Below are 56,482 nucleotides of genomic sequence, written 5' to 3'. Positions count from 1 at the left end.
GCTCATGTCCACCTTGGCCGGCGGCGCATTCGGGAACAGGTCCAGCGCGACGTATAACTGGCTGGTGATCAGGTTGCCGGTGCGCAACTGAGCCCGCAGCCCCGATTTCACCAGGCTTTCGATCATCGTCGCGCGCGCTCGCGCGCCGCCGGGGCGCGCCGCTTCGCGCACGCGCGGCCCTAGCCGGTCCGGGTACAGCTCGACGGTCACCGGCATCCGGAACGCCTGCTTCACCGGATCGTAATCGATACCGATCGAGCGTACCTGGCCCAGCACAATGCCGCGAAAATCGACCGGCGCGCCGACCGACAGGCCGCGCAGCGACTGATTGAAGTTCAGCACGAACGGCACCGCCTCGCCGTCCGGCGCTCGCATCGCATCGGCCTCATCGCTCGCCAGGCGGAAATGGGCGTCGTTGCGCGCTTGTTCGCCCCTCGGTTCGCTCGGCGGCGATTGGAATGCGATGCCACCAATCACCACGGCTGCCAGCGATTGCGTATTGAGCTTGAAGCCGCCCGAATCGAGCCGCAGGTCGACGCCGCTCGCATGCCACCAGCGCGTGTTCTTACCGACGTACTGATCATAGGGCGCGTTGACGAATACTTGCATCGTCACGCCGGTGCCGTTCGGGTCGAGACTGTAGCCCACCACCTGCCCGACCTGCACGCGCCGATAGAACACCGGCGAGCCGATGTCGATCGATCCCAGGCTGTCGCCGTGCAGTACGAATTGGCGCCCGCTCTGATCGCGCGTGACCGGCGGCGGCTGTTCGAGTCCGACAAACTGCTTGCGCGTTTCCCGCGACCGGCCGGCGTCCACACCAATATAGGCGCCCGAGAGCAGCGTGTTTAGTCCCGATACACCGCTGGCCGCCACGCGCGGCCGTACGACCCAAAAGCGCGTGTCGGCGACGGCGAAGTCCTCGGCTTGCTTAGTCAACTCGACGGTCACGAGCACGGTGGTCAGATCCTTGGACAACGTGATGGTCTTCACGGCGCCGATCACCACGTCCTTGTATTTGACCTGCGTCTTGCCCGGCTCAAGCCCTTCGGCCGTCTTGAACGTGATGGTAATTGTCGGCCCGCGCTCCAGCACCGTCTTCACGAACAGCGACACGCCGACCAGCGCGGCGATCAGCGGAATCACCCAGACCAGCGACGGCACCCAGCGGCTCCTGCGCTGCACGACCGGCTCGGGCAGCCGCGGCGGCACGCCACCGCCAGCCGCCCCAGCGGGGCCGCCCGGCCCCGCTCCCGACGAGCCGGTCCCGGTGGCGTTGTTTTTGTTATTCATGTTCCTTTCCTGACGATTCGATGTTGTCCCAGATCAGGCGGGGATCGAACTGCATCGAGGCGATCATCGTGAGTACGACGACCGCGCCGAACGCAACCGCACCGGGTCCGGCGGTAATTTCCGCGAGCGAGCGGAAGCGCACCAGCGCGACAGTCAGCGTGATGACAAAGATATCCAGCATCGACCAGCGGCCGATCGCCTCGACGCCGCGATACAACCGTGTGCGCTGCAACGGCCGCCATCTCGAACCGGTTTGGGCCGTGATGGCCAGCAGCGTCAGTACAGCAAGCTTGAGCATCGGCACGAGGATGCTCGCCACGAATACGATCACGGCCAGCGGCCAGTCGCCAGAGGTCCAGAAATAGACGACGCCGGACATGATCGTATCGTCCTGCGAGCCGAGCAACGACGACGTATGCATCACCGGCAGCAAGTTCGCCGGCACGTACATCATCGCCGCGGCAATTAAGAACGCGTACGTGCGCGCAATCGAATCCGGCTTGCGCCCATGCAGCGTCGCACCGCAACGCGCACAGCACTGCCGTTCGCCGGTGCGCACCAACGGCGACACCAGCCCGCACGCATGGCACGCTACCAGGCCGGCGCGCTGCGCGCTCGGATAGCTCGTGCGCGGCGCGCTCATGAATGCTTCGTCGCGCGGCTGCACGTGGTCACGCCTTCGTCGAGTCGGTCCGCGACGTCCCATAGCACGCGGGGATCGAACGTCACCACCGAGGCGGTCATCAGCGTCAGCGCGCCGAACGCGAACAACGCCGCTTCCGGGCGCATCTCCGCCAGGCTCGACAGCTTGACCAGCGCAACGAGAATGCCGAGCATGAATACCTCGATCATGCCCCACGGCCGAATCCACTGGATCATCCGCAACAACTCGTCGAACGCATACGGGCGAATGCCGGCGCGCAACGAGAACAGCAAGTAGAGTAGCGTACACAATTCGGCGAGTGGAAATAGCGTCGTAGAGCACAACACAAGCATCGCAATCAACTGGCTATTTTCAGCCCACAGCGCGGCAATCGCGGCGGCCAGCGTCGTCTGGGTGGCGATCCCGCTAGTCTCCAACTGCACGATCGGCGCGGCCTGCGCGATCACGAACGTAATCAGCGCGGCAAGCGTCATCGCGGTCACCCGGTCCAGCCGCTCGGACAGGCCACGATACAGCACTGCGCCACAACGAGCGCAGCGCGCCACTGTGCCCGGATGCAGCGCGCGCTTGTAATGCAGCGCGTCGCACTGGTGACACGCAATCAGCTCGGTAGGGTCCATACAGGTTCGACGTTCCGGTAAGCGCCATGCGGCGATCCCCATCTTAGCAAAGCATGACGCCGGCGTTGCCTCCTTTAACATGAGGAGGGATTCGAGCGAAATACTACTGCATTGTTTCCTGTCAGGAGAGACTGACTTTTGTGCCGTCCGCTGACGTCGCATTGGCAGTTGCGATACGATGACGGCCAGGCAACGCGGCTTTTCGCCGCACCACGACCTTACCCGACTTACCCGACATCACACCTCATGAGCCGCCCGACTCCCTGCCGCGCCGAAAAATACACCGGCCCTGCCATCGCGTTGCACTGGATCACCGCTGCGCTGATCGTCGGCGGCTTCGCGCTCGGCTGGGTCATGACCGACATCCCGGGCATCACGCCGACCAAACTTAAATACTTCTCGTGGCACAAGTGGATCGGTTGCACAGTGTTCCTGCTCGCCGTGCTGCGCCTGATCTGGCGCTCGGTGAACCGCCCGCCGGCACTGCTCGCGCCGATGCCCCGCTGGCAGCAGCAGGCGGCCACAATCACGCACTGGCTACTGTACGCGCTGCTGCTCGTGATCCCGGTCAGCGGCTATCTGTATAGCTGTGCGTCGAATGTGCCCGTCGTCTATCTCGGCCTGGTCCCGTTGCCCTCGCTCATCGCACCGAATCCGGCGCTCAAGCCGGTGCTCCAATCTATCCATGTGTACCTGAACGATATGCTGCTCGTGCTGGTGGCACTGCACGTCGCCGCAGTACTAAAGCACCAATTCGTGGACCACGACGGCTTGCTGTTGCGCATGTTTCCATTTGTCAAATAGCGCGTCCATACATTCGCGCATCGCAAAAGGTGAAAAGATGATGTTCAATCTCCCGCTGAACCGGTCCATCCATCAATGGCTGCTGAGCGGCGTCAGCGCGATGCTGCTGACTGTCGCACCCGTGGCGTACGCGCAGGTGGACGTCGCGAAAAGCAGTGTCACCGCCACACTCAAGCAGATGAACGTGCCGGTGGAAGGCAAATTTAAGCAATTCGACGCACAAGTCCATTTCGATCCCGCCAAGCCAGCGTCCGCCAGCGCACAGGTCAGCGTCGACGTGGCCAGCTACGATCTTGGCGACGAGAGCTTCAATTCAGAAGCGCGTAGCAAGACCTGGTTCGACGCGCTCGCCTACCCGAAGGCGACCTTCCGCTCGAGCAGCGTGAAGCCGGCCGGCGACAACAAGTATAGCGTCGCGGGCAAGCTGACGATCAAGGGCAAGACGCTGGATGTGATCGTTCCGGTCTCGGTCAGCCAGCAGGCAGGACAGCAGGTCTTCGACGGCACGTTGCCGATCCGCCGCTCGCAATTCGCCGTCGGCACCGGCGAATGGAAAGACACGTCCGTCGTAGCCGACGAGATCACGATTCAGTTCCACCTTGTTGGCGCCAAGCATTGATCCGCGGCTGGCGCCCGTTCGACGGCCTACGGGCCGCCTCGTCATCTTGAAGGAGAAACGCGCTTGAAAACACGCACGCTGCGCGGCATGGCGCTCGCCGCCGCCACGCTGTTCGCCTCCTGTGCATTGGCCGCGGTGGAGACATTCCAGCTAGATCCGAACCATACGTATCCGAGCTTTGAAGCAGACCACTTTGGCGGTATGTCAATTTGGCGAGGCAAGTTCAACAAGTCGAGCGGTACGGTGACGCTCGATACGCAAGCCAAGCGTGGCGCGGTCAACGTGACGATCGATATGGCATCGGTCGATACCGGAAACGCGAAACTAGACGAGCACCTGCGGGGGCCGCAAGTGTTCGACGTGGCCAAGTACCCGAGCGCCGTCTACAAGGGTACGTCGATCCGGTTCGACGGCGACAAGCCGGTCGAGGTCGACGGCACACTGACGTTGCACGGCGTCACCAAGCCGATAAAGCTGACGCTAGACTCGTTCCAATGCAAGCAGCATCCGATGCTCAAGCGCTGGTGGTGCGGCGCCGATGCCAAAGCCAGCTTCAACCGCGCTGACTTCGGACTGGACTATGGCAAGTCCTACGGCTTCAACATGCAGACCACGCTCCAGATCCAGGTCGAAGGCATCAAACAATAGTGAACGCGACCGGTTGAAATCCGACGGCGTTACCGCTAAGGTGGCGTGCACGCAGGCACCGGCGCCAGGTAATTCATTGTGCGTGCAACGATCAGGCGACGGCATTCGTCAACGCAGTTCATAGGATAAGGAACTCGCATGGGTGCATCTGTCTCGTCGTCCTCCGTCGCCCCGGCCATGCGGCTGAAGGTCTGGCGCGCAGTGGCCGCCGCCTCGATCGGCAACGCGCTCGAATGGTTCGATCTGGTCGCCTACGGCTTCTTTGCGGTCGTCATCTCCCAGCAATTCTTCCCGGCCGGCAACGACACGATATCGTTGCTGCTCACTTTGGGCACGTTCGGCGTATCGTTCTTCATGCGACCGCTGGGCGCCATCGTGCTCGGCGCTTATGCGGACCGCGCCGGCCGCCGGGCCGCGCTGTCGCTGTCGATCTCGCTGATGATGGTCGGCACGCTGATCATCGCCGTGCTGCCCAATTACGCGACCATCGGCCTGGCCGCGCCGCTCATCCTAGTCATCGCGCGATTGCTGCAAGGCTTTTCCGCCGGCGGCGAGTTCGGCAGCGCCACCGCGTTCCTGGCTGAGCACATGCCGCAGCGCCGCGGCTTTCTCTCCAGTTGGCAAGTCGCCAGCCAGGGGCTCACGATGCTGCTCGCAGCCAGCTTCGGCGTCGTGCTCAATGGCAACCTGTCACCCGCGCAAATGGATGCATGGGGCTGGCGGATCCCGTTTTTCTTCGGACTGTTAATTGGGCCGGTCGCATGGTATATCCGCAAGCGCGTCGATGAGACGCCCGAGTTCGTCGCAGCCGAGATGTCGAGCAAGACCACGTTGACACCCGTGCGCGATACGCTCGCGACGCAGAAGGAGCGTTTGCTGATCGCCATCGGTGTGGTAATTCTGGCCACCGTGTCCACGTATGTCGTGCTGTTCATGCCGACCTTTGCGGTGAAGCAACTCGGCCTGCCGGCGTCGGCGTCGTTCGCCGCGATCCTGTTGACCGGCATGATCCAGCTGGTCGTGTCGCCATTGGTGGGCCACTGGTCCGACCGGCACGGCCGCACCGGCATCATGCTCGCGTCGGCAATCACGATCCTCGTGCTGATCTACCCTGCGTTTGCGATGCTGGTTTCGCATCCGACCTTGGCGACGTTGCTGGTCGTGCAGATCATCTTCGGCTTTCTGATAAGCGGCTATTTCGCCACGCTGCCCGGGTTGCTATCGGAGATTTTCCCGGTCAGCACCCGCACGACCGGGCTATCGTTGTCGTACAACATTGCCGTGACGATCTTCGGCGGCTTTGCACCGTTCATCATCTCTTGGTTGATCGCATCGACCGGCACTAAGGTAGCGCCCGGCTTCTACATGATCTTCGCGGCGGCGATTAGCATCGTTGCGCTGTTCGCGGTACGCTTGCGGCTCGCGGTGCGCTAAACGCGCGAGCCGGTTGTAGCGGCCGTAGCAGTTGTCGTGCCGTAGCAATTGGCCGGTCCGAGTCATCACGGACCGGCCAACACGCCACAGCGCGGCGAGCGTGGCTACACCTGCGCGCCGGCGTTCGGATCGTTCGGATCGTACCCCGACTTCTTTTCCTTGATCAGGTCTTCGCGCTTGACCCCGAGCCACATCGCCAGCGCCGCTGCGACGAACACCGACGAATAGATGCCGAACAAGATACCGATGGTCAGCGCCAGCGCAAAATAGTGCAGCGTTAGACCGCCGAACAAGAGCATCGACAACACCACCATCTGCGTCGAGCCGTGCGTGATGATCGTGCGCGACATCGTGCTCGTAATCGCATGATTGATGACCTCGGTGACCGTCATCTTGCGTTCGCGCCGGAACGTCTCGCGAATCCGATCGAAAATGACCACGGATTCGTTGACTGAATAGCCGAGCACCGCGAGCACCGCGGCCAGCACCGACAGCGAGAATTCCCACTGGAAGAACGCAAAGAAACCCAGGATGATCACGACGTCGTGCAGATTCGCGATGATCCCGGCAATCGCATATTTCCATTCGAAGCGGAACGACAGGTAGATCACGATGCCCACGACCACGCACGCGAGCGCAAGCAACCCGTCGGTCGCCAGCTCCTTGCCCACCTGCGGCCCGACGAACTCCACGCGCTGCAGCTTGATCTGCGCATCAAGCCCGTTCAGCGCGGCCATCACCTGGTCGCTTTGCTGCGCCGACGACAGCCCCCCCTTCAACGGCAGCCGGATCAGCACATCACGCGACGTGCCAAAGGTCTGTACCTGCGCATCAGCATAGCCGATCTTGTCCAGCGCGCCGCGAATCGGGTCGACTTGCGCGGCTTGCGGCGTGTGGATTTCTAGCACGGTGCCGCCAGTAAATTCGACGGACAAATGCAGACCGCGATGCAGCAGAAAGAACACCGCGAGAAGGAACGTCACGAGCGAGATCACGTTGAAGATCAACGCCCGCTGCATAAACGGAATGTCTTTGCGAATCCGGAAAAATTCCATGAGGATCTCCGAGCGTGGTCAGCGGGACTGGCCCGGCTTAATCGGCGCATCACGTTGCGGCGTGCGTTCCGACGGGGGCGCATCGCCAGGCCGCGGCACCGCTGGCGCATTGCGCCGCGCCGCGCGTTTCGGTCCCGTGCGCTTGGCGCCCGGGGTGCGTGGCAGCGCCTGCGCCGCACCGGCCGCCCCCTGCTGAGCAGATTCGGCGTACGCGACCGGTGCGCCTTCCGGACGCCATACCTGGCCAATGGACAGCGACTTGAGCTTCTTCTTGCCGCCATACCACAGGTTCACCAGTCCACGGGCGAAGAATACTGCGGAAAACATCGATGTCAGGATGCCGATGCAGTGCACGACCGCAAAGCCGCGCACCGGCCCGGAGCCGAATGCGAGCAGCGCCAGCCCAGCGATCAGCGTCGTGACGTTCGAATCCAGAATTGTCGCCCATGCATGCGAGAAGCCATTTTGGATCGCCAGTTGCGCGGGCGCGCCGCGGCGCAATTCTTCGCGGATGCGCTCGTTGATCAGCACGTTCGCGTCAATCGCCATGCCCAGTGCCAGTGCGATTGCCGCAATGCCGGGCAATGTCAACGTCGCCTGCATCATCGACAGCACCGCAACGAGCAGCAGCAGGTTCACCGACAACGCAATCACCGAGATCAGTCCGAACAACATGTAGTACGCGGTCATGAACACCGCGATCGCGGCAAACCCGTACTGCACCGAGTCGAAACCTTTTCTAATGTTGTCCGCGCCCAGGCTCGGTCCAATCGTGCGTTCCTCGATGATCTCCATTGGCGCGGCCAGTGAACCGGCGCGCAACAACAGCGCGAGATCGGTCGCCGCCTGAGGCGTCGGCTGGCCGGTGATCTGGAAGTTTTCGCCAAGCTCGGACTGGATCGTCGCCACCGTCAGCACCTCGCCCTTGTTCTTCTCGAACAACACGATCGCCATTGGCTTGCCAATGTTGTCGCGCGACACGTCGCGCAGCACCCGTCCGCCGCGCGCATCGAGGCGGATCTTCACTGCCGGACGCTGGTGCTCGTCGAAACCGGCCGATGCGTCGGTGATCCGGTCGCCGGTAAAGATCACTTGTTTCTTCAGGTACACCGGCGCGCCGTTGCCCTGCGTGAATAGGTCATCACCAGCCGGCACCGGATCGTTGATGTTGCGCACCAGATTCTGGTAATCGGCCATGCGGGCCTCGAGCGTCGCGGTCCGCCCGATGATGTCCTTGGCCTTTGCGGTGTCCTGCACGCCGGGCAGTTCGACGACGATCCGGTCCACGCCCTGTTGCTGCACGATCGGTTCCGCGACGCCGAGTTCGTTGACTCGGTTGTGCAGCGTTGTGATGTTTTGTTTTAGCGCGCTGTCCAGCACCGTTTTTTGTGCGGCCGGTGTGAACGCGCCCACGACCTGGTAGCCGCCGGCAACCGGCTGCACCTGCCAGGTCAACTCGGTGACGTTGTCCGACAGCAGCTGGCGCGCGCGGTTCGCGACGTCCTGATCGACAAAGTTGACTACCACCGTCTGGCCGACGCGGTGCACGCCGCCATCGCGGATCGACTTGTCGCGCAGCAGCGTACGCGCATCAGCTGCATCCGAATCAAGCTTCTTGTTCAGCGCACCGGCCAGGTCCACCTGCAACAAGAAGTGCACGCCGCCGCGCAAGTCCAGGCCCAGGTACATCGGCAGCGCGTGCAGCGACGCTAGCCAGCGCGGCGAGGCCGATTGCAGGTTCAGCGCGACGATATAGGTCGGATCCGCCGGATCGGCATTGAGCGCCTTTTGCAGCAGGTCCTTCACGCGCAGTTGCGTGTCGGTGTCCTTCAGCCGCACGCGGATAGTCGCGTTCTGACTCGTGTTGTCAAACGTCACGTCGTCCGCCTGCACGCCGTTCGCGGCGAGCGTCGACTCAACAGTATTGAGCACCGACGAGTCCAGCTTGACCGTCGCCTTGCCGCTGGACACCTGCACCGCCGGCGCCTCGCCGAAGAAGTTGGGCAGCGTGTACAGCAAGCCGATGGCAAGCGCCATCAGCATCACGACGTATTTCCAGAGGGGATAGCGATTCATGGAATGACCGGACAGAGGAATTCTGGCGCGACGCTCGCCGGGCTGTATCCGCTTCGGCGCGCGGTCGGTGCACCAGACGCCGTGCCGCGCGGACCGGACACACGCCGGCGATCAGAGCGACTTGATCGTGCCCTTGGGCAGGATCGCCGAGACCGCGCTCTTTTGCACGGTGACCTCGACGCCGTCGGACAACTCGACGCCAACATAGGCCTCGCCGACCTTCGTGACCTTGCCCACGATGCCCCCGGACGTGAGCACTTCGTCGCCCTTGGTCATCGCGGCGAGCATGTTCCGGTGCTCCTTCTGCCGCTTCATCTGAGGACGGATCATGAAGAAATACAGCACCACGATCATCAGGATGAAGAAGCCGTACGTCTGGATAAAGCCGGCGGCACCGCCTGCGGCGGGTGCCGCCTGGGCGTACGCATTAGAAATGAACACGTTGGTCTCTCCGTGGTGGAAGGTCAAAATAGCCGAACATTCTACCATCTGCCCAGGACGGCAAAGTACCGTCTGGCGGCTGTACGGGCCGATGCGGCGGACGCGGCAGCGCCCACGGCCAGGACATCGGGACTCAGAGCCGGCCCATCGGTCGCGTGGCCACGTACAATACACACTGGTCCGTTTTGCGCCCGGCGCGTCCCCCATGTCCTTCGCCACCTGCCTCGAATTCTTCGCCCCCTGCCCCCGCGGCCTGGAGGGCGCGCTCGCCGTCGAACTCGGCGAGCTGTCCGCGTTTGCCGCCGATCCGACGTTCGCCGTGCAAGCGCCGGCGGCCGGCGGCGTGCCGTTCAGCGGTGCATGGGCTGCCGCCATCGCAGCCAACCTACATTCACGGATCGCCAGCCGGATCCTGCTGAAGATCGCCGCGCGGCCCTATCGCGACGAGCACGATATCTACGCGCTGGCACGCGAGCAGCCGTGGGAGCAATGGTTCGACGCTAGTCGCACGTTGCGGGTGGACGTGACCGCGATCAAGTCGCCGCTGCGCAGTCTGGAATTTACGACGCTGCGCATCAAAGACGCGATCTGCGACCGGCTGCGCGAGCAAACCGGTGCGCGGCCCAGCATCGACACCGCCGAACCCGACGTGCGGGTGCAGGCGTTCGTCACCGCCACAAACTGCACGCTGTACCTGGACACCTCCGGCGAGCCGTTGTTCAAGCGCGGGTGGCGCCTAGACAAAGGCGCCGCGCCATTGCGCGAGAATCTGGCCGCCGGAATCCTGCGGCTGACCGGCTGGACACCAGGCACGCCGCTGTTCGATCCAATGTGCGGCAGCGGCACGTTCATCGCCGAGGCCGCGCAGATCGCGCTAGGCATCGCGCCAGGCGTGGAGCGGCGTTTCGGATTTGAAAAGCTCAAGCACTATGATGTCGGCGCGTGGCAGCGCCTGAAGGCGCAAGCGCTGGACGCTAAACGCGAGGCCGGCGCGCGCGCCGCGCCGGGCGATGCCCTGTCGATCTACGGCAGCGACGTATCCGGCGACATGCTGGCTAAGGCCGCCGCGAACCTGCAGCGCGCAGGTGCGCCCATGGTGCCGCTCAAGCAACTCGATGCGCGCGACATCGTGGCGCCATGCGACACGCCGGGCGTGCTGGTAGCCAATCCGCCCTACGGCGAGCGAATCACCATGCGCGGCCGCAGCGCCCGCACAGACGACGGCGATGGCACGAGATTTCAGCGCGCCCGTCCGGACGACGCGGACAGCGCGTTCTTCCGCTCGTTCGGCGACGTGCTCAAGCAGCGGTTCCCCGGCTGGCACGCGTTCGTGCTCAGCGCCGATCGTACCCTGCCCGGCCAGATGCGGCTGCGCGAATCGACGAAGACGCCGTTGTACAACGGCGCGCTCGAATGCCGGCTGTTCCGCTTCGATCTGGTCGCCGGCGCGATGCGGCAACGCTCGGCGACGCGCGCGCAGACGGACTCATCCGATTGAACGGCCCGGCGCTGGCAACGCGCATACGCCCCGCCCCAGCTTCTTTCTTGGCCGTCTCCGGCGTCGCCGCAACGCGCGTTTTGCCTTCCCGCGTGTCGGCAGGCACGCCGATCTACCTCGTTGACCTCCTTGAGCGCCTATCGGTGCCGGTGACGCCGCGTCCGACATCGTTATCTACAAGCGGGCAATGCAATAGGGACCTGGATCGCGCCACACGGTCACGGGTCGGTGTCCGCCACCGGATGGGCCGCCGTGACGGCGCGCGGATGGGAAGGCCGCTCGCTGCACCCGACAGCGGTACAATATTGGCTCTTATGGATACGCAACTGTGGGCGCCGCACGTGACCGTGGCCGCCATCGTCGAGCATGGGCAGCGGTTCCTGCTGGTCGAGGAGCACACGCCGCACGGGCTGCGGCTGAACCAGCCGGCTGGTCACCTGGAGCCGGGCGAAACGCTGCTCGAGGCGGTCGTGCGCGAAACGCTCGAGGAGACCGGGCAGGTGTTCACGCCGCAGGCGTTGGTTGGCGTGTACGTCGCGCAGTTCGAGCGGGGGCACGGTGTGCCGGCCACCTATGTCCGCTTTACGTACTGCGGCACCGCCAGTCACGCTCCAGTCCCGCGCAAGCTCGACCCCGATATCCTGCGCACGCTCTGGCTGAGCGCCGACGCGGTGCGCGCACAAGCGTCGCGCCACCGTACGCCGCTCGTGTTGCACTGTATCGAGGACTACCTGGCGGGACGCCGCTATCCGCTCGAGTTCGTGCAATCCTACCCGGCCGCACCGCGCTAAATAGCGTACCGCGACCGGCTTTGAGCAACCCAACCGGCGCTCGCGCCGCGTGGCGCCCGCGGCGCCCAAACTGGCAACGGTAACGCATCATGGCAAAGCAACGCGTGGTCGTCGGCATGTCCGGCGGCGTGGATTCGTCGGTCGCCGCGTGGCTGCTCAAGCAGCAGGGCTACGACGTGGTCGGCCTGTTCATGAAGAACTGGGAAGACGACGACGACAGCGAATATTGCGCGAGCCGGCAGGACTGGATCGACGTCGTATCGGTCGCGGACCTCGTCGGCATCGACGTCGAAGCGGTAAACTTCGCCGCGCAGTACAAGGACAGGGTCTTTGCCGAGTTCCTGCGCGAGTATTCGGCGGGCCGCACGCCCAATCCGGATGTGCTGTGCAATGCAGAGATCAAATTCAAGGCATTCCTAGACCACGCGATGGCGCTGGGTGCGCAAACCATCGCGACCGGCCACTACGCCCGCGTGCGCCGGGTCGGCGAGCGGTTTGAACTGCTCAAGGCACTGGACTCGTCCAAGGACCAATCCTACTTCCTGCATCGCCTGAACCAATCGCAGTTGAGCCGCACACTGTTTCCGCTCGGCGAAATGCCCAAGGCGCGGGTTCGCGAGATTGCTGCGCAAATCGGGTTGCCCAACGCGGCAAAAAAGGACTCGACTGGCATCTGTTTCATCGGCGAACGGCCATTCCGCACGTTCCTGAACCGCTATCTGCCGACCCGCCCCGGCCCGATGAAAACCCCGGAGGGCAAGGTCGTCGGCGAACACATCGGGCTCGCATTTTACACGTTGGGTCAGCGCAAGGGGATCGGCTTGGGCGGCAGCCGCGATGGCAGCGGCGAGCCGTGGTTCGTCGCCGGCAAGGACATAGCGGGCAACACACTGTATGTCGTGCAGGGGCACGATCACCCGTGGTTGCTCAGCTCGACGCTGCAGGCGGGGAACGCCAGTTGGATTTCAGGCGCAGCACCGCAGGAAGGACACCCGTGTGCGGCCAAGACACGCTATCGCCAGCAGGACGCGACCTGCATATTCCAGCATGCACCAGACGGGCACTTTGCGTTGCGCTTCGCGCAGCCGCAATGGGCGGTGACGCCGGGACAATCCGCCGTACTGTACGACGGCGACGTGTGCTTGGGCGGCGGCATCATCGGCGCCACGTCGGCGCCGTTCACGCCTGCGGCAACGTATCGACAAACGCCTGCCGCTGCGACAGCTTCGTAAAGTGCTTGTCCAGATTCGGGTGCGCATCGCGCCACGCAAGCTCCGACATGCGAAAGTCTAGGTAGCCGAGCGTACAGCCGAGCGCAATGTCGGCCAGCGTGTAGTGATTGCCGTGGCACCACGGCCGCTCGCCGAGTCCGCGCGCCATCGCAGCAAGGCCAGCGTGGATCTTGCGTTGTTGCCGCTCCACCCACGCTTGACTACGCTGCCCCTCGTCGCGCTGCGTAGCTTCGACCCGCACCAGCACCGCAGCCTCGAGCACTCCATCGGTCAGCGCCTCCCAGCCACGCACCACGGCGCGCTCGCGGCCAAGCTGCGGCAACAGTTTGCCCACCGGCGTCAGCGTGTCGACGTACTCGCAAATGACCCGCGAATCGAACATCGCCTCGCCGTCCTCCATGACCAGGCATGGCACCTTGCCCAGCGGATTGAAGTCGTGAATGACCGTATCGACCGCCCAGGGATTCTCGAGCACCAGCTTGTAGTCGATTTTCTTTTCAGCCATCACGATCCGTACCTTGCGAACGAACGGGCTGCTGAGCGAACCGATTAATTTCATCTTTCCCCTTCAGAGAGTCTTGGGCGATATAGCGCCCCCGGACATCATCTTATCCGTCGCATTCGCGCGACAGGCACTCTAACGCGTGACCATTGTGTTTGGATTACAACAGCCTGAAACGGTGCATGAACCGCCGCCGCATCTCAGTGCGGCGGCGCTCTGGTAGTACGGTGCCCTGGCAGTACGGTGCTCTGGCAGCACGACATACCGGCAGTACGGCGCACCGGCGACGTGGCGTAAGGCCAGCCTCACCGGGACACGGCCAATGGTAAAATGCGCGGTTCTCCACGCTTTTCCGGCGCCGCTGTGGCGTCCCGTGCCATGTCTGACATTCGTCCCGATACCCTCTTTGCGCTGACCGCGCTATCGCCACTGGACGGCCGCTATGCGGCCAAAACCGAAGCCCTGCGCGACTGGCTGTCCGAAGCCGCGTTCATGCGCCACCGCGTCACCGTCGAGGTCCATTGGCTGATCGCGCTGTCACAGGCCGGGTTGCCGGGAATCCCGGCGTTCTCCGCGTCATCCGAACAATTCCTGCTGCAACTGGTCGAGCGCTTTTCCCCGCGCGATGCCGCCCGGATCAAGGACATCGAGCGCGTGACGAACCACGACGTGAAGGCGGTCGAGTACTGGCTGAAGGAGTCGGTCAAGGGCCAGCCGGAACTGGAGCGCGCGAGCGAGTTCATCCATTTCGCCTGCACGTCCGAGGACATCAACAACACGTCGCACGGGTTGATGCTCAAGGGCGCGCGCGAGCATGTGATACTGCCAGCGCTGCGCACCGTGCACCAGCGGCTGGTCGCGCTCGCGCACGCGCACGCCGCGCAACCGATGCTCTCACGCACGCACGGACAGCCGGCCAGCCCGACGACGCTGGGTAAGGAAATCGCCAACGTGGCCGCGCGCCTATCGCGTGCCATCGACCGGATCGCCGCCGTCACACTGTTGGGCAAGATGAACGGCGCGGTCGGCAATTTCAACGCCCATCTGTCTGCCTACCCGGATTTCGACTGGGAAGCCTTCGCCCGAGATGTCGTGCAGACGCGGCTCGGGCTGACGTTCAATCCCTATACGATCCAGATCGAGCCGCACGACTACATGGCGGAGCTGTTCGACGCGCTCGCGCGGGCGAACACGATCCTGCTAGACCTGGACCGCGACGTGTGGGGCTACATCTCGCTGGGCTACTTCAAGCAAAAAACGAAGGCGGGAGAAATCGGCTCATCGACGATGCCGCACAAGGTTAATCCGATCGATTTCGAGAACTCCGAAGGCAACCTGGGCCTGGCCAACGCCACGCTGCGCCATCTGGCGGACAAGCTGCCCGTGTCACGCTGGCAGCGCGACCTGACCGACTCGACGGTCCTGCGCAACATTGGCGTCGCATTCGGCTATTCGCTACTCGCGTACGATGCCCTGATCCGCGGGCTCGATAAGCTCGAAGTCAATCCACAACGGCTTGATGAGGACTTGGATGACTGCTGGGAAGTGCTGGCCGAACCGGTACAGACCGTCATGCGCCGCTATGGAATCGAGAATCCGTATGAGCAGTTGAAGGAGCTAACGCGTGGCAAGGGTATCACCCGCGATGGACTGCACGCCTTCATCGGCACGCTGCCGATCCCGGACGAGGCCAAGGCGCGACTGCTGGCGATGACGCCGGCATCCTATGTCGGCAAAGCGGTCAAGCTCGCGCAACGCATCGGCTGACATCGATGCGCCGGCCGTGACGGGCGCGCATGCCGAGGCAGCCGCTCGGGCCGTGTGGATCAACGGGTGCGCGCGGCCAACCGCTCGAGTACCCGGCCGACGATGTGCTCCGGCGGCTCATCGATGCTCACCGTAATCGCCTCGTCAGGCCCGGCTCCTCGAGCGTGTCCCATTGACGTTGCAGCAACGACGGGCCAAAGAAGTGGCCGGTGCGGTGGTTAAGCTTAGGTATTGGGCCGCGCCAGTTGACTCGCCGCGCGCGCCAGGCGTGTCACCTCGGCCCAGTTTTGTGCGGCCAGCACCGCCCGGGGCGTGAGCCATGAGCCGCCGACGCAAACCACGTTGGGCAGCGCGAGAAAGCTCGTCGCCAACTCCTGCGTGATGCCGCCGGTCGGGCAGAACCGCAACGCCGGGAATGGTCCGCTAAACGCTTGCAGCATATCCAAGCCGCCGGCCTGCTGCGCCGGGAAGAACTTCACGATGTCGTAGCCAAGCTCGAGCGCGAGCAGGATGTCGGACGGCGTCATCACACCGGGCAGCAACGGCAAGCCGACGTCCTGCGCCGCCCGATGGATCTCGCGTGTGAGCCCCGGCGACACGCCGAATGTCGCGCCGGCGCGCTTAGCCTCCTCGACCTGAGCGGCGGTGGTCAGCGTACCAACGCCGACGACGATATCCGCGGCAAGCTGCGATGCGCGCCCGATCGCCTGCAGTCCGGCCGTGGTTCGCAGCGTGATCTCGAGCACCTTTACCCCGCCCTCGTACAGCGCGTGCGCGACGTGCTCGCCCTGCTCCACCGACTCAAATGTCAGGACCGGGATAACCGGGCCGATCCGCACGATTTCGCTCACGGGTCTCATTGCAGCTCTCCTGTAGTTCAGAATGGAACGATGCCCTCATTCGAGTCTCTCATTCGGTCATCGCGCCGAACACCGACGCCCCTTGCTCGGCCGGCAGCGCAGCGGCACGAAAAACGCCGAACAGCTCACGGCCAAAACCCAGTTCATGCTCGCGGCGATGCACGGGCTTTTCGTTCGCGCGGCGCGCCCATTCGGCTTCGTCCACGTCCACGTCCAATCGCCCGGCTTCTGCATCGAGCGTAATCACATCGCCGCTGCGCACCTTGCCGAGCGGGCCGTCGAGCAGCGCCTCAGGCGACAGATGGATCACTGCCGGCACCTTGCCCGAGGCGCCCGACATCCGGCCGTCGGTCACTAGCGCCACGCGCAAGCCCTTGTCCTGCAAGACGCCCAGCAGCGGCGTGAGCCGGTGCAGCTCGGGCATGCCATTGGCTCTTGCCCCCTGGAATCGCACCACGACGACGCAATCGCGCTCCAGCTCACCGCGATCGAAGGCGGCCTGCACGCCTTCCTGCGAATCGAAGACGATCGCCGGCGCGGTGACACTGCGATGTTGCGGCGCGACCGCGGAAATCTTGATCACACCTCGACCCAACCGGCCCTGCACCAATCGCAACCCGCCATCCGGCTGGAACGATTCCGCGGTGGTGCGCAGCACGGCCTTGTCGTGGCTCTCGCGCGGGCCGTCGATCCAGGCCAGCTTACCGTTGACCAGTCTGGGCTCGCGCGTGTAATGGGCCGACAAGCCGGCGCCGGCAACGGTCGTCACATCGTCGTGCAGCAAGCCTGCCTCGAGCAGCGTGCGCGTCAGGAACGCCATGCCGCCCGCCGCGTGATAGTGGTTAATGTCCGCCTTGCCATTTGGATAGATCTTCGCGAGCAGCGGCACTGCACGCGACAGGTCATCGAAGTCGTTCCAGTCGATCACGATGCCAGCCGCGCGGGCAATCGCCACCAGGTGCAGCGTATGATTGGTGGAGCCGCCGGTGGCCAGCAGCGCGACGATGCCATTGACAATCGCTTTCTCGTCAATCACTCGGCCGATCGGCGTGTAGTGCGCGCCTTGCGCGGTCAGTTGCAGCACGCGGCGTGCCGCCTCGGCGGTGAGCGCATCGCGCAGCGGCGTATGCGGATGGACGAACGCGGCACCGGGCAAATGCAGGCCCATGATTTCCATCAGCAGCTGGTTCGAGTTCGCCGTGCCATAGAACGTGCAGGTGCCGTGACCATGGTACGCGCGCGCCTCACTGTCGAGCAGCACGTCGCGCCCCACAGCGCCGGTGGCGAACTGCTGGCGGATCTTGGCTTTCTCATCATTGGACAGGCCACTGGTCATCGGCCCGGCGGGCACGAAGATCGTCGGCAAGTGGCCGAATTGCAACGCGCCGATCAATAGGCCCGGCACGATCTTGTCGCAAATGCCCAAGCACAGCGCCGCGTCGAACATATTGTGCGTCAACGCGATCGCCGTTGACATCGCGATTGTCTCGCGGGAAAACAGCGACAGTTCCATGCCGGCGTTGCCCTGCGTAATGCCGTCGCACATCGCAGGCACGCCACCGGCAAATTGCGCAATGCCCCCCGCTTCGCGCGCCGCCTGTTTGATGATGTCGGGAAAGTCGCGGTACGGCGCATGCGCGGACAACATCTCATTGTAGGCCGACACAATGCCGATGTTCGGCTGCCGCATCGCACGGATCGCGATCTTGTCCTGCCCTTCGAGCCCAGCAAAACCGTGAGCCAGGTTCGCGCAAGACAGCACGCCGCGCGCAGGAAACTGTCCTTGCGCATGCTCGATCCGGGCAAGATAGGCGTGCCGCGTTGCGTTGCTGCGCTCGATGATGCGATCGGTCACGGCCGTCAGCCGGGGGTGCAACGAAGCCATAGGAATCGCTCCTGGAAACGGGCGGCACGCGCAAGTGCGCCGGAAGGTTTGAATCGCCGGAGGGTCGCAAGTTCAGCAACTCGCCGCTGGCGCGGCTGGCCCCAATCAGCCTGTTGGCCAACATCGCCAAGGAAACCGACGTATTCTCGCCGATGACCTCGCGCATGTCACAAGTCGTCGCACAACGCCGTGTGGCCGTGCGCGACTGGTAACAAGCTGCTCGGAAGGGATGAAGGCCGCTCAAAAGGGCTTGAAGACCACCAGCGCGACTGCGCCGAGCAAGCCGAGCACCGGCAATTCGTTGAACATCCGATACCACCGGTCGGAGCGGCGGTTCGCGCCCCGCTCGAACGTGGCGAGCAACCTGCCACACATCGCATGATAGACGATCAGCAGCACGACGATCGCCAGTTTCGCATGCATCCACCCCTGCCCGCGACCGATGCCCACCACGAGCCATAGCCAGAGCCCGCACACGAGCGCCGGCACAGCAATCAGGCTCATGAAGCGATACAACTTGCGCGCCATCACCAGCAAGCGCCGCGACACGGCAGGTTCGATCTCCATCGCCAGGTTCACGAAGATGCGGGGCAGATAGAACAGCCCCGCGAACCAGGAGGCAATCAACACGATATGAAAGGTTTTGACCCACAACATGCACGAACTCCTTTATTGCCGCACTTCGCCGTGGCCCAGCACGACGTATTTCAATGACGTCAGCCCCTCGAGGCCCACCGGCCCGCGCGCATGCAGCTTGTCGTTCGAGATGCCGATTTCGGCGCCCAGCCCGTATTCGAAGCCGTCCGCGAAGCGCGTTGACGCATTGACCATCACGCTGGCTGAATCGACCTCACGTAGGAACTGCATCGCGCGATCGTAGTGCTCGGTCACGATCGCATCGGTATGCGCGGAGCCATACGTATTGATGTGCTCGATCGCCGCGTCGATGCCGTCCACCACCCTGATCGCCAGCACTGGCGCCAGGTATTCGGTACGCCAATCGGCCTCGGTTGCGTCCACGAGCGGCGCGACACCGGCATCGGCAAGGATCGCGCGTGCAGCCGAGTCCACTCGCAACTCGACAGCCTTGCCCCGGTACAGCTTGCCCAGCAGCGGCAACACGGTCGGCGCGATGCCCCGTGCGACGAGCAGCGTCTCCATCGTGTTACAAGTGCCGTACCGATGCGTCTTCGCGTTATCGCATACCGCCAGCGTTTTGCCGACATCGGCGCCATCATCCACGTAGACATGGCACACGCCGTCCAGGTGCTTGATCATCGGCACCCGTGCTTCATCGACCAACCGTTGAATCAAGCGCTTGCCACCGCGCGGCACGATCACGTCGACGTAGTCGGTCATTGTGATCAGCTTGCCAACCGCCGCCCGATCCGGCGTACCGACCACTTGCACCCCCGCCTCGGGCAGGCCGCTCATGCGCAGTGCCTCGGCGATCAGCGCGGCAAGTGCGGTATTGGATTCGATCGCCTCCGAGCCGCCGCGCAGGATCGTCGCGTTGCCCGATTTCAGGCACAGCGCAGCAGCGTCTATCGTGACATTCGGCCGCGACTCATAAATGATGCCAATCACACCGAGCGGCACCCGCATTTGGCCCACCTGAATGCCGGTCGGACGCGTCCTCATGCCGGTGATCTCGCCAATCGGGTCAGGCAGCGCTGCAACTTGCCGCAGGCCTTCGACCATCGTCGTCAGCGCCTTGTCCGACAGCGTCAGTCGGTCGATGAAGGCCGCATCGTGTCCGTTGGCCTGTGCCCGCTCGACATCGCGCGCGTTCGCGCGCTGGAGCGCGTCGGCCTGTCCCTGGATCGCCAGCGCGATCTGTTCGAGCGCCGCGTTCTTCGCGGCCACTGGCGCCCGGGCGATCGCCCTTGACGCCGCACGCGCGCGGCGACCCAGATCGGTCATGTAGCGGTCAATGTCCATCTTCGTGTTCCCGTAGTGCGTCAATGCGGTTGGTTTTGTGGACGCCAGATCCGCACAGATCGAAGCCGTTGCACGCGACCCGCCGCGCCACGCGGCAGTGCGATGGCCTCTATTGTAAGGCTACGGTCGTATCGCCCGCACGGCAGTGGCGGTGGCGCCGTGCGGCGCACTGCCACCCGCCCGGCACCCACCATCGCTGCCGCCGGGCCGCGCAATCGTCATCGCCAGATCGAACAAGCCATCCCACGGATCGGCCGGCGGCAGCGACGCGCGAGCGGGCGCGACGCCTACACGCGCCGGCACCCCGCCAGAGAGCCCCTTGACCTGCCGGTCCAGTCGCGCCGCGAGCGCCAGCGCCCGTTCAAGCGAACATTCGTCGACGCGCTGCAGCGCGGGGCCCATCAGCCGTTCACGCGGTCCCCACACGCGATTCTCGCGCATCAGAATCGCCAACGGCTTGCCGGCAGCCAGCCCCCGCTTGATTCGCGCCAGCACACGGATTTCCTCTACGACAGCCCACAGCACCAGCACCGTCGCCTCGCCTTCGCCGCGCAATCCATCGAGCATCCGCGCCAAGCGCGCAACATCGCCGGCAAGCATTGCCTCGTTGAGCTTGAACACGTCGTAGCGGGCGACGTTGAGTACCGCGTCCTGCACCTGCTCGAGCGTCAATTCGCCGGCAGGATACAACAGGCCGAGCTTTTGGATTTCCTGATGCGCGGCGAGCAGGTTGCCCTCGACCCGCTCGGCGATGAACTGCAGCGCGCGCCGCCCTCCGTCGCCGGCGACGATGCGCTGCTGCTGCGCCGCGAGCCGTTGCGCAATCCAGTTCGACAACTGCGCACGCTCGACCGTGTCGATGCGTATCGCCACACCAGCCTGGACCAATGCGGTGAACCATGCCGTCTTTTGCGTCGCCGCGTCCAGCCGCGGCAATGCAATCAACGTCAGCACGTCGGGATTGTCCGATGCCGCCAGCGCCTTCAATGCATCACCGCCATCCTTGCCCGGTTTGCCGGTCGGGATGCGCAATTCGATCAGCTGCCGCTCGCCGAACAACGACATCGATTGCGTGGCGCCGAGCAGCAGGCTCCAATCAAAACCGCGCTCGACAGAGAATACGTTGCGCTCGGTGAAACCGGCCGCGCGCGCCGCGGTGCGGATGCGCGCCACGGCTTCCTGCGCGAGCAGTGGCTCGTCGCCGTACACGACGTACAAGCGACCCAACGTCTTGGCCAGGTGCGACTCCAGGGCGTCTGCGCGCAGTTGCATCGTGTCGTGTCCGTTACAGCGGCGGCGTGGGCAGCGGCGCGCGCGGCGCCACCGCGCGAACCCCGCCATGGGCCGGGTGCAGCTCGCGCACTGCGCTCATGCGTCGCAACAGCTGGTCGAGCGCGTCGTTGCGCATATCGCGATACAGCAGTTCGAACTCCTGCGACTTCGCCAGCGCGTACTGGTCGGAATAGGTCATCGCCCGGTTGATACGGATCACGCTGGGCGGCAACAGCACTGTGCCATCGGCGCCGACCAATTGGTACGACATCGTGTAATCGAGTTCGTACTCGTTGACCTGTCCGGCCGCATTGAGCGTCAGCGCCCCGGTGCCGCGCCCCTCCGAAATCGACAAGATCACGTCCGCGCCGTCGGTGCTCTTGACGATCCGCGTCTGGCTGCCGCCTTCGACCAGCCGCTGAATCCGTGCGCCAAGCTCCGGACCCGGGCCGACCAGCGCAAGCCGCTTAAACGGGAAGCCATAGTTACCGCGCAGCTGGAAGCCGCATCCGGCCAGCAACAATGCCGCCGCAGCAAGCACAATGCAGGATCGGCGCGTCAGTTTCGATTCAGTCATGCAGGCCCTCAAATGACCACGTTCACGAGCCGTCCCGGCACGATCACCACCTTCTTCGGCATCTTGCCTTCACCAAACTTGTTGAACATCTCGTGCGCGAATGCCGCCTGCTCGATCGCCTCACGTGGCGCACCGTTAGCCACCTTCAGCGCGCCGCGCACCTTGCCGTTGATCTGCAGCACCAGTTCGACTTCGCTTCGCTCCAGCGCCTGCTCGTCCACCTTCGGCCACGGCGCGTCCAGCAGCGTGCCGAATTGCGTCGCGTAACCAAGTTCGCGCCACAGCGTAAACGTGACGTGCGGCACCACCGGATACAGTACGCGCAGCAGGATGCCATATCCCTCGTAGAGGACCGCGGCGCCGACGTCTTTGGCCGACTCCAATGCGTTGAGCATTTTCATCGCCGCGGACACGACCGTGTTGTACTGCAGCCGCTGATAGTCGAAATCGGCCTGCTTGAGCACAGAGTGAATCTCGCGGCGCAGCGCCTTGCCTGCGTCATTCAGCGTCGCAGCGTCCAGCGCCGGCCGCGTCGCAAACGTTGCATGATGCGCGTAGCCGAACGCCCACAGCCGTCGCAGGAAACGGCTCGCGCCTTCGACACCGGCACCGGACCATTCGAGCGACTGCTCGGGCGGCGCCGCGAACATCGTGAATAGTCGCGCGGTATCGGCACCGTGCGAATCGATCAGATGTTGCGGATCGACGCCGTTATTTTTCGACTTCGACATTTTTTCGACGCCGCCCATCTCGACCGGCTGACCATCGGCGTGCAGCACCGCGCTGACCGCACGCCCTTTGTCATCGTATGACAACGTCACGTCAGAGGGGTTGAACCACATCTTCTTGCCGGTCGCGTCCTCGCGATAGTACGTCTGGTCGAGCACCATGCCCTGCGTCAGCAGATTGGTCGCCGGCTCGGAAAAGTCGGTCAGCCCGAGGTCGCGCATCACCTTGGCCCAGAAGCGCGAATACAGCAAGTGCAAAATCGCATGCTCGATGCCGCCGATGTACTGGTCCATCGGCATCCAATAGTCGGTACGCGCGTCCACCATCGTCGGCGCATCCGGGCACGCATAGCGCGAAAAATACCAGGCGGAATCGACAAACGTGTCCATCGTGTCCGTCTCGCGCCTCGCGTCGGCGCCGCAGCGCGGGCACGTGCAGTGCATAAACGCCTCAGACTTGGCCAGCGGATTGCCGCTGCCATCCGGCACCAGGTCCTCGGGCAGCAACACCGGCAAGTCCTGCTCCGGCACCGGCACATCGCCACAGCTCGGGCAATGGATGATCGGGATCGGCGTGCCCCAATAGCGCTGACGCGAAATGCCCCAGTCGCGCAACCGGTACGTGACCTGCTTGCCGCCAAGCTCCTTCGCGGCTAGATCCGCCGCGACCGCCTCCACCGCCTGCTCGTAGCGCATGCCGTCATACTTGCCGCTGTTCACGCAGACGCCGGCGTCCTGGTCACCGTACCAGTCCTGCCACGCCTCGGTCGAATACACCTTGCCCTGCGCCGCAACGACCTGCTTGATCGGCAGGCGATACTTCGTCGCGAACGCAAAGTCGCGCTCGTCGTGGGCCGGCACGCCCATCACCGCGCCTTCGCCATAGCTCATCAGCACGTAGTTGCCAATCCAGACCTCTATGTCGGCGCCGGTCAGCGGATGCTTGACGAAGAAGCCGGTGGATACGCCTTTCTTCTCCATCGTCGCCATGTCCGCCTCGGCCACCCCGCCGCGCTTGCACTCGTCGATGAACGCCTGCAACGCGGGTTGGTCCCGCGCCAGCCGCGTGGCGAGCGGGTGCTCCGCAGCGATGGCTGCAAACGTGACGCCCATGATCGTGTCCGCGCGGGTCGTGAACACGCGCAGCAATTGCTGCTGCCCATCGATTTCATACGGGAAACCGAAGTTCACGCCATGGCTCTTGCCGATCCAGTTGTGCTGCATCACCTTCACGCGCTCGGGCCACCCCAGCGCATCCAGGTCCTGCAACAACTGCTCCGCGTAGTCCGTGATCCGCAAGTAGTACATCGGAATCTCGCGCTTCTGAACCACCGCACCGGAACGCCAGCCGCGCCCGTCGACGACCTGCTCGTTGGCTAGCACGGTCTGATCAACTGGATCCCAGTTCACCGTCCCCGTCTTCTTATACGCGATGCCCTTTTCGAGCATCTTCAGGAACAACCACTGGTTCCACTTGTAGTAGTCCGGTTTGCATGTCGCAATTTCACGCGACCAATCGATCGCCAACCCCATCGCCTGCATCTGTTTCTTCATGTAGGCGATGTTCTCGTATGTCCACTTGGCTGGTGGCACGCCGTTGGCGATCGCCGCGTTTTCCGCCGGCATCCCGAATGCGTCCCAGCCCATCGGCATCAGCACGTTGTACCCGTTCATGCGCCGGTGACGATACATCACGTCGTTGATCGTGTAGTTGCGCACGTGCCCCATATGCAGCTTGCCCGACGGGTACGGCAGCATCGACACACAATAGAATTTCTTTTTGTCGGCGCGCTCGGCACTACGATAGACATCGTTGTCCCGCCATGCTTGCTGCACGGCGGATTCGACATCGGCGGGAACGTATTTATCTTGCATGATGGTCGTCGGGGACAATCGGCTTGCGGCGTGCCGCGCAGGGGGCGCACATGCAGTACCGCGCCTTGGGAAAGCCAGAGGAAACGCCGATTATAGCGTCTGCGCGCCCGCGGACGGCACGCGCTTGCTTACGTCAGTGTGCGTCGTCGCCGACCGGCAGCGTCACGAACGCAATGCGCGTGAGCCCGGCCCGCTGCACGGCGCTCATCACACGCCGGCAATGGACTCGTAGCGGGTCGGCATGGTCTCGGCCCGCCGTTCCAGTTGCGCCGGCACCGGCTCACGGGCAGCTTGCACAAACCGCGTGAACAATTGCGCGGTATCGACCAACTGCCCGTCGCAGGACAAACGCCCGTCGGCGCCGATCGGCGCGAGCAGCACCTGGCCAAATCCGAGCCTGCGTCGCGATACGCCCATCGCATCGCGCAACACGCGCCCGCGCGCGACCCACTGCGCGGAACGCACCGGCGCTGCGATCGATGTGCCGCGGCGCGTACGACGACTAGCGCAGGCCCAGCACGTCCCACATATCGTACAGCCCCGCCGATCGGCCGGCCAGGAAACGAGCGGCCCGTACCGCGCCCTGCGCGTACGCGAGCCGGTTCGCCGATTTATGCGTGATCTCGATCCGCTCGCCGGTACCGGCGAACATCACCGTGTGGTCGCCGACGATGTCGCCGCCGCGGATGGCTGAGAACCCAATCGTCGACGGATCGCGCTCACCGGTCACGCCATGGCGTCCGTACACGGCACAGGATGCCAGATCACGACCCAACGCCGTTGCGATCACTTCGCCCATCTGCAACGCTGTGCCGGACGGCGCATCAACTTTGTGCCGGTGATGCGCCTCGATGATCTCGATATCGTAGCCGGTGGCGAAATGCGCAGCGGCCACTTGCAGCAGTTTCAACGTCACGTTCACGCCCACGCTCATGTTCGGTGCGAACACAATCCCGAGCGTCTGCGCGGCGGCGGCCAACTCGGCCTTCTGTGATTCGGCAAAACCCGTCGTGCCGATTACCATGCGAGTGCCGTGCCGGCGCGCCGCCTTTAGGTACTCAAGCGTGCCCTCGGGCCGCGTGAAATCGATCAGCACATCTGCATGCGCAAGCACGCGCTCCACGTCATCGGTGATCGCAATACCGGTCTGCCGCCCGGCGAACGCGCCAGCGTCCTGCCCCAGCGCGGCAGCGCCCGCGCGCTCCAGCGCGCCCGACAACGTGACTTCCGACGTATTCAGCACCGTTTCGACCAGCATTTGCCCCATGCGGCCCGATGCCCCTGCGATGGCAATCTTCATCATTGACGCGTCCCTTGTGCGCCGCTGCGCTCGAGCACCGGCTGGTTCTGCAGGCCCGCGGCACTGGGCGACGCCAGGCCGGTTGACGGATCCGGCGACGGTGCGACGCCAGTCGGCGGCAACGCGATGTGCTGCGGCGCGACCTGAGCAGTCGCGCGGTTCGCCGCGGCCGCGGCTTCCTCGTTGGCGGCTTGCGACGACGGCAACACACTGACACCGCTGACGCCGCTCGCCGCGGCCGTGCCAGCCGTGCCGGGCACTGGCGCAACCGGCTCGCTCGCCGCCGCTGCTGCCGACGCGTCAGCCGCAGCGGCCTTTGCCGCCTTGGCCGCGACGGCCTCGGCTTGCGCTTTCTTCAAACCCTTGCGGTCACCATCGATTTCGGCAATCAACTCGTACTCGGATGGCAGGTCGTCAGCCCCCGTCCAGCTTGCCACGTGATCGCCGACGAAATTCACGACCAAGTCTCGCTGCTGCACAACAGAAGTCGAGCCGCGCTTGAAATAGAACACATAGTCCCAGCGATCGGCATGGAACAGGTCGGTGAGCAGTGGTGTACCAAGGACGCTGCGCACTTCGTCGCGGGACATGCCAACGCGTAGCCTCGATGCAGCCTCCGCTGATACGAAGTTGCCTTGCACGACCGTGATCCGGTATGGGGTGATCGAACGCGCGATGCGTTGCGTCAGGCTGTCGTATGTCTTGCATGCACCGAGCGAAACCACGGCGGCCAGCACGACGACGCGGGCCGTTACCGCAAAGGCGGTGGCGCGCCTGCGCGACCCGGAAAAGAACGTTGAACTCATTTCACCCATAAAACGCGTCTGACGCTTTGATCGATTTGGGCCCGAGACACGTCTGCGCCGCCCGGAATACCCAAAAACCCATTACTATTAGAACCTTGCATTGTACTCTAGGGATGCCTAGCGATGACCAATCCCGCTGACCTCAAGAACATGGGGCTCAAGGCAACCTTGCCGCGCCTGAAGATTCTGGAGATTTTCCAACACAGTTCCGTGCGCCACTTGACCGCGGAAGACGTCTACCGCAACTTGCTCAATGAGGAGCTGGATATTGGCCTGGCGACTGTTTATCGCGTGCTAACGCAGTTCGAACAGGCCGGCCTGCTCACACGCAGCAACTTCGAGTCGGGCAAAGCGGTGTTCGAACTCAATGAGGGTACGCACCACGACCATCTGGTCTGTCTGGACTGCGGCCGGGTTGAGGAATTCTACGACCCCGAGATCGAGCACCGCCAGCAGTTGATCGCCCAAGAACGGGGCTTCAAGCTACAGGAGCACGCGCTCGCGATGTACGGCTCCTGCACGAAGGAAAACTGCCCGCACCGCAAGCCCTGATCGCGCTGCGCGCCAAAAAAAAAAGCCGCCCGGCCAGGCGGCTTTTTTGTCACACACGCTGCTGCTTGTGTGTTCGAGCGTTACTTCGCGTTGGCCAGCGCCACCGTCGTATCGAGCATCCGGTTCGAGAAGCCCCACTCATTGTCGTACCAGCTCGACACCTTCACGAGACGGCCCGACACCTTCGTGAGCGTTGCATCGAATGTCGAGGACGCTGGGTTGTGATTAAAGTCAACCGATACCAGCGGCGCGTCGCTGTAGGCGAGGATGCCCTTGAGCGCACCTTCCGACGCTTCCTTCAAGATCTTGTTCACTTCGTCCACGCTCGTATCGCGCGACGCGATGAACGATAGGTCGACGATCGACACGTTGATCGTCGGCACGCGCACCGCGTAGCCATCCAGCTTACCGTTCAGCTCCGGCAGCACCAGCCCGACGGCTGCTGCCGCGCCGGTCTTGGTCGGGATCATGCTGTGCGTGGCCGAGCGGGCGCGGCGCAGGTCCTCATGGTACACGTCGGTCAGCACCTGGTCGTTCGTGTACGCATGAATCGTCGTCATCAGGCCGTTCTCGACGCCGATCTTGTCGTGCAGCGGCTTGACCAGCGGCGCAAGGCAGTTCGTCGTGCACGAGGCGTTCGAGATGACCGTATCCGACGCCTTCAGCACCTGGTGGTTCACACCATAGACGATCGTCGCATCGACATCCTTGCCGCCCGGCGCTGAAATCACGACCTTCTTCGCACCACCCTTCAGGTGCGCGCTCGCCTTCTCCTTCGACGTGAAGAAACCGGTGCACTCAAGTACGACATCCACACCGAGATCGCCCCACGGCAGCTCCGCCGGGTTGCGGTTCGCGAGCACGCGGACCTTGTCGCCGTTGACGATCATGTAGTCGCCGTCAACCGAGACGGTGCCCGGGAACTTGCCATGCGCGGTGTCATACTGGGTCAGATGCGCGTTGGTCTGGGCATTGCCGAGGTCGTTGATCGCCACGATCTCGATGTCGTGCTTCTTGCCACCCTCATAATGGGCCCGCAGCGTATTGCGGCCAATACGGCCATAACCGTTGATTGCGACGCGAATCGTCATGTCTATCTCCTAATGGGTAAATGGCAACGCTCCGAGCAAGAGTGTGCGACGCACAGTCGGCACGTCACACACCCTCGGCTTAACCCAGTATCGACTTCACGGTGTCGACAACGTTATCGATCGTGAAGCCAAAATGCTTGAACAACACGCCGGCGGGCGCCGATTCGCCGAATGTGTCGATCCCAACCACGCCGCCGTCGATTCCCACATATTTATGCCAGAACGCCGTGACGCCGGCCTCGATCGCCACCCGCGCCACGCCGCGTGGCAGGACGCGCTCGCGCCATTCGGCATCCTGCCGATCGAACACCGTGGTCGAGGGCATCGATACGACACGGGCGCCGATGCCCACACGCGCAAGCGGCTCGACAGCGTTCAGCGCAAGCTCGACCTCGGAACCCGTCGCGATCAGGATCACCTTGCGAGCCGGGATATCGTCATTCCAGTCGCGCAGCACGTACCCGCCCCGGGCGACCGCCGCAATCTGCGCGTCGGTCCGCGCACAGAACGCCAGATTTTGCCGGCTAAAGATCAACGACGATGGACCATGGCGCTCGACCGCCTGCGTCCAGGCCACCGCGGTCTCGACCGTGTCGGCCGGGCGCCACACGTCCATGTTCGGAATCAGGCGCAGGCTCGACACGTGCTCGATCGACTGGTGCGTCGGGCCATCCTCGCCGAGCCCGATCGAGTCGTGCGTGAACACGAAGATCGAGCGGGTCTTCATCAGTGCGGCCATCCGCAATGCGTTGCGGCTGTAATCCGAGAAGGTCAGGAACGTGCCGCCGAACGGCAAGTAGCCACCGTGCAGCGCAATGCCGTTGAGCGCCGCGCTCATGCCGAATTCACGCACCCCGTAGTTGACGTGATTGCCCCATTGCAACACCTGCGTGCCGCTTTCACGGCCAGCGCGTACCGGCTTGCTGGCCTTCCAGTTGGTCAAGTTCGAGCCGGTGAGATCGGCCGAACCGCCCAGCAGTTCCGGCAACGCCGCAGCCAGCGCCTCGATCGCCTGCTGCGACGCTTTACGGGTCGCGACCGTCTCAGCACGCTCGTTGGCGGCGGCGATCAGCCGCCGCGCGGCATCGGCCCAATGCGCCGGCAGCCGGCCGGCGACGCGGCGCTCGAACTCGGCCGCCTGCTGCGGATACTTCGCGCGATAGGCGGCAAAGGCCTCATTCCACTCGCACTCGGCCTGGGCGCCCGTCTCCTTCGCGTCCCACAGCGCATAGACGTGCTGCGGGATCACGAAAGGTTCGGCGCCCCAGCCAATCGCCGCGCGCGTCGCGGCAATCTCCGTCGCGCCCAGCGGTGCGCCGTGCACGTCGTGGCCGCCGGCCTTGTTCGGCGCCCCCTTGCCGATGACGGTACGGCAGCAAATTAGCGTCGGCTTGTCCGACTGCTTTGCAGCGCAAATGGCCGCGTCCACTGCATCCACATCGTGACCATCGACCGCGCGGATCACGTTCCAGCCATAAGCCTCAAAACGCTTCGGCGTATCGTCGGCGAACCAGTGCCCGACATCCCCGTCAATCGAAATGCCGTTGTCGTCATACAGTACGATCAGCTTCGACAATCCCAGCGTGCCCGCCAGCGAACAAGCCTCGTGCGACACGCCTTCCATCAGGCAGCCATCGCCGACGAACACGTACGTGTAATGATCGACGATCTTCGCGTCAGGCTGGTTAAATTCGGCCGCCAGCAGCGCTTCGGCCAGCGCCATGCCCACCGCGTTGGCTAATCCCTGACCCAACGGCCCAGTGGTCGTCTCGACACCCGGTGTGATTCCGACCTCTGGATGGCCAGGTGTCCTCGAATGCAATTGGCGGAAACGCTTCAACTCGTCCATTGGCAAGTCGTAGCCGCTCAGGTGCAGCAGCGCGTACAGCAGCATCGACCCATGCCCATTGGACAGTACGAAGCGATCCCGGTCCGCCCAATGTGGATTAGCCGGATTGTGCCGCAGATGACGTTGCCACAGCGCCACGGCGATTTCCGCCATGCCCATCGGCATCCCCGGATGGCCGGAATTGGCTTGCTGAACGGCGTCCATGGCCAACGCACGGATTGCGTTGGCCATCATGGTGGTCTGGGTGTCGGGCGGGGTTGTCATGTCGGGTCCGGACTCAGGAAAAGCAGGGCCGCGCGCGTCGCGAGTCGCGGCCGCGCCGGCGCAATGGGAATCGCATGCGGGCACACCCGCGCGCGAAGCGTCGCAAAGATTATTATTCTAACAGACAGGCCTGCCGCTGCTTGGCGATGTTGCGCCGTGCCACGGGCGGTCGCACAGGGATCGCAAACTGCCTGGCCACACCGCCACAGCGATGCCATGCCACCGTTGAGGAACTTTGCCGATTGGAACCGGAACCGCCATCATCGCGCACGCCGCCCGCCGTGCAACCCGCCGACCCCATTCACAACGCCGACCCCATGCACAACGCCGACCCCATGCACAACGCCGCCCCCACGCACGACATCGACCGCCCGGACAACGCCGACCGCCCGGACGCGCACGGCAACTCACTGACGTTGCGCCCGTGCGCGCATTATGCGTACACGTTCACCGGCGCGCGGCGGCTACAAACGATCGATTCGGCGTACCAGCATATCGAGGTCTGGGAGACGCCGCTGCTCGGCAAGCTATTCGTGCTCGACAACCGCCCGATGACGTCCGAGCGCGACGAATACCTCTATCACGAAAGCATGGTGCACCCTGGCGCGCTGGCGCGGGAGCGGCCTGCGCGGCGCGTGCTGGTTCTCGGCGGCGGCGATGGCGGCGCGGCGCGGCAGTGGCTCAAGTACAAGGCACTGGAGCACATCGTCATCGCGGAGCTTGATCCTGCGGTCGTGGCGATGGCGCGACGCCACCTACAGCACGTGCACCGTGGCGCGCTCGACGATCCGCGCGTGCAGATTGTCACGGGTGACGCGTTGCACTTCGTGCAGCACACGCAGGAGCGCTTCGACGCAGTCGTGTTCGACTTGACGCCGCCCGATTCGCCGGCTTCGACGCTGTACACGCCCAGTTTTTACGCATTGCTGCGCACACGCATGGTGGACGATGCGGTGCTGTCGATCCATCTCGGCTCGCCGCTGTTCCAGCCCGACCAGGTCGCGGCACTACTCGGCACGCTGCGCGCCGCATTTGGCCATGTCGCGCTCATGCAGACGTATGTGCCACTATACGGCTCGCTGTGGCAAATGGCCGTGGTCAGCGACACGTTCGATGCCGGACAACTGCCCGCGCAACGGGCGGCCGAGCGCGCGGCGCAATGGGGATTGTCCGGCCTCGAACACTACGACCCGTCCCGCCACGATGCTTTTTTCATCGAACGGATACCGGATCGCGGTACGGCGCTGAAGTGATGCCGCGCCGCAACGCACCGCCGGACGGCGGCTCGCTTGCGCCACTGTGGTTCTTACGCCACTGTGGTTATGACACAATCCGGCCGATGCGCACGCTCGCGTCACACGCCACACCCTGCCCTCTCGACAATGACCACGCTATCGTCACCTCGCTTTTTTGTCCCCATGCCGCTGCACAGCGGCCACAGCACGCTGCTGCCGGACGATGTCGTGCGTCATATGCACGTGCTGCGGCTGCAGGCCGGTGACAAGGCGATCCTGTTCAACGGCGAAGGCGGCCAGTTCGAGGCCGAATTGCTACAGTTGGATAAGCGTTCAGCGACGGTGCAAGTCGGCCGCTTCGACGCGCGGGAGGTCGAGCCGCCTTATCGCGTCGTGTTAGCGCAAGGCATCGCCGGGGGTGACAAAATGGACTGGCTGCTGGAGAAAGCCGTCGAACTGGGCGTGGCTGGCGTAATACCACTGATGACCGGGCGCAGCGTCGTACGGCTGACCGGCGAGCGCGCCGCTCGACGCCACGCGCACTGGCAGGCGCTGGTGCGAGCCGCATGCGAGCAATGCGGGCGTAATCGGCTGCCCGACGTTGCGCCGCTCACCGACGTCATGACATGGCTCGAGTCCTGCGCGGCCCCGCCTCGCGACAATGCACTGCGTCTGTTACTGTCACCGCGCGCCGAGCGGCCGTTCGCGACACTGCCCAGCACCGCGCCTGCTGCGCCGGTCATCGTGATGATCGGGCCGGAAGGCGGGTTGTCGGCCACCGAGGAGGCAGCCGTGATATCTCACGGCTTCATGCCGCTTGGCCTAGGCCCACGTGTGCTGCGCACCGAGACGGCCGGCATCGCGGTGCTCGCCGCGCTGGCGGCGCGCTGGGGCGGGTGGTGAGAAGCCGGCATGGGCTGCCCACGTCACACGCGGGCGAGCCGAACTACGTCAAGCAAACGAATAGAACACGCGGAAGTTCACCTTCCGCTCGGCCCAGAATTCGGCCGCCTCGCGGAACACATCTAGCAGTGTCTCCCGCGCCTCCTTGTCGAACTTTTGCGTCGCGGGCAACCCCTCGAGCACGATCACGAAGCCAGGTTGCGCTCCCGCCTTGTGCACAGCGTCGGTCAAGCAGTCGTACAGCGCATCGTAGTTCTTACCAAAGTGCTTCGGGAAAAGAAATGACGTCGAGATCGTCTCGAGCACTTCCGCCTTCGTCTGCGCGGCTGCGCAATATGCATACAGGAAATGGTGGCCCAGCCGGGCCGCCTCGTCGGCCAACTCCGGCACGCGGAACGCACGGATCGATTGCACGATGTTCGAGCGCACCGTCTTGAAAAGGCTCATGTTTCCCTCATTGAACAGCAACGCGTCGATACGGCGCTGCTCGCGTTCGGCGTCCTGCTGGCGCAGCACGCGCTGAAATAACCTGCTGTCGTTCAGCGCGAAGATATCGCTCGCGACCCCGGTGCCTTGCGAATAAGTGTTGTCGCTCATAACCGTCGTCATCCCACAATTCGTTTGAAAAACGCGTAATGGTCGCCGATGTCATAGCATTCACCGGTATAACGCGGCACTCCCCTGCAGACGATTCTGCGTACTCCGCGATAGCGCGCGCGGCGTCTTCACCGTGTACTCATGCTAATAGTCACGGGACCGCACCGACAGGTGTCGCTCGAAATTACCGAACACCTCGCCATCCTTCGGATAAGGGAACGGGCCACCGGCCTAGATCGATTTGAACGTGAACTGCGCTTCACCGGGTAGACCGGTAATTAACACCTCGCCGAGCGCGGCGCCAAGGGGCGCGTCCAACGGCAGCGAGTATCGCGCCCACGCGGTGGAAACCAACCCAGGCACGCTGGTGGCGGACACGTTCACCGCAAGCACGCCGTAACGGAGCCACTTGCCGATCAGGTATCTCGTTTCGCGAAGAGGACGCGTATACGACCATTAAAAACATAAGGTTATCCCGAATCGCCTTAATAATCAATGGTGTTAGACGATTACAAGGTTAATTTTCATGACCGGCACACAGGGTTGGAGTCTAAACTTGCCAAAGTGTCTAAGAAGCAATCCAGGTTTGGATGGTCGCTGCGGTCATCGAAAATTCGCTTGCGTCCGGAACATCTCCTTCATACCATCCGAATACGGGAGCGCAAACGTTTGCGCCAACGCGTAACGGCGCGCTCCGGCCCTCGATGTCGCGGCCGGCAGGTCGAGTTGGAACGGTGGAGAGTTTTGGTGCTGCGCGCAAATGTCGCGCAGCATTGTCGAGCAGTCCGGCGGTTGCCCCCAGCCGCCGCTTGTGTGCCTCACTCGTGAGGCACGCTTTTTTGTGCATCCAGATTCGAGGCGTGCGCCTCATGCGGCACACACCGTGCCGTGGTGGCAGAGCTGTTGCCTGCCACCCGGGGGCTCATCGCCCGCCCGACTCCTTGGTACCCGCGGCCACATCGGCCACCAGCAGCGCAGTCATGTTCACGATGCGTCGCACGGTCGCGGACTCGGTCAGCACATGCACGGGCTTTGCCGCGCCCAGCAGAATCGGCCCGATCGCGATGTTGTTGCCCGCCGCGGTCTTGAGCAGGTTGTATGAAATATTGGCTGCATCGACGTTGGGCAGGACCAACAGGTTTGCGTCACCCTCGAGCGTCGCCTCCGGCAGCACGAACTTGCGCAGGTTCGCGTCGAGCGCGACATCGCCATGCATTTCACCGTCGATCTGCAGTTGCGGGGCGCGCTGCTGCAGCAACGCGAGCGTGTCGCGCATCTTCTTGGCGCTGGGCGCGTTACTCGAACCGAAATTGGAGTGGGACAGCAGGGCAATCTTCGGTTCGATGCCGAAACGACGCACCTCGTCCGCGGCCATCAGCGTGATCTCGACCAGTTCCTCCGGCGTCGGGTCGACGTTCACATGCGTGTCGACCAGGAAGATCTGCCGGTTCGGCAACACCAGGCAGTTCATCGCCGCGTAGACCGAGCAGCCGGCGCGCTTGCCGATGACCTGGTCAATGAAGTGCAAGTGCCGGTGCGTGGTCGAAATCGTACCGCAGATCATCCCGTCGGCTTCGCCCTTGAGCACCAGCATTGAGCCGATCAGCGTGGTGCGCCGCCGCATTTCGACTTTCGCCAGCTGCTGCGTGATGCCTTTGCGCGCCATCATCTTGAAGTACGTCTGCCAGAAATCGCGGTAGCGCTCGTCGTAGTCGGTATTGACGATCGTAAAATCCTGTCCCGCCACAAGGCGCAGCCCGTAGCGCGCGATGCGCTGCTCGATCACCGCCGGTCGTCCGATCAGGATGGGCTTGGCCAGCCGCTCGTCGACCACAATCTGTACCGCGCGCAGAATGCGCTCCTCCTCGCCCTCGGCGAACACGATGCGCTTCTTGTCCGCGTCAATGCTGCGCGCGATTTGGAAGACCGGCTTCATCGTCGTGCCGCTGTGATACACGAATTGCTGCAGATGCTGCCTGTAAGCGTCCATATCCTCGATCGGCCGCGTTGCGACGCCACAATCCATTGCAGCCTGCGCAACCGCCGGCGCGACTTTCACGATCAACCGCGGATCGAACGGTTTCGGAATCAGGTACTCGGGACCGAACGTCAAATCTTGGATCCCGTACGCCGTCGCCACGATGTCACTTTGTTCCTGGCGCGCCAGCTCGGCGATTGCGTTGACCGCGGCGATTTCCATCTCCTTGGTGATCGTCGTCGCGCCGGCATCGAGCGCGCCGCGAAAAATGAACGGGAAACACAGGACGTTATTGACCTGGTTCGGATAATCGGTGCGGCCAGTCGCCAGGATTGCGTCGGGACGCACCTCGAGCGCGACCTCCGGCAGGATTTCGGGCGTCGGGTTGGCCAGCGCCAGGATCAGCGGCCGGGCCGCCATCTGTTTGACCATGTCCGGCTTGAGCACGCCGCCGGCGGACAAACCGAGGAACACGTCCGCGCCACCGATCACATCGGACAGCGTGCGCGCGTCGGTGACCTGCGCGAACAGCGCCTTGTCCGGATCCATCAGCTCCGTGCGGCCCTCGTAGACGACGCCGGCCAGGTCTGTGACAAATACGTTCTTGCGCTTCAGCCCCATGTCGAGCAGCAGGTTCAGGCATGCCAGTGCCGCGGCACCCGCGCCGCTGGCTACCACCTTCACCTCGCCGAGCGACTTGCCGACGACCTTCAGCCCGTTGGTCACCGCCGCGGCCACCACGATCGCCGTGCCATGCTGGTCGTCGTGGAATACTGGGATCTTCATCCGCTTGCGGCACTCACGCTCGACCGTGAAGCAATCCGGCGCCTTAATGTCCTCCAGGTTAATCCCCCCGAAGGTCGGCTCCAGCGCGGCGATCACCTCGATCAGCTTTTGCGGGTCCTTTTCATTTAGTTCGATGTCGAACACGTCGATGCCGGCAAACTTCTTAAACAGCACGGCCTTGCCTTCCATGACCGGCTTGGCCGCAAGCGGGCCGATATCGCCCAAGCCCAGCACGGCCGTGCCGTTCGACACCACGCCCACCAAATTGCTGCGTGCGGTGAAGCGCGCTGCGTTGAGCGGATTAGCCACGATTTCCTCGCACGCCGCCGCCACGCCTGGCGAATAGGCCAGCGCGAGATCGCGCTGATTGATCATTTGTTTGGTGGGCGCGATAGCGATCTTCCCGGGGGTCGGGAATTCGTGATAATCAAGCGCAGCTTCGCGCAGCTTGCTATTGGTCGGTGTGGACATAATGGCTTGGCAGTGCGGATTAAAATGCATGTTTGAGCCGCATTGTAACGTCACTGGCGGACCCTGGACGGGTGCTGTCCGATTGCCCGATTGCCGCCGCAGTGACGGCACCGTGCAGCCGCGTCGTGCACGACGCGGCGTGCATCCCTGCCATGCAAGCTTCGTCCCGCATCATGCCGACATTCTTATCTGAATTCAGCCTTATTGATCGCTATTTCGCCCGGCACGAGCAACCACGCCGCGACGCCGTGCTGGGGATCGGCGACGATTGCGCGTTACTTGCCGGGCGGCCCGGGCACGAATTGGCGGTGTCCACCGACATGCTGATCGAAGGGCGCCACTTCTTCGCCGACGTCCCGCCGGCGACGCTGGGGCACAAGGCTCTGGCGGTCAACTTGTCGGACCTCGCCGCCATGGGCGCCGAACCGCGCGCGTTCACGCTGGCGCTGGCGCTGCCGGATGCTGGCGCGGCGCGCCAGGACTGGCTCGAGGCATTTGCGCACGGACTGTTCGCGCTAGCCGGTCGCCACGGCTGCGAGTTGGTCGGTGGCGACACCACCGCAGGGCCGCTGAACATCTGCATCACCGTGTTCGGCGACGTGCCCAGCGGCCAGGCACTGCGCCGCGACACCGCCCAGCCCGGCGACGACATTTGGGTGTCTGGCACGCTGGGCGACGCGCGACTGGCGCTGGGCGCGCTGCGCGGCGAATGGCCGCTCGCCGCGCACGCGCTGCCCGCGTTACGTCATGCGCTGCAGATGCCCGAACCCCGGATCTCGCTCGGCATCGCGCTAAGGGGCATCGCGCACGCCGCGCTCGACCTGTCCGATGGGTTGGCCGGAGACTTGGCACACATTCTAAAGTGTTCTAATGTGGCCGCGCGCGTGGACGTCGACGCGCTGCCGCGCTCGGCCGCCCTGCGTGCGCAGCCCCTGTCGATCCAACGCCGTTGCACGATTGAGGGCGGCGACGACTACGAGCTGTGCTTCACCGCGCCGCCCAGCCAGCGCGACACGCTGCTCGCGCTCGCCGCACGCATCGGCGTGCCGCTTACACGGATAGGTACAATAGACGCCCTTGCCGATCCGCCCGCGGGTAACACCACCGCCATCGACTCGCACGCGGTGCATTGGTACGATGCGTCCGGCACTCCGATCGGCACAACTTGGCGCAGTTTTGACCATTTCCATGCACAATGACTCTTCCCACTCCGATGCGCACCCGCCGCACGTCACGCCGGTGACCCCACCCGGCCCCGACGCCGCGCCGCGCTCGCGCGCCACCGTGCGATTCATGTTGTCCCATCCGCTGCACGTGTTGTCGTTCGGCTTTGGCAGCGGCCTGTCGCCGGTGATGCCCGGTACGGTCGGGACCCTGTTCGGTTGGGTGTCGTTCATCGCATTAAATCCGTACCTGAGCATCGTGCAATGGTGGATGCTGATTGTTGTCGGCTTTGTCGCCGGATGCGGCTTCACCGGCTTCACAGCACGACGCATGGGCGTGAAGGATCCGGGCGCGGTGGTTTGGGACGAGATCATTGCGATCTGGCTGGTGCTGCTATTTGTCACGCCGGCGAACTTTGCCGGCCAACTCGGCGCGTTCCTGACATTCCGCTTTTTCGACATGGTCAAGCCGCCGCCGATCCGCTATTTCGACAAGCGGTTGTCAGGCGGCTTCGGCATCATGTTCGACGATATCGTCGCGGCATTCTTCACTTTGCTCGTCATCGCGCTGGTACGCTCGCTTTGACGCGTCACGACAGCATGCATGCGATGATGACCGTGGTTTTCCCTTGCTAGCTAACAACAAATTTAATCCGATGGCAACTGACACGGTAGTCCACCAACTTGCGATTCGCGTTAGCAACCGCCTGCGCGACGAGCGCCTGATGCTCGTCACCGCGGAATCGTGCACCGGCGGCATGGTCGCGACGGCGATCACCGACATCCCGGGCAGCAGCGGCTGGTTCGAGCGGGGCTTCGTGACCTATTCGAACCTAGCCAAAACCGAGATGATTGGCGTGCCGGCCGACATGATCGAGCGCCACGGTGCGGTCAGCGAGCCTGTGGCGCGTGCGATGGCCGAAGGCGCATTGCGCAACAGCCGCGCGCAACTCGCGCTGTCGATTACCGGCGTGGCCGGCCCGGACGGCGGCAGCGAGGCCAAGCCGGTGGGCACCGTCGTGTTTGCGTGGACAAACCGATTGCATACGGTTAGCGAGATCCAGCTATTGCGCGGGGATCGCGGCCAGATTCGCAAGCAGGCGGCGGCGCACGCGTTGCGTGGGCTACTCAAGCTATTGGACGAAAAGGAACACTGAGCGAGCCGCCGCCGGCAAGCGCGTCCCGTCAGCCCGTTAGCGATGAGCGTTGATCGCGTCGCGCGTGGCGCGCGCAGCATCGGCCGCAGCCGATGCGAAGTCCTCGCCGCTGCGCGCGTACAGAATCGCGCGCGACGAGTTGATCATCATGCCGGTGCCGTCGGTCGTGCGACCGGCATTGACCGTCGCCTCAATGTCGCCGCCTTGCGCGCCGATCCCCGGGATCAGCAGCGGCATCGTACCGACGAGCTGGCGCACCGCATCAATTTCCTTCGGAAACGTCGCGCCCACCACCAGCCCGAGCTGTCCGCTGGTATTCCATTGCTCAGCGGCAAGCGCTGCCACGTGCTGGTACAGAGGCCGCCCTCCAATGTCGAGGAATTGCAAGTCCGAGCCGCCCTGATTCGACGTGCGGCACAGCACGATCACGCCCTTGTCCCGATACGCGAGATACGGCTCGATCGAGTCGAACCCCAGATAGGGGTTGACCGTCACCGCATCTGCGCGATATCGCTCGAACGCTTCACGCGCGTACTGCTCCGCGGTGCTGCCGATGTCGCCGCGTTTGGCATCCAGCACTACCGGCAGCCCTGGATGCCGCGCGTGGATGTGCGCGATCAACGCCTCGAGTTGCTCTTCCGCGCGGTGTGCGGCGAAATAGGCGATCTGCGGCTTAAATGCGCTCGCATAGGGCGCGGTGGCGTCGACGATCTCGCGGCAGAACGTGAAGATGGCATCGGCGCGCCCAGCCAGATGCGACGGAAAGCGCGATGGCTCGGGGTCGAGCCCGACGCACAGCAACGATTGCGTGCGTTGCCAGGCACGCTCCAGGGTAGCAATGAAGGACATGGTCAAATCTGCAAGAAGCACCGCGAACGACGCGGCGAACGGACCCGTATTCTACTTGCTTATACGGACGGCCCGGCGCGCTCACGCCAAGCCTCCATCGACAATGAACTGCTGCGCGGCGAACAGAATGCACGAGGCCATCCGCGCGCGCCTACAGCGACGCGCGCAGCGCCGCGAGCACCGGAGCCGGGTCGGGACGCACGCCACGCCAAACAAAGAACGATTCCGCGGCCTGCCGCACGAGCATTCCGAGGCCATCGACAGTGCGCGCGCCCAGGCGTGCGGCGTGCTGCATGAACACCGTGGGCCCGGCTGCATACATCATGTCGTACGCAAGTGTACGTGGGCCGACGCACGCCGCTGCGAATACCGGTACGGCCCCATCGAGGCTGCCGGCGGTCGCGTTAATCACGATATCGTAGACGCCGTGCTCCACGCCCGGCGCGCCGCCTTCCAATGTGCAGCCCACCGCCCGGGCAGACGCTGCAAAGCGCTCGATCAGCTCGGCCGTGCGCACCGCAGTCCGGTTAACGATCGTCAGCGCGCGGGGCCGGCGCTCCAGTAAAGGCAGGATCACGCCGCGCGCCGCGCCGCCCGCGCCGAGCAACAGCACACGCGCGCCGCTGAGCGCGACACACGGCTGCGCTTCGACGTCGGTGACCAGTCCGACGCCATCGGTGTTGTCGCCCAAGATCTCGATGCGACCACCGTCCACGCGGTCAAAGCGCAACGTATTAACCGCCCCGGCCGCCTCTGCCCGCGCGGAACGTCGTGTCGCCAACGCATAGGCCTGCAGCTTGAACGGCACCGTGACGTTCAACCCGCGCCCGCCGGCCGACATGAAAGCGTCCACGGCCTGCGCGAAGCTGTCCACCGGTGCAAGAATCCGGTCGTATTCGACCGGCTCGCCCGTCTGCTGGGCAAAGTTCGCATGGATAACCGGCGACTTGCTATGCGCGACTGGGTTGCCGATCACCGCGTAGCGGTCCGGACCCTGGTCACCCGGCGCAGGCGCTGGCGGCGCGTTCATTGCGCCACCTCACCATCATTGCGCGTGTGTGTCACGTCGCCGCGAACGGCCGCGCCCGCGTCCGGCTGTGCATTGTCCGGTTGCGCCAGCGTATCGGCCGCGTCGCCTAACGCCTGGACGTCATCACCCACCGCGGCTTCCATGTCCGTTCCGCTGTCCGTGTCCAGCGCCGTATCCGCGTCCTCATTCGTCTCGTCGCCGCCCGTCACGCGCGCCACGTCCAGCACCTCTATGAGCCGGCACGACGCCTCCACGCGCAGCTCGTCAATCGCCATCACCTCGAGCAGCACACGCGTGCCGCGCGCCTGCACGCCCAACCCCGGCACGTGCAACAGCAGCGGGACTTCCTCGAGTCGCACGACGTCGTCCTTGACGATCGTGGCCACCACCCGATCGCGCTGTTCTTGCTTCAGCCAACGCAGACACCAGAAATGTTCCATGCGCCGCTGATGGTCAGCATACGCGGTATAGGTTTCGTCAAAGTGCTGCACAATGGCGTATAGGTCTGCGTCCTTCGGCTTGAACGGCGCGGCCAGCTTCGCGGTGACACCATGTCGGACACACGCCAGCAGCTGCCACTGATTCACCAAGTCAACATACCGGCGCAGCGGCGAGGTACTCCACGCATACTGCGTCACGCCAAGCCCTTCGTGCGGCGCCGGCGTGGTCTGCATCCGCGTGCGATTTGGGCCGAACGCGCGCTGCGCACGATAAATGCCCGGCACGCCATGCTCATGCAAAAACGCGCCCCAGCGGCTGTTAGCTAGGATCGCCAGTTCCGCGACGATCAGGTCCAACGGCGAACCGCGACGGCGCGGCGTGATGCTGACATGCTCGCCGTCAACGTAGAAATTGTAGTCAACGTTGCGCGGCACCTCGCGCCTGAGACCGTAGCCAATGCGCGCCTGCTGACGTCGCTCGTACAGTGTCTTGGCAAAGGGCCACAGCACCGCAATTTCGTCTTTGTGCGGGTAGTCACCGGTGCCGGCCTCGAGCGTCTGCTCGGTGATGATCTCGTCCAACACGTTGTGCCGCAGGTTGCTGAGCACATGCACGCGCTCGGCCACCGTCTCGGTCATCACGATGTCCTGTGTGGCGGTGTCGATGATCAGGTACAGCGACAACGCCGGCCGCAATCCGCCTTCCTTCAAGGTGAACGTGTCAACGAAATCGTCCGGCAACATCGTGATCTTGTCGCCCGGCATGTAGACGGTCGACAGGCGCGCGCGCGCGATCGCGTCCACGGCGTCGCCGCGCTCGATGCCCAGCGCGGGCGCCGCGATGTGAATACCAATCCTGGCGCGCCCGTCCGACAGGCGCTGAACCGAGAAGGCGTCATCGATCTCGGTGGTGGTCACATCGTCGACAGAAAACGCCTGCACGCCGATCGCCTCACCCAGGTCCTCCGGCAACGGACCCGCGTTCAACGCGGGGAAACCGGTACCGTGCGGAAAGTACTCGGACAGGAACCGCGCTTCGTGCAACGCGCGTGCCGACGGGATGCCGCCGACATCCAGCATCAGTTGCGCGGCCGACTTGCCCAATGCGAGCGCGGCCGCTTCCAGCGCCTTGTATTCAATCGAATTCTTGTCCGCCCGCGTGAGCAAGCCGAGCACCTTGCCATCGAACGCGGCAGGCAGCCTACCGGCCTTAAGTTCGTCCTCGTACTGCTGCTGCACGATCGCCTGTTGGCGCCGCCGCTCCAGCGCTGCGAGCGCCATTTTCAATTGCTCTTCGGGCGCGCGCTGGTACTGTCCCCGTCCCTTGCGTCGGAAGTAGACCGGCGAGCCGTGCATGCAAAGTACCAGCGCGCTCTTTTGTACGGGATCCGGCGTACCACCGAAATAGTCATTGGCCAGGTCGGTGAAGCGAAACTCGTCCGGCGGAGAGATTTCCCACAGGAAATCCAGGTCGATTTCCTTCGCCGCCGCATCGGCCTGCTGAATCAGCTCGGCGGCGCTCGGGCTGTCGAACTCGATTAGCACGTCCTTGCTGCGAACCTTGGCGCGACGCCCACCCGGCAACTCGACCTGGAACGCGTCACCTTGCCGATTCAATACCGTGCCAGCCTTAAAACTGCCGGATTCCTCAAAAAAAACGTTCACTCGGTACTCTCGAAACGTGAAGGCCGCACGCGGCGGCCGAGGGCAGCGCCGCGTGCGCCGCCCGGGGGTCCAGTCCTACGCCGCGGCGGGTCCGCGGCCGGTGTCGATGCCGCAAAACGCGAGCACGTCATCCAAGTACGTCGCAAAATCGCTGATCGCATGGTCGCCGCCATTGATCAGCGTGGTGCGCACACCGGCGTAGTGCGCAAGCATCTCCCGGTAGTCGAGGACTTCGTCGCCGGTCGCGGCAATCAGATGATACCGCTCGGGCCGCGTGATCGCGGCGACCTGCAGCGCACCCAACTCGTCGAGATGATGCGGCTCGACAACGATCGAGCCGCCGCCGTGCCACAACGGCTGCTCACCGAGATACGCGGACAAGTCGCGCTGCGGCACCACCGCCGGGTTGAGCAGCATCGCCGGCCAGCCATGTTTTTCGGCCAGATAGGTGGCAAAAAAACCGCCCAGCGAGCTGCCAATCAGCGTGACCGGCGCGTCGCGATCCGCCGCACACGCCTGTTGAGTCTGTTGGACAAGTCGCTCAGCCAGCGTGATCGTCTCGCGCGGCGACACCGGCAATTGCGGGCACAGCCAGTCGCCGGCTCGACCGAGCCGCGCCAGCCGCTCGGCCAGCAAGCGTGCTTTGAACGAGCGGGGCGAAGAGCGAAATCCGTGCAGATAGAGAATCATGCCGCCCCTCGGTTCGCCAGCGCGTCAAGCAGCTTCTGGTGCACGCCGCCGAAACCGCCGTTGCTCATCACGAGCACATGATCACCGGCACGCGCAACCGAGGCAACGGCCCGCACCAGTGCGTCGAGGTCATCGAAGGCGTGCGCCTTGTCTCCCAGCGGCGCAAGCGCCGCCCCGAGATCCCAGCCCAGCGCGTCCTTGCCCGAGGGCGCACCATAACCGAACACCAGATCGGCGCCTGCCAGACTTGCCGAAAGCTGCAACTTCATCGTGCCGAGTTTCATTGTGTTCGAGCGCGGCTCGAGCACCGCAAGAATCCGGGCGTGCGGCACATCGCCGATGCGGGTACGCAAGCCGGCAATGGTCGTGCCAATCGCGCTCGGATGGTGCGCGAAGTCATCGTAGACGGTAACACCATCGACGCTGCCGCGCACTTCCATGCGGCGCTTCACGTTGCGAAAACCGCCAAGCGACGTCGCCGCCTGTGCAGCCGGCACACCGACGCTGTGCGCGGCCGCGATCGCAGCCAACGCATTCATCCGGTTGTGCTCGCCTTGCAGCGGCCAGTCGACCACGCCCACCCGTTGCGCACGCCAATACACCGCGAAACGCTCGTCTGCCGGACCCACCTCATCGGCCGGCAGCGCCTGCCACCCACCCTCGACGCCGAAGCGCTCGACCTCGCTCCAGCAACCGTGGGCCAGCACGCGCTGCAATGCGTCATCGGCGCCGTTCACGACGATCCGCCCGGTCCTTGGAATGGTGCGCATTAGGTGGTGAAACTGCGTCTCGATCGCCGCCAGGTTGTCGAAGATATCGGCATGATCGAATTCGAGATTGTTCAATATGGCCGTGCGGGGCCGGTAGTGGACAAACTTGGACCGCTTGTCGAAGAATGCGGTGTCGTACTCGTCTGCCTCGATCACGAAAAAGCTCGAATCGCTTAAACGGGCGGAGATGCCAAAGTTCAACGGCACGCCGCCGATCAAGAAACCGGGATTCATCCCCGCGTCCTCAAGCAACCACGCGAGCATCGACGCTGTACTGGTCTTACCGTGCGTACCGGCGACGGCCAGCACCCATTTGCCGGCCAGCACGTGCTCCCCCAACCACTGCGGGCCCGACACGTAGGGCAAGCCGCGATCCAAAATCGCCTCCATCAGCGGATTGCCGCGCATCACCACATTGCCGACGATGAACAGGTCCGGCTGCAACGCCAGTTGTTCTTCGCCATAGCCCTGGATCAACTCGATGCCCTGGCTTTGCAACTGGGTGCTCATCGGCGGGTACACACCGCTGTCGCAGCCCGTGACCTTGTGACCTGCGGCACGCGCCAGTACGGCCAGGCCGCCCATGAACGTGCCGCAAATCCCGAGAATATGAATGTGCATAGCGTTGAGTCCGTCCACCGAGCCGGCGCGGCCCGCGCCACATCGTCGAACTGCGTCCGGAACTGGCGTGGAGTAAAGTGCGATATTGTAACCGAGGGGCCACACGCGACGCGGCCCCCCCGCGGCCGCAATGCGCGGCGCGGGTGCGAACTGCGGGTATCATGACTGCTATGGCTTCGAAACTGCACCTGGAGCGGGACCGCGTGCGCGATGAAATCGCGATGGTAGCCGCGCGCCTGATCGCCGAAGATGGGCTCGACTATGCCAGCGCCAAGCGCAAGGCAGCCCGGCAGATCATCGGCCAGACGCGTGTTGCTGGCGAATGGTTGCCGGATAATGACCAGATCGAGGAAGAAATACAGGAATATCTGGCGTTGTTCCATGGCGATACGCAACCTGGCATCCTGCGGCGGCTGCGTGAAACCGCGCTGAACTGGATGGCGCAGCTCGCACAGTTCGCCCCCTACTTGACCGGCGCAGTGCTCAACGGCACGGCCAGTGTCCATTCGGACATCCATCTGCAAGTGTTTTGCGACAATCCGAAAGAGGTGGCGATCCACCTGCTGAACGCCGGCGTACAGTACGACGTATCCGAGACGCGTCATTTCGCTGGCCGGAGAGCGGTCGAGACATTGAGCTTCATCGCCCGCGACGGCGACGGCAACGCGGTCGGCATCCATGTCGCGCTGTACGACACGGATGATTTGCGTGGCGCAGTCCGCGCCGACGCGCGCGGACGGCAGACGCGTGCGAACGCGGCGTCGGTCCGGGCGCTGCTCGATGCAGGTTAAATGGCAGCGACAGATGCGCACGCCCGTACTGCACCGCAGCCCGGAACCGATACAGGCTGCAGCACTTCGCCCTTGTTTTAATGGAAATGCGATGAATGCGACGTTATATTCTAGCTTCCTGCTTGCTTCTCCTGCGTCAGCGCCGACACGCCGCACCCGTGCCGCGCGGCTCGCAGCGGCCTGCTTACTGTGCGCGCCGCTGCCTGCCTGCGCAGCGCAGCCAGCGGGCGCCGCGCAGTCGGCATACGCCGTCGCGCCGCCCTACACGGCACACGACGATGCGGTACGCGCGCTGTTTGCTAGTTCGCTGCCCGATCCGGCAGGCCAGCCTCAGCCTTTGGCCCAGTATCGCGGCAAAGTCACCGTGGTGAACTTCTGGGCGTCGTGGTGTGCGCCATGCGTGAAAGAAATACCGGCGCTGTCCAGGTTACAACGCCGCTACGCGGACAAAGGGGTACGTTTCGTCGGCATTGGCGTCGATTCGGCACGGAATGTATCGCAATTCCTATCCAAGGTGACGATCGGCTATCCGGTCTATGTAGCCGGCTTTGGCGGCGCAAACTTGGCTCGTCAGTTCGGCAACCAGGCCGGCGGATTGCCGTTCACTGTGGTCATCGACAAATCGGGGCATGTTCGCTACTTGAAGCTGGGTGAAATCGACGCGGCGCGGCTGAGCATGGAACTGGACGCGCTATGACATAGGCGGAACAGTCGGTGTCATGCGGCACGCCAGCGCGGCACTCGCGTACCAGTCACCGACAGCGCGTGTCGATCACAAATTACATGGTAATTTATTGATAAATTGTAGACGTTTGCCGCTGTTGCCCGCTTTTTGTCGCTCGATCGACTACAGTTACAGTTGCCATGCTTTGACGAACCCCCGTTCTTTTAACGGTAAACGCGCCGAAAACTGGACACTTTTTTTGAATCAGCGGTAAAGTGCGCGCAACTTCGCAGAAAACGAACTCCCATGAGTCTTCGCATCCTGGTCGTCAACGGCCCCAACCTGAATCTGCTCGGCACGCGCGAGCCGCAGACGTACGGCAGTACGACGCTCGCCCAGATCGAGCAAGCGCTGGCGGAAAAAGCCGCCGCCGCGGGGGCGGCGCTCAGTTGCTTCCAGAGCAATCACGAGGGCGAAATCATCGAGCGCCTGCACCAGGCGCGCGACGAGCAGATCGGCTTTGTGCTGATCAACCCCGCCGCCTTCACGCACACCAGCGTTGCGATTCGCGACGCAATCGCGGCAACCGGGATCCCGTTTGTCGAGATCCATTTGTCGAATGTGCATCGACGCGAGGCTTTCCGCCATGCGTCGTATTTCTCCGACTTGGCGGAGGGCGTGATCTGCGGGCTCGGCTGGCGAGGCTACCTTTACGCGCTGGACTTTGCGCTGGAGCGCCTGGGCCGGACGCATTGACGTCTTTTTTCTGGCAACACCACACTTTCGCTATCCCGGGCCTGGCCCGGACGCCACATCAATTTGGGGACCTCCGATGGATCTACGCAAACTTAAAACCCTGATCGACCTGGTATCCGAATCCGGCATTTCGGAGCTCGAAGTCACCGAAGGTGAAGGCAAGGTGCGGATCGTCAAGAACGCGGCGCCCGTCTATTTGCCGTCCCAGGCACAATATGCCCCGGCGCCGCAGGTCACCGGTGCGTCTGGCGCGCCGGCTGCCCCGTCGGCTGAGTCCAACGCACCCGCGACTCCCGCCGCCGCCACGCCGCAAGGCCATGTGGTCACCTCGCCGATGGTCGGCACGTTCTACCGCGCGCCATCGCCGGGGGCCGATCCGTTCGTGCAAGTCGGCGATTCGGTCAAGGAGGGTCAGACGATCTGCATTATCGAAGCGATGAAGCTACTCAACGAGATCGAAGCCGACAAGACGGGCATAGTCAAGGAAATCCTCGTTGAAAACGGCCAGGCCGTCGAATATGGCCAACCACTGTTCGTCATCGGCTAACGGGTCGCATCGCCTATGTTTGAGAAAATACTCATTGCCAACCGCGGCGAGATCGCACTGCGCATCCAGCGCGCGTGCCGCGAGCTTGGCGTCAAGACGGTTGTCATCTATTCGGAAGCCGACAAGGAAGCGAAGTACGTGCGCCTTGCCGACGAAGCAGTCTGCATCGGACCGGCGCCATCGAACCTGAGCTACCTGAACATGCCGGCGCTCATCAGCGCGGCGGAAGTCACCGACGCCGAAGCGATCCATCCGGGCTACGGCTTCCTGTCCGAGAACGCCGACTTTGCGGAGCGGGTCGAGCAGTCCGGCTTCACGTTCATCGGCCCGCGCCCGGAGACCATCCGGCTGATGGGCGACAAGGTTAGCGCCAAGCAGACGATGATCAAGACAGGCGTGCCGTGCGTGCCGGGCTCGGACGGCGCGTTGCCGGACGATCCGAAGGAGATCGTCAAGATCGCGCGCTCGATCGGCTATCCGGTGATCATCAAGGCGGCCGGCGGCGGCGGCGGGCGCGGTATGCGGGTCGTGCATACGGAAGCGGCACTCGTCAACGCGGTCAACATGACACGCGAAGAAGCCGGTCGCGCGTTCGGCAACCCGCAGGTCTACATGGAAAAGTTCCTGGAGAATCCGCGACACATCGAGATCCAGGTGCTGGCGGACTCGTTCAAGAGCGCGGTCTGGCTCGGCGAGCGCGACTGCTCGATGCAGCGGCGCCACCAAAAAGTGATCGAAGAGGCGCCGGCGCCTCACATCGCGCGCCGGTTGCTCGACCGGATCGGCGACCGCTGCGCCGAAGCGTGCAAGAAAATGGGCTACCTGGGTGCCGGCACGTTCGAGTTCCTGTACGAGAACGGCGAATTCTACTTCATCGAAATGAACACCCGGGTCCAAGTTGAGCACCCGGTGACCGAGCTGATCACGGGCGTGGATATCGTCCAGGAGCAGATCCGCATCGCAGCAGGCGAGAAACTGTCGGTGCGGCAACGCGACATCGCATTTCGCGGTCACGCAATCGAATGCCGGATCAACGCGGAAGATCCATTCAAGTTCACGCCATCGCCGGGGCGGATCACATCATGGCATGCGCCTGGCGGCCCGGGCATCCGCGTCGACTCACACGCGTACAATGGCTACTTCGTGCCGCCCAACTACGATTCGATGATCGGCAAGCTGATCGCATACGGTGCGACCCGCGAACAGGCGATCAACCGGATGCGTATTGCGTTGTCCGAGATGGTGGTCGAGGGTATCCAGACGAATATCCCGTTGCACCGGGAATTGATGCTGGACGCCAAGTTCGTCGAGGGCGGCACCAGCATCCATTACCTCGAAGATAAGTTGGCTGCCAAGCAGCAGGCCGCCCCTAAGGAAGCGTAACGGGCATGAGCTATCGCGAAGTCGTCGTCGAAGTTGATCGCGAGCGCGCCGAGCCGTTATCAGACGCGTTGCTCGAGCTTGGCGCGTTGTCGGTCTGCGTCGAGGACGCCGACGCAGACACGCCGCACGAACAAGCGCTGTTCGGTGAACCCGGCCTCGTGCCGGAGCGCGCCGCGTGGACGCACTCGCGGGTGATTGCCATGCTTGCCGCGGAACAGGACCCCACCGTGTTGCTGGCGGCCGCCGCGAATGAGGTCGGCCTATCCACACCGCTGGCCTTCACTGCGCGCGACGTCCAGGAGCAGGACTGGGTGCGACTGACGCAATCCCAATTCGAGCCAATCCATATCGGCCAGCGGATCTGGGTCGTGCCATCATGGCATGAGGCACCGCAGCACGAAGCCGTGGTACTGGAACTCGACCCGGGGCTCGCCTTTGGCACCGGCAGCCATCCGACCACACGCCTGTGCATGGAATGGATCGAGCAGCACGTGCGTGCCGGCGATTCGCTGCTCGACTATGGATGTGGCTCTGGCATCCTGGCGATACTCGCGCGCAAGTGCGGTGCCACGCCGGTCGTCGGCATCGACATCGACCCGCAGGCGATCGACTCGGCCCAGCACAACAGCGAGCGCAATCACGTCGACGTCACGTATGGGCTGCCCCACGAGTGCCCCGCAAACGAGTTCGATGTGGTCGTCGCCAACATCCTGTCCAATCCACTGAAGCTCATGGCTTCGATGCTAGCCTCTAGGGTAAAGCCGGGCGGAAGACTTGCGCTATCCGGGGTGCTGGCGCGCCAAGCAGACGAAGTCGCGGCGGCCTATGCGCGCCATATCGAGCTTGCCGTTTGGCGTGAACAGGACGGATGGGTATGCCTGGCCGGGCAGCGACGAGATAATTAATCAGAACACCGGTACCTCAACCGATTGACCGGCGCGCGGTGCGCCGGTTCAGGGTAACCCGTTAACATGACGCTCACCACCCGCTGTCCCCGCTGCGGTACCGTCTACCAGCTCGTCGCCGATCAATTGAAACTGCACCACGGCTTGGTGCGCTGTGGTCATTGTCAGGAGATCTTCGACGGTGCGGCCCGGCAAGTCGAACCCTTGTTGCTGACCAACGTCGCCGTGCAACCCGACGACGGGTCCGACGCGCGGGACACCGGGCCATCACCCGACCGGGCCGCATGCAAGCTGATCGATAACGGCCCCTTGGAGCCCGCTTTCCACCCGCACGGCGTCAGTACGCCGTTCTCCGTGACGCGGGAAATACCCGTGCCGAGCCATCGCGGTACGCTGCGTCGGGTGGGCTGGCTCGTCTCGCTCACGCTGACTGTGTTGCTCATCGCGCAGATTGCTTGGTGGCAACGGGAAAGAATCGTAACCGCGTGGCCGCGCACCGAAGCGGTCTACACGCTCGCGTGTACACAGTTGGGCTGTATCGTGCCACCGCCGCGCGACATTGATGGACTGGCGATCGAACAAACCTCGCTGCGGCAAACTGGCACCGCACACCAACTCGAGTTGCACTTCAGCTTGCACAACCGCGACGCGGTCGCGCTCGCCTATCCCGACCTGGAAGTGACGTTGTTGAGCAGCAACAGTGATATCGTCGTGAGGCGCGTGCTACGGCCCAGCGAGTACCTGCCGTCGGTCGCGTCCGAACACCGCGGCGTGCCCGCACGCACCGTGCAGCCCATCGCCGTGCGGCTCGATGTCGGCAGCGTCGATGCGGCAGACTACCGAGTGCAGATTTTCTACCCGTGACGCGCGGCATGCGCGCCACCCTATCGTTGACCCGGCGGTAAGCACTCGGCTCGAGCGCCCACCGCCACCATCGCAGGAGCAAACCATGAGCCAAGTCACTCTCGGGGGTAACCCGATCGAAGTCGCCGGTACGCTGCCGGCCGTCGGCCAGAAGGCGGCGCCATTTTCACTGGTCGGCAAAGGCCTCGCGGAGGTGAAACTCCATGACTTCGCTGGCAAGCGCAAGGTCCTGAACATTGTGCCGAGCCTGGATACGCCCACCTGCGCAACATCGACGCGCAAGTTCAACGAAGCGGCAAGCAAGCTGGAGAACACCGTCGTAATCGTGATTTCGGCTGACTTACCGTTTGCAGCGACGCGGTTCTGCACGACCGAAGGCATCGAGAACGTAATCACGGCGTCCACGTTCCGTAACCGAGCCTTCGCCAGCCAATACGGGGTGGACATCAAGACCGGCCCACTGGCCGGCTTGACCGCGCGCGCCGTTGTCGTGCTTGATGGGAACGACAACGTGCTGCACGTGGAACGGGTGTCGGAAATTAAAAACGAACCGAATTACGACGCGGCCCTTGCTGCATTGAAATAAACTCTCCCTGCCTGCCGCCACCCGGCGCAGGTGACCGGCTCGATACCGGCCGTGCGGCCACGAGTGTATTGTGCCCGGCGGCTGGTGCAAGCACGCACCTGCCTGTCGGCGATACGCGCGGAGGGCGATCCGGCACTTAACCTATCATAAGGAATCACCACTGTGGCCACACTGATCTGCGGCTCGCTCGCGTACGACAACATCATGACGTTCGAAGGGTACTTTCGCGAGCACATCCTGCCCGACCAAGTCCATATCCTGAACGTCAGCTTCCTCGTCCCGTCCATGCGCCGTGAATTTGGCGGCTGCGCGGGGAATATCGCATACGGCCTGAAGTTACTGGGTGGCGAGCCACTGATCATGGCGACGCTCGGCGAAATCGACGCTCAGCGCTATCTGGAGCGACTCGACTCGCTGGGCATACGCCGTGATTGCGTGCGCGTGCTGCCGGATACGCACACGGCACAGGCCATGATCACGACCGATCAGGAAAACAACCAGATCACCGCGTTTCATCCCGGCGCCATGCTAATGAGTCACCTGAACCGCATCAGCGACGCGCAGGATGTCACGCTCGGCATCGTCGCGCCGGACGGTGCACAAGGCATGTGCGAGCATGCGGAGCAATTCGCGCAAGCGAACATCCCGTTCATGTTTGATCCGGGCCAAGGGCTGCCGATCCTCGATGGCGCCCAGCTGCGCCGGATGATTGAACTTGCGACCTACGTGGCAGTCAATGACTACGAAGCGAAACTCTTGAGCGACAAGACCGGGTGGTCCGTATCGGACATCACGAGTCGCGTCGACGCGCTGATCATCACGCTCGGTGCGCAGGGTGCGACGATTCATCACCGCAACGGCGTCGAAGCCATTCCGGTCGTGCCGGCAGAGCGGGTCGTCGAGCCTACCGGTTGTGGCGACGCGTTCCGCAGTGGCCTGCTCTACGGCATCGAAAAGGGCCTGGACTGGGCCACCACCGGACGCCTCGCGAGCCTGATGGGCTCGATCAAGATCGAGCATCAAGGACCACAGACCTACGCATTGAATCGAATCGAAATCGGCGCCCGTTTTGAAGCCGCATTTGGCTATCGCTTGTTTTGAGCTATGGGAGAATAACGATGATGATCAACAGACACATTACGCTCGTCGTGATGCTGTCTGCCAGCCTCTCGCTGGCAGCGTGCTTTACGCCCGCTGGCTCGGCCGATGTCTACACCGTATCGCAAGCGCAACGCGAACAGACAGTGCGCATGGGAACCGTGGAAAGTGTGCGGGCAGTCCACATCGCTTCGGATAACGAAGGTGGCGCCGCACTTGGGACGCTCGGCGGGGGGGCGCTTGGCGCGGTGGCAGGCAGTTCGATCGGGGGCGGCCGCGGCTCGCTCCTGACCGGCATCGTCGGCGGCATTGCGGGCGCAGTGGCAGGCAATACCGTTGCTCAACGGGCCGGCACCTCCAACGGCCTGGAGATCACGGTGCGGCTCGATAACGGCGACCTGCGCTCGATCACGCAGGCAGCCACCGGCGAGCTATTCCGTGCCGGCGATCGCGTCCGGTTGCTGTCTGCGGGCGGCATCACGCGCGTGACGCATTGAAAAAACATCCCGCACTGGGCGCACGCCCGGTGCGGGATGTCATGTCGCTCGACGACTCGTGGGGCGCCGGCGTGTCGCAACGCACCGGCCCTAGTCGATGTGTCGATTACGGACGGCCGCCAGTCGGGAATGGCCATGCCGCAGCCGGGTTCAATGCGGTCTTTACCGCGTTGGCCTGCACAGCCGGCGTCGGCGTCGCAGGGGCGGCAGGGGCAGCGGCAGCCTTCTTCGCAGCCGCCTTCTTCGCAGCCGGCTTCTTGGCCGCAGCCTTCTTCGCCGGCGTCTTCTTGGCAGCCGTCGCCTTCTTCGCCGGGGCCGCCTTCTTCGCAGCGACCTTTCTAACCGCAACTTTCTTCGCCGGCGCCGCCTTCTTCGTGGCGACCTTCTTCGTGGCGACCTTCTTCGCCGCGACCTTCTTCACGGCGACTTTCTTCGCGGCGACCTTCTTGGCCGGTGCCGCTTTCTTCGCTACCGCCGCTTTCTTCGCCGGTGCTGCCTTCTTCGCTGGTGCGGCCTTCTTCGCGGCGACCTTCTTCACAGCAACTTTCTTGGCCGGCGCCGCCTTCTTCGCCGGGGCCGCTTTCTTGGCCGATGCTGCCTTCTTCGCCGCGACCTTCTTCGCAGCGGGTTTTGCTGCTGCTTTCTTTGCAGCCGGTTTTTTCTTCGCAGTAACCATCTTTTTCTCCTTCAGGTTTAGATGAGAGTTACAAACACCCTTCGTCAAAACCCGCTTCCCGCCAACGCGTTTTTTCAACGCGGCGGCTGCGAAGCGGATTATTCATCGGCGTACGCACCTACATCCTGCTTACGCTAATGAATGCGGCAAGGCGCACGAGACCGACCTAGCGGCTGCGTGCGCCAAAACACGACCGGCATCGCTGCCGGTGAATGATTTGAAGCAGTCCGACACGCGACACCGCGGCCGGAGGCTTTTCCGGGGGTAGTTTGCCCATCCCACTGAAGGGTTCGCACAGTGCCGTTCGTCGTCAGTCGGCTATCCAGGCGGTCAGGCACACATTGCATCAGGCGGCGCTTCTCCTAAACCCGTGCGACACACGCGGCGGCGTCATCGCCGCCATCGCGTGCTGCACACCCCTGCCTATTCACTGGTACGCGTTATTCCCAACTCAGCGCACCACCGGTTTGATATTCAATCACTCGCGTCTCGAAGAAGTTGCGCTCCTTCTTCAAGTCGATCATCTCGCTCATCCACGGAAACGGATTTTCCTCATTCGGGAACAACGACTCCAGGCCGATCTGCTGGCAGCGCCGATTGCAGATGAAACGCAGATAACTTTTGAACATGCCGGCATTTAAGCCCAGCACGCCGCGCGGCATCGTGTCTTCTGCATACCGGTACTCGAGTTCGACCGCATGCTTGAATAAACCGCGAATCTCTTCACGAAATGCCGGCGTCCACAAATGCGGATTCTCAAGCTTGATCTGGTTGATCAGGTCGATGCCGAAGTTGCAGTGCATCGACTCGTCGCGCAGGATGTACTGGTATTGCTCGGCGGCACCGGTCATCTTGTTCTGCCGACCCAACGCCAGTATTTGCGTGAACCCGACGTAGAAGAACAGCCCCTCCATCACGCACGCGAAGACGATTAACGACTTCAGCAACTTCTGGTCCGCCTCAAGCGTGCCGGTCTTGAACGATGGATCGGTCAACGTATGAATGAACGGGATCAGAAATTCGTCCTTCGCACGGATCGATGACACCTCATGGTACGCATTGAAGATCTCACCCTCGTCCAGGCCGAGCGACTCGACGATGTACTGGTACGCGTGCGTATGAATCGCTTCCTCGAATGCTTGGCGCAGCAGGAACTGACGGCATTCGGGCGCGGTGATGTGGCGATACGTGCCAAGCACGATATTGTTCGCCGCCAACGAATCGGCCGTGACGAAGAAACCCAGGTTGCGCTTGACGATGCGGCGCTCGTCGTCAGTCAGCCCGTTTGGATCCTTCCAGAGCGCGATGTCGCGGGACATGTTGATTTCCTGCGGCATCCAGTGGTTCGCACAGCCGGCGAGGTACTTCTCCCACGCCCACTTGTACTTGAACGGCACGAGCTGATTGACGTCGGTCTTGCCGTTGATGATCCGCTTGTCGGCCACGTTCACGCGGGCCTCGGGTGCAGGTGCGGGCGACGCGTTCGGTTGCTGGCCCGGCGCGACAGCAACATCACGCGTGAAGATATCCTGTGCCAACGGAGCGGACGTACCCGCAGCTTGCGCTGCGTACCTGGCGGACGATGCCACGGCTCCAGTCGCCGTCGTTTCTCGCACCGTTGGTTGCGCAACGCTCGGGGGAGTTACGGCAGTAATCTCGTCATCCCAGTTGAGCATAAATGTCACCATCAATTTAGATCGGTTTGTACCATCTTTTCACCAGCGATAAAAGAGTCCACTGATGAAAAACGCTCTTTTGATCTCGCATTGAGACCTTCATACAACACTTTGATCGATGTGATCGTCGAGGTCTTCGCATCGGTTGCATCACAACCCGGATCGACGCATCGCTTCATATCGATCGGCGCGGCAAGTGCGCCATCCGTTTCATCGCACTCGCCGCACTGCCATGCGCGTGGCTACCGCTCATCGCGCGTATCATGCGTCACACGATGCACACGCGATGCGTGCAAAGCAGCGCTCGTCACGTGCCTTATCGTGTGCCGCATGCAGTATGCCCGCAAGCAGTTTCAGACAACACGGTCGAGCACGCTCACACGCCAACGCATCACTGGCACGCTTCACACTCGTCGAAGCCTGCATCGCCAGGACGCAGCATGCAAACCGGTCCTGCGATCTCATCTTGTGATCCCGCATCGGCAGCGGCGTGCACACCGGCGTTGTGCGCCGTCGCGCTGCCCGACACGCCACCCGCGCCATGCATCGCGCCCACCCCACCGTCGCTGGATGGCACCGCATTGAGCGCGCCGTGCGCAACCGTCGACTTCTCAACGTGCGTCGCGGCGATTGTGCGCAGGTAATACGTCGTCTTCAAGCCGCGCAGCCAGGCGAGCTTGTAAATTTCGTCCAGCTTCTTGCCCGACGCACCGGCCATGTAGATGTTCAACGACTGCGCCTGATCGATCCACTTCTGCCGGCGCGCCGCCGCTTCCACGAGCCATTTCGGATCCACTTCGAACGCGGTTGCATACGTCTCGCGCAGATCGGCAGGAATACGATCAATGCGCGCCAGCGATCCATCGAAGTACTTCAGATCGGCCACCATCACCTCGTCCCAGAGCCCGCGCGCCTTCAGGTCACGCACCAGGTATTCGTTGACGACCGTGAATTCGCCCGACAGGTTCGATTTCACATACAGGTTCTGGAACGTCGGCTCAATGCACGCGGACACGCCAATGATGTTCGAGATCGTTGCGGTCGGCGCGATCGCGACGCAATTCGAGTTGCGCATGCCGTGCGTAGCGACGCGCTCGCGCAGCGCGGCCCAGTCCATCGTCTCGGACGAGTCGACCTCGACATACCCGCCGCGCGAGTCGGCGAGCAGCTTCAGCGTGTCCTGCGGCAGGATTCCGCGGTCCCACAGCGAGCCGCGGTACGACGAGTATCGGCCGCGCTC

53 protein-coding genes and 3 pseudogenes (2 of these 56 only partly in view) are annotated in these 56,482 nt (G+C 63.5%); 25 read left to right on the top strand and 31 right to left on the bottom strand.

All coding sequences use genetic code 11. From position 1 onward, the window contains the following. The 3 genes in view from KQH55_RS01270 to KQH55_RS01260 are tightly spaced (each overlapping or abutting the next) and all read right to left on the bottom strand, a layout consistent with a single transcriptional unit that may run on beyond the window. Positions 1-1,293, bottom strand: partial view of an intermembrane transport protein PqiB gene (locus KQH55_RS01270; protein ID WP_235090036.1) — the 5' portion only. Its footprint begins 381 nt before the window's first position; the window shows 1,293 of its 1,674 coding nt (coding positions 1-1,293); it begins with the start codon at positions 1,291-1,293; the stop codon falls past the left edge of the window. Further along, positions 1,286-1,936 carry a paraquat-inducible protein A gene (locus KQH55_RS01265; protein ID WP_076787418.1) on the bottom strand — a complete coding sequence of 217 codons (651 nt, stop codon included), beginning with the start codon at positions 1,934-1,936 and terminating at the stop codon, positions 1,286-1,288. Before KQH55_RS01265 ends, KQH55_RS01270 begins: the two co-directional genes overlap by 8 nt. Further along, positions 1,933-2,577: a paraquat-inducible protein A gene (locus KQH55_RS01260; protein WP_235090035.1), complete on the bottom strand. Its 645-nt coding sequence runs from the start codon at positions 2,575-2,577 to the stop codon at positions 1,933-1,935. Before KQH55_RS01260 ends, KQH55_RS01265 begins: the two co-directional genes overlap by 4 nt. 246 nt (positions 2,578-2,823) lie before the next feature. Between KQH55_RS01260 and KQH55_RS01255 the strand changes: the two genes are divergently transcribed. The 4 genes from KQH55_RS01255 to KQH55_RS01240 all read left to right on the top strand — a co-directional run bounded on the left by KQH55_RS01255 (position 2,824) and on the right by KQH55_RS01240 (position 6,082). Continuing rightward, positions 2,824-3,381, top strand: coding sequence for a cytochrome b (locus tag KQH55_RS01255; RefSeq protein WP_076785446.1), 558 nt, complete (start codon positions 2,824-2,826; stop codon positions 3,379-3,381). A 100-nt stretch (positions 3,382-3,481) separates the two neighbouring features. Continuing rightward, positions 3,482-4,000 (top strand): YceI family protein, encoded by a 519-nt coding sequence (locus KQH55_RS01250; RefSeq protein ID WP_370642894.1) that lies wholly within the window; start codon positions 3,482-3,484, stop codon positions 3,998-4,000. 87 nt (positions 4,001-4,087) lie between these two features. Further along, positions 4,088-4,648, top strand: coding sequence for a YceI family protein (locus tag KQH55_RS01245; RefSeq protein WP_076797353.1), 561 nt, complete (start codon positions 4,088-4,090; stop codon positions 4,646-4,648). 138 nt (positions 4,649-4,786) lie between these two features. Then, positions 4,787-6,082: an MFS transporter gene (locus KQH55_RS01240; protein ID WP_076796948.1), complete on the top strand. Its 1,296-nt coding sequence runs from the start codon at positions 4,787-4,789 to the stop codon at positions 6,080-6,082. 104 nt (positions 6,083-6,186) lie between these two features. Here the strand turns inward: KQH55_RS01240 and secF are convergent, their stop codons facing one another. From secF to yajC, 3 genes are all read right to left on the bottom strand, one after another. Then, positions 6,187-7,137 (bottom strand): protein translocase subunit SecF, encoded by a 951-nt coding sequence (gene secF / locus KQH55_RS01235; RefSeq protein ID WP_076785448.1) that lies wholly within the window; start codon positions 7,135-7,137, stop codon positions 6,187-6,189. A gap of 18 nt (positions 7,138-7,155) precedes the next feature. Beyond that, positions 7,156-9,213 (bottom strand): protein translocase subunit SecD, encoded by a 2,058-nt coding sequence (gene secD / locus KQH55_RS01230; RefSeq protein WP_235090034.1) that lies wholly within the window; start codon positions 9,211-9,213, stop codon positions 7,156-7,158. 111 nt (positions 9,214-9,324) lie between these two features. Then, positions 9,325-9,702: a preprotein translocase subunit YajC gene (gene yajC / locus KQH55_RS01225; protein ID WP_076785450.1), complete on the bottom strand. Its 378-nt coding sequence runs from the start codon at positions 9,700-9,702 to the stop codon at positions 9,325-9,327. Positions 9,703-9,859: 157 nt separating this feature from the next. Between yajC and KQH55_RS01220 the strand changes: the two genes are divergently transcribed. The 3 genes from KQH55_RS01220 (at position 9,860) to mnmA (ending at position 13,175) form a co-directional block, all read left to right on the top strand. Then, positions 9,860-11,152: a class I SAM-dependent RNA methyltransferase gene (locus tag KQH55_RS01220; protein ID WP_076796946.1), complete on the top strand. Its 1,293-nt coding sequence runs from the start codon at positions 9,860-9,862 to the stop codon at positions 11,150-11,152. 314 nt (positions 11,153-11,466) lie between these two features. Next, complete coding sequence (locus tag KQH55_RS01215; RefSeq protein ID WP_235090033.1) at positions 11,467-11,943, top strand: NUDIX hydrolase; 477 nt, start codon at positions 11,467-11,469, stop codon at positions 11,941-11,943. A gap of 89 nt (positions 11,944-12,032) precedes the next feature. Further along, positions 12,033-13,175 (top strand): tRNA 2-thiouridine(34) synthase MnmA, encoded by a 1,143-nt coding sequence (gene mnmA, locus KQH55_RS01210; protein ID WP_076785452.1) that lies wholly within the window; start codon positions 12,033-12,035, stop codon positions 13,173-13,175. Here the strand turns inward: mnmA and KQH55_RS01205 are convergent. After that, complete coding sequence (locus KQH55_RS01205) at positions 13,123-13,734, bottom strand: glutathione S-transferase C-terminal domain-containing protein (RefSeq protein WP_235090032.1); 612 nt, start codon at positions 13,732-13,734, stop codon at positions 13,123-13,125. The genes mnmA and KQH55_RS01205 overlap by 53 nt on opposite strands. Before the next feature lie 321 nt (positions 13,735-14,055). On the opposite strand from KQH55_RS01205, the gene purB reads away from it, so the two are divergent. Continuing rightward, a complete protein-coding gene (gene purB, locus KQH55_RS01200; protein WP_076785454.1) occupies positions 14,056-15,444 on the top strand; it encodes an adenylosuccinate lyase in 1,389 nt (462 codons plus the stop codon). Positions 15,445-15,503: 59 nt separating this feature from the next. Here purB and KQH55_RS01195 read toward each other — a convergent pair. The 3 genes and pseudogenes from KQH55_RS01195 to edd form a co-directional block, all read right to left on the bottom strand. Continuing rightward, a pseudogene (locus KQH55_RS01195) lies at positions 15,504-15,670 on the bottom strand (gluconokinase); the annotation flags it as partial. Continuing rightward, positions 15,669-16,304, bottom strand: coding sequence for a bifunctional 4-hydroxy-2-oxoglutarate aldolase/2-dehydro-3-deoxy-phosphogluconate aldolase (gene eda / locus KQH55_RS01190; RefSeq protein ID WP_235090031.1), 636 nt, complete (start codon positions 16,302-16,304; stop codon positions 15,669-15,671). The gene eda and the pseudogene KQH55_RS01195, both read right to left, overlap by 2 nt. Before the next feature lie 49 nt (positions 16,305-16,353). Further along, positions 16,354-18,189, bottom strand: coding sequence for a phosphogluconate dehydratase (edd, locus tag KQH55_RS01185; RefSeq protein ID WP_235090030.1), 1,836 nt, complete (start codon positions 18,187-18,189; stop codon positions 16,354-16,356). 74 nt (positions 18,190-18,263) lie between these two features. Here edd and KQH55_RS01180 point away from each other — a divergent pair. Continuing rightward, positions 18,264-18,401 (top strand): annotated as a pseudogene (locus KQH55_RS01180) (transcriptional regulator); the annotation flags it as partial. Positions 18,402-18,429: 28 nt separating this feature from the next. Here the strand turns inward: KQH55_RS01180 and KQH55_RS01175 are convergent. The 8 genes from KQH55_RS01175 to KQH55_RS01140 all read right to left on the bottom strand — a co-directional run bounded on the left by KQH55_RS01175 (position 18,430) and on the right by KQH55_RS01140 (position 26,697). Then, the gene (locus KQH55_RS01175) at positions 18,430-18,846 is read right to left on the bottom strand and encodes a CopD family protein (RefSeq protein ID WP_076796943.1); all 417 of its coding nucleotides are present in this window, start codon (positions 18,844-18,846) and stop codon (positions 18,430-18,432) included. Between the two features lie 12 nt (positions 18,847-18,858). Continuing rightward, a complete protein-coding gene (locus tag KQH55_RS01170; RefSeq protein ID WP_235090029.1) occupies positions 18,859-20,130 on the bottom strand; it encodes a glutamate-5-semialdehyde dehydrogenase in 1,272 nt (423 codons plus the stop codon). A gap of 120 nt (positions 20,131-20,250) precedes the next feature. Beyond that, a complete protein-coding gene (holA, locus tag KQH55_RS01165) occupies positions 20,251-21,402 on the bottom strand; it encodes a DNA polymerase III subunit delta (RefSeq protein ID WP_235090028.1) in 1,152 nt (383 codons plus the stop codon). A gap of 13 nt (positions 21,403-21,415) precedes the next feature. Next, entirely contained in the window at positions 21,416-21,964 is a 549-nt protein-coding gene (lptE, locus tag KQH55_RS01160; protein ID WP_076787428.1) for an LPS assembly lipoprotein LptE, read from the bottom strand. 23 nt (positions 21,965-21,987) lie between these two features. Further along, positions 21,988-24,582 (bottom strand): leucine--tRNA ligase, encoded by a 2,595-nt coding sequence (gene leuS / locus KQH55_RS01155; protein ID WP_235090027.1) that lies wholly within the window; start codon positions 24,580-24,582, stop codon positions 21,988-21,990. Between the two features lie 207 nt (positions 24,583-24,789). After that, positions 24,790-25,047 carry a hypothetical protein gene (locus tag KQH55_RS01150; RefSeq protein ID WP_076785460.1) on the bottom strand — a complete coding sequence of 86 codons (258 nt, stop codon included), beginning with the start codon at positions 25,045-25,047 and terminating at the stop codon, positions 24,790-24,792. Positions 25,048-25,084: 37 nt separating this feature from the next. Beyond that, positions 25,085-25,882: a 4-hydroxy-tetrahydrodipicolinate reductase gene (dapB, locus tag KQH55_RS01145; RefSeq protein WP_076785461.1), complete on the bottom strand. Its 798-nt coding sequence runs from the start codon at positions 25,880-25,882 to the stop codon at positions 25,085-25,087. Continuing rightward, positions 25,882-26,697, bottom strand: coding sequence for an outer membrane protein assembly factor BamE (locus tag KQH55_RS01140; protein WP_235090026.1), 816 nt, complete (start codon positions 26,695-26,697; stop codon positions 25,882-25,884). Before KQH55_RS01140 ends, dapB begins: the two co-directional genes overlap by 1 nt. Positions 26,698-26,811: 114 nt before the next feature. On the opposite strand from KQH55_RS01140, the gene fur reads away from it, so the two are divergent. After that, entirely contained in the window at positions 26,812-27,240 is a 429-nt protein-coding gene (gene fur / locus KQH55_RS01135; RefSeq protein ID WP_076785463.1) for a ferric iron uptake transcriptional regulator, read from the top strand. Between the two features lie 80 nt (positions 27,241-27,320). On the opposite strand, the gene gap is transcribed toward fur, so the two are convergent. Next, a complete protein-coding gene (gene gap, locus KQH55_RS01130; protein WP_076796940.1) occupies positions 27,321-28,331 on the bottom strand; it encodes a type I glyceraldehyde-3-phosphate dehydrogenase in 1,011 nt (336 codons plus the stop codon). Between the two features lie 79 nt (positions 28,332-28,410). After that, positions 28,411-30,444: a transketolase gene (gene tkt / locus KQH55_RS01125; RefSeq protein WP_235090025.1), complete on the bottom strand. Its 2,034-nt coding sequence runs from the start codon at positions 30,442-30,444 to the stop codon at positions 28,411-28,413. A 317-nt stretch (positions 30,445-30,761) separates the two neighbouring features. Between tkt and speE the strand changes: the two genes are divergently transcribed. Both speE and KQH55_RS01115 read left to right on the top strand, forming a co-directional pair. Further along, positions 30,762-31,697: a polyamine aminopropyltransferase gene (gene speE / locus KQH55_RS01120; RefSeq protein ID WP_235090024.1), complete on the top strand. Its 936-nt coding sequence runs from the start codon at positions 30,762-30,764 to the stop codon at positions 31,695-31,697. A 129-nt stretch (positions 31,698-31,826) separates the two neighbouring features. Beyond that, complete coding sequence (locus KQH55_RS01115) at positions 31,827-32,582, top strand: 16S rRNA (uracil(1498)-N(3))-methyltransferase (RefSeq protein ID WP_076785466.1); 756 nt, start codon at positions 31,827-31,829, stop codon at positions 32,580-32,582. 48 nt (positions 32,583-32,630) lie between these two features. On the opposite strand, the gene KQH55_RS01110 is transcribed toward KQH55_RS01115, so the two are convergent. The 3 genes and pseudogenes from KQH55_RS01110 to KQH55_RS01100 all read right to left on the bottom strand — a co-directional run bounded on the left by KQH55_RS01110 (position 32,631) and on the right by KQH55_RS01100 (position 36,414). Next, entirely contained in the window at positions 32,631-33,179 is a 549-nt protein-coding gene (locus KQH55_RS01110) for a barstar family protein (protein WP_076787432.1), read from the bottom strand. An 8-nt stretch (positions 33,180-33,187) separates the two neighbouring features. Beyond that, positions 33,188-33,599: pseudogene (locus KQH55_RS01105) on the bottom strand (ribonuclease domain-containing protein). 502 nt (positions 33,600-34,101) lie between these two features. After that, positions 34,102-36,414 carry an NADP-dependent malic enzyme gene (locus tag KQH55_RS01100; RefSeq protein ID WP_076785467.1) on the bottom strand — a complete coding sequence of 771 codons (2,313 nt, stop codon included), beginning with the start codon at positions 36,412-36,414 and terminating at the stop codon, positions 34,102-34,104. A gap of 173 nt (positions 36,415-36,587) precedes the next feature. On the opposite strand from KQH55_RS01100, the gene thiL reads away from it, so the two are divergent. From thiL to KQH55_RS01085, 3 genes are all read left to right on the top strand, one after another. Beyond that, a complete protein-coding gene (gene thiL / locus KQH55_RS01095) occupies positions 36,588-37,613 on the top strand; it encodes a thiamine-phosphate kinase (protein ID WP_235090043.1) in 1,026 nt (341 codons plus the stop codon). Further along, the gene (locus KQH55_RS01090; RefSeq protein WP_235090022.1) at positions 37,603-38,163 is read left to right on the top strand and encodes a phosphatidylglycerophosphatase A; all 561 of its coding nucleotides are present in this window, start codon (positions 37,603-37,605) and stop codon (positions 38,161-38,163) included. Before thiL ends, KQH55_RS01090 begins: the two co-directional genes overlap by 11 nt. 70 nt (positions 38,164-38,233) lie before the next feature. Further along, entirely contained in the window at positions 38,234-38,734 is a 501-nt protein-coding gene (locus KQH55_RS01085; RefSeq protein WP_235090021.1) for a CinA family protein, read from the top strand. Positions 38,735-38,770: 36 nt separating this feature from the next. Here KQH55_RS01085 and pyrF read toward each other — a convergent pair whose 3' ends face one another. The 5 genes from pyrF to mpl form a co-directional block, all read right to left on the bottom strand. Next, positions 38,771-39,583 carry an orotidine-5'-phosphate decarboxylase gene (gene pyrF, locus KQH55_RS01080; protein ID WP_235090020.1) on the bottom strand — a complete coding sequence of 271 codons (813 nt, stop codon included), beginning with the start codon at positions 39,581-39,583 and terminating at the stop codon, positions 38,771-38,773. A gap of 151 nt (positions 39,584-39,734) precedes the next feature. Then, entirely contained in the window at positions 39,735-40,613 is an 879-nt protein-coding gene (aroE, locus tag KQH55_RS01075) for a shikimate dehydrogenase (RefSeq protein ID WP_076796935.1), read from the bottom strand. Beyond that, positions 40,610-42,718: a ribonuclease catalytic domain-containing protein gene (locus KQH55_RS01070; protein ID WP_076785471.1), complete on the bottom strand. Its 2,109-nt coding sequence runs from the start codon at positions 42,716-42,718 to the stop codon at positions 40,610-40,612. Before KQH55_RS01070 ends, aroE begins: the two co-directional genes overlap by 4 nt. 75 nt (positions 42,719-42,793) lie before the next feature. Beyond that, on the bottom strand, positions 42,794-43,408 hold the full coding sequence (locus KQH55_RS01065; RefSeq protein ID WP_076796934.1) for a YqiA/YcfP family alpha/beta fold hydrolase: 615 nt from the start codon (positions 43,406-43,408) through the stop codon (positions 42,794-42,796). After that, positions 43,405-44,799 (bottom strand): UDP-N-acetylmuramate:L-alanyl-gamma-D-glutamyl-meso-diaminopimelate ligase, encoded by a 1,395-nt coding sequence (gene mpl / locus KQH55_RS01060; RefSeq protein ID WP_076785473.1) that lies wholly within the window; start codon positions 44,797-44,799, stop codon positions 43,405-43,407. The genes KQH55_RS01065 and mpl overlap by 4 nt, the downstream gene beginning before the upstream one ends. Before the next feature lie 170 nt (positions 44,800-44,969). On the opposite strand from mpl, the gene KQH55_RS01055 reads away from it, so the two are divergent. From KQH55_RS01055 to KQH55_RS01010, 10 genes are all read left to right on the top strand, one after another. After that, the gene (locus tag KQH55_RS01055) at positions 44,970-45,590 is read left to right on the top strand and encodes a UDP-N-acetylmuramate--alanine ligase (RefSeq protein ID WP_235090042.1); all 621 of its coding nucleotides are present in this window, start codon (positions 44,970-44,972) and stop codon (positions 45,588-45,590) included. A 91-nt stretch (positions 45,591-45,681) separates the two neighbouring features. Continuing rightward, a complete protein-coding gene (locus KQH55_RS01050; RefSeq protein ID WP_235090019.1) occupies positions 45,682-46,287 on the top strand; it encodes a TlpA disulfide reductase family protein in 606 nt (201 codons plus the stop codon). Positions 46,288-46,560: 273 nt separating this feature from the next. Continuing rightward, complete coding sequence (aroQ, locus tag KQH55_RS01045) at positions 46,561-47,010, top strand: type II 3-dehydroquinate dehydratase (RefSeq protein WP_076796931.1); 450 nt, start codon at positions 46,561-46,563, stop codon at positions 47,008-47,010. A 76-nt stretch (positions 47,011-47,086) separates the two neighbouring features. Continuing rightward, the gene (accB, locus tag KQH55_RS01040) at positions 47,087-47,557 is read left to right on the top strand and encodes an acetyl-CoA carboxylase biotin carboxyl carrier protein (protein WP_235090018.1); all 471 of its coding nucleotides are present in this window, start codon (positions 47,087-47,089) and stop codon (positions 47,555-47,557) included. Between the two features lie 15 nt (positions 47,558-47,572). Next, complete coding sequence (accC, locus tag KQH55_RS01035) at positions 47,573-48,940, top strand: acetyl-CoA carboxylase biotin carboxylase subunit (RefSeq protein WP_076785477.1); 1,368 nt, start codon at positions 47,573-47,575, stop codon at positions 48,938-48,940. Positions 48,941-48,945: 5 nt separating this feature from the next. Further along, positions 48,946-49,845 carry a 50S ribosomal protein L11 methyltransferase gene (gene prmA, locus KQH55_RS01030; protein WP_235090017.1) on the top strand — a complete coding sequence of 300 codons (900 nt, stop codon included), beginning with the start codon at positions 48,946-48,948 and terminating at the stop codon, positions 49,843-49,845. A 66-nt stretch (positions 49,846-49,911) separates the two neighbouring features. Beyond that, on the top strand, positions 49,912-50,709 hold the full coding sequence (locus tag KQH55_RS01025) for a zinc-ribbon and DUF3426 domain-containing protein (protein WP_235090016.1): 798 nt from the start codon (positions 49,912-49,914) through the stop codon (positions 50,707-50,709). Positions 50,710-50,794: 85 nt separating this feature from the next. Then, the gene (tpx, locus tag KQH55_RS01020) at positions 50,795-51,295 is read left to right on the top strand and encodes a thiol peroxidase (protein WP_076785480.1); all 501 of its coding nucleotides are present in this window, start codon (positions 50,795-50,797) and stop codon (positions 51,293-51,295) included. Positions 51,296-51,457: 162 nt separating this feature from the next. Next, complete coding sequence (locus tag KQH55_RS01015; RefSeq protein ID WP_076785481.1) at positions 51,458-52,396, top strand: carbohydrate kinase family protein; 939 nt, start codon at positions 51,458-51,460, stop codon at positions 52,394-52,396. A 17-nt stretch (positions 52,397-52,413) separates the two neighbouring features. Further along, a complete protein-coding gene (locus KQH55_RS01010) occupies positions 52,414-52,890 on the top strand; it encodes a glycine zipper 2TM domain-containing protein (protein WP_235090015.1) in 477 nt (158 codons plus the stop codon). Positions 52,891-52,996: 106 nt separating this feature from the next. Here KQH55_RS01010 and KQH55_RS16755 read toward each other — a convergent pair whose 3' ends face one another. The 3 genes from KQH55_RS16755 to KQH55_RS00995 form a co-directional block, all read right to left on the bottom strand. After that, the gene (locus KQH55_RS16755; RefSeq protein WP_373566343.1) at positions 52,997-53,566 is read right to left on the bottom strand and encodes a histone H1-like DNA-binding protein; all 570 of its coding nucleotides are present in this window, start codon (positions 53,564-53,566) and stop codon (positions 52,997-52,999) included. 440 nt (positions 53,567-54,006) lie between these two features. Next, the gene (locus KQH55_RS01000) at positions 54,007-55,242 is read right to left on the bottom strand and encodes a ribonucleotide-diphosphate reductase subunit beta (protein ID WP_235090013.1); all 1,236 of its coding nucleotides are present in this window, start codon (positions 55,240-55,242) and stop codon (positions 54,007-54,009) included. A 391-nt stretch (positions 55,243-55,633) separates the two neighbouring features. Further along, positions 55,634-56,482 carry the 3' end of a ribonucleoside-diphosphate reductase subunit alpha gene (locus tag KQH55_RS00995; protein WP_235090012.1) on the bottom strand. 2,130 nt of this gene lie beyond the right edge of the window, so only the last 849 of its 2,979 coding nucleotides appear in the window; its start codon lies off the right edge, out of view; it ends in the stop codon at positions 55,634-55,636.

Origin of the sequence: Mycetohabitans sp. B3 (assembly GCF_021498065.1) — a bacterium.
Classification (GTDB): Bacteria; Pseudomonadota; Gammaproteobacteria; order Burkholderiales; family Burkholderiaceae; genus Mycetohabitans.
This window is presented reverse-complemented; position numbering and strand designations above follow the sequence as displayed.

What these genes read in the sequence shown, in the direction of transcription:
- KQH55_RS01265 (WP_076787418.1), bottom strand. Translation starts at nt 1,936, where the DNA reads ATGAGCGCGCCGCGCACGAGCTATCCGAGCGCGCAGCGCGCCGGCCTG.
- KQH55_RS01260 (WP_235090035.1), bottom strand. Translation starts at nt 2,577, where the DNA reads ATGGACCCTACCGAGCTGATTGCGTGTCACCAGTGCGACGCGCTGCAT.
- KQH55_RS01255 (WP_076785446.1), top strand. Translation starts at nt 2,824, where the DNA reads ATGAGCCGCCCGACTCCCTGCCGCGCCGAAAAATACACCGGCCCTGCC.
- KQH55_RS01250 (WP_370642894.1), top strand. Translation starts at nt 3,482, where the DNA reads ATGCTGCTGACTGTCGCACCCGTGGCGTACGCGCAGGTGGACGTCGCG.
- KQH55_RS01245 (WP_076797353.1), top strand. Translation starts at nt 4,088, where the DNA reads ATGGCGCTCGCCGCCGCCACGCTGTTCGCCTCCTGTGCATTGGCCGCG.
- KQH55_RS01240 (WP_076796948.1), top strand. Translation starts at nt 4,787, where the DNA reads ATGGGTGCATCTGTCTCGTCGTCCTCCGTCGCCCCGGCCATGCGGCTG.
- secF (WP_076785448.1), bottom strand. Translation starts at nt 7,137, where the DNA reads ATGGAATTTTTCCGGATTCGCAAAGACATTCCGTTTATGCAGCGGGCG.
- secD (WP_235090034.1), bottom strand. Translation starts at nt 9,213, where the DNA reads ATGAATCGCTATCCCCTCTGGAAATACGTCGTGATGCTGATGGCGCTT.
- yajC (WP_076785450.1), bottom strand. Translation starts at nt 9,702, where the DNA reads ATGGTAGAATGTTCGGCTATTTTGACCTTCCACCACGGAGAGACCAAC.
- KQH55_RS01220 (WP_076796946.1), top strand. Translation starts at nt 9,860, where the DNA reads ATGTCCTTCGCCACCTGCCTCGAATTCTTCGCCCCCTGCCCCCGCGGC.
- KQH55_RS01215 (WP_235090033.1), top strand. Translation starts at nt 11,467, where the DNA reads ATGGATACGCAACTGTGGGCGCCGCACGTGACCGTGGCCGCCATCGTC.
- mnmA (WP_076785452.1), top strand. Translation starts at nt 12,033, where the DNA reads ATGGCAAAGCAACGCGTGGTCGTCGGCATGTCCGGCGGCGTGGATTCG.
- KQH55_RS01205 (WP_235090032.1), bottom strand. Translation starts at nt 13,734, where the DNA reads ATGAAATTAATCGGTTCGCTCAGCAGCCCGTTCGTTCGCAAGGTACGG.
- purB (WP_076785454.1), top strand. Translation starts at nt 14,056, where the DNA reads ATGTCTGACATTCGTCCCGATACCCTCTTTGCGCTGACCGCGCTATCG.
- eda (WP_235090031.1), bottom strand. Translation starts at nt 16,304, where the DNA reads ATGAGACCCGTGAGCGAAATCGTGCGGATCGGCCCGGTTATCCCGGTC.
- edd (WP_235090030.1), bottom strand. Translation starts at nt 18,189, where the DNA reads ATGGCTTCGTTGCACCCCCGGCTGACGGCCGTGACCGATCGCATCATC.
- KQH55_RS01175 (WP_076796943.1), bottom strand. Translation starts at nt 18,846, where the DNA reads ATGTTGTGGGTCAAAACCTTTCATATCGTGTTGATTGCCTCCTGGTTC.
- KQH55_RS01170 (WP_235090029.1), bottom strand. Translation starts at nt 20,130, where the DNA reads ATGGACATTGACCGCTACATGACCGATCTGGGTCGCCGCGCGCGTGCG.
- holA (WP_235090028.1), bottom strand. Translation starts at nt 21,402, where the DNA reads ATGCAACTGCGCGCAGACGCCCTGGAGTCGCACCTGGCCAAGACGTTG.
- leuS (WP_235090027.1), bottom strand. Translation starts at nt 24,582, where the DNA reads ATGCAAGATAAATACGTTCCCGCCGATGTCGAATCCGCCGTGCAGCAA.
- dapB (WP_076785461.1), bottom strand. Translation starts at nt 25,882, where the DNA reads ATGAAGATTGCCATCGCAGGGGCATCGGGCCGCATGGGGCAAATGCTG.
- KQH55_RS01140 (WP_235090026.1), bottom strand. Translation starts at nt 26,697, where the DNA reads ATGGGTGAAATGAGTTCAACGTTCTTTTCCGGGTCGCGCAGGCGCGCC.
- fur (WP_076785463.1), top strand. Translation starts at nt 26,812, where the DNA reads ATGACCAATCCCGCTGACCTCAAGAACATGGGGCTCAAGGCAACCTTG.
- gap (WP_076796940.1), bottom strand. Translation starts at nt 28,331, where the DNA reads ATGACGATTCGCGTCGCAATCAACGGTTATGGCCGTATTGGCCGCAAT.
- tkt (WP_235090025.1), bottom strand. Translation starts at nt 30,444, where the DNA reads ATGACAACCCCGCCCGACACCCAGACCACCATGATGGCCAACGCAATC.
- speE (WP_235090024.1), top strand. Translation starts at nt 30,762, where the DNA reads ATGCACAACGCCGACCCCATGCACAACGCCGCCCCCACGCACGACATC.
- KQH55_RS01115 (WP_076785466.1), top strand. Translation starts at nt 31,827, where the DNA reads ATGACCACGCTATCGTCACCTCGCTTTTTTGTCCCCATGCCGCTGCAC.
- KQH55_RS01110 (WP_076787432.1), bottom strand. Translation starts at nt 33,179, where the DNA reads ATGAGCGACAACACTTATTCGCAAGGCACCGGGGTCGCGAGCGATATC.
- KQH55_RS01100 (WP_076785467.1), bottom strand. Translation starts at nt 36,414, where the DNA reads ATGTCCACACCGACCAATAGCAAGCTGCGCGAAGCTGCGCTTGATTAT.
- thiL (WP_235090043.1), top strand. Translation starts at nt 36,588, where the DNA reads ATGCCGACATTCTTATCTGAATTCAGCCTTATTGATCGCTATTTCGCC.
- KQH55_RS01090 (WP_235090022.1), top strand. Translation starts at nt 37,603, where the DNA reads ATGCACAATGACTCTTCCCACTCCGATGCGCACCCGCCGCACGTCACG.
- KQH55_RS01085 (WP_235090021.1), top strand. Translation starts at nt 38,234, where the DNA reads ATGGCAACTGACACGGTAGTCCACCAACTTGCGATTCGCGTTAGCAAC.
- pyrF (WP_235090020.1), bottom strand. Translation starts at nt 39,583, where the DNA reads ATGTCCTTCATTGCTACCCTGGAGCGTGCCTGGCAACGCACGCAATCG.
- aroE (WP_076796935.1), bottom strand. Translation starts at nt 40,613, where the DNA reads ATGAACGCGCCGCCAGCGCCTGCGCCGGGTGACCAGGGTCCGGACCGC.
- KQH55_RS01065 (WP_076796934.1), bottom strand. Translation starts at nt 43,408, where the DNA reads ATGATTCTCTATCTGCACGGATTTCGCTCTTCGCCCCGCTCGTTCAAA.
- mpl (WP_076785473.1), bottom strand. Translation starts at nt 44,799, where the DNA reads ATGCACATTCATATTCTCGGGATTTGCGGCACGTTCATGGGCGGCCTG.
- KQH55_RS01055 (WP_235090042.1), top strand. Translation starts at nt 44,970, where the DNA reads ATGGCTTCGAAACTGCACCTGGAGCGGGACCGCGTGCGCGATGAAATC.
- KQH55_RS01050 (WP_235090019.1), top strand. Translation starts at nt 45,682, where the DNA reads ATGAATGCGACGTTATATTCTAGCTTCCTGCTTGCTTCTCCTGCGTCA.
- aroQ (WP_076796931.1), top strand. Translation starts at nt 46,561, where the DNA reads ATGAGTCTTCGCATCCTGGTCGTCAACGGCCCCAACCTGAATCTGCTC.
- accB (WP_235090018.1), top strand. Translation starts at nt 47,087, where the DNA reads ATGGATCTACGCAAACTTAAAACCCTGATCGACCTGGTATCCGAATCC.
- accC (WP_076785477.1), top strand. Translation starts at nt 47,573, where the DNA reads ATGTTTGAGAAAATACTCATTGCCAACCGCGGCGAGATCGCACTGCGC.
- prmA (WP_235090017.1), top strand. Translation starts at nt 48,946, where the DNA reads ATGAGCTATCGCGAAGTCGTCGTCGAAGTTGATCGCGAGCGCGCCGAG.
- KQH55_RS01025 (WP_235090016.1), top strand. Translation starts at nt 49,912, where the DNA reads ATGACGCTCACCACCCGCTGTCCCCGCTGCGGTACCGTCTACCAGCTC.
- tpx (WP_076785480.1), top strand. Translation starts at nt 50,795, where the DNA reads ATGAGCCAAGTCACTCTCGGGGGTAACCCGATCGAAGTCGCCGGTACG.
- KQH55_RS01010 (WP_235090015.1), top strand. Translation starts at nt 52,414, where the DNA reads ATGATGATCAACAGACACATTACGCTCGTCGTGATGCTGTCTGCCAGC.
- KQH55_RS16755 (WP_373566343.1), bottom strand. Translation starts at nt 53,566, where the DNA reads ATGGTTACTGCGAAGAAAAAACCGGCTGCAAAGAAAGCAGCAGCAAAA.
- KQH55_RS01000 (WP_235090013.1), bottom strand. Translation starts at nt 55,242, where the DNA reads ATGCTCAACTGGGATGACGAGATTACTGCCGTAACTCCCCCGAGCGTT.